At 70.5% G+C, this 53,083-nt stretch carries 62 protein-coding genes, 1 pseudogene and 1 riboswitch (2 of these 64 cut by a window edge); of the genes and pseudogenes, 32 read left to right on the top strand and 31 right to left on the bottom strand.

Annotated features, from left to right (window positions below; genetic code table 11):
- Positions 1-1,029: the 5' portion of a DUF6745 domain-containing protein gene (locus FR742_RS31955; RefSeq protein WP_148035050.1), read on the bottom strand. 54 nt of this gene lie to the left of the window's left edge; the window shows 1,029 of its 1,083 coding nt (coding positions 1-1,029); it begins with the start codon at positions 1,027-1,029; its stop codon lies off the left edge, out of view.
- A 165-nt stretch (positions 1,030-1,194) separates the two neighbouring features.
- Here FR742_RS31955 and FR742_RS31950 point away from each other — a divergent pair, with 165 nt between their 5' ends.
- The 8 genes from FR742_RS31950 to FR742_RS31915 all read left to right on the top strand — a co-directional run bounded on the left by FR742_RS31950 (position 1,195) and on the right by FR742_RS31915 (position 9,035).
- Complete coding sequence (locus FR742_RS31950; protein ID WP_187281468.1) at positions 1,195-1,737, top strand: LGFP repeat-containing protein; 543 nt, start codon at positions 1,195-1,197, stop codon at positions 1,735-1,737.
- An 85-nt stretch (positions 1,738-1,822) separates the two neighbouring features.
- Positions 1,823-2,521, top strand: a complete 699-nt coding sequence (locus tag FR742_RS31945) for a ThuA domain-containing protein (RefSeq protein ID WP_148035048.1) — start codon at positions 1,823-1,825, stop codon at positions 2,519-2,521.
- A 219-nt stretch (positions 2,522-2,740) separates the two neighbouring features.
- A complete protein-coding gene (locus FR742_RS31940; protein WP_148035047.1) occupies positions 2,741-3,709 on the top strand; it encodes an ABC transporter permease in 969 nt (322 codons plus the stop codon).
- A gap of 2 nt (positions 3,710-3,711) precedes the next feature.
- Positions 3,712-4,569, top strand: coding sequence for an ABC transporter permease (locus FR742_RS31935; RefSeq protein ID WP_148035046.1), 858 nt, complete (start codon positions 3,712-3,714; stop codon positions 4,567-4,569).
- A 35-nt stretch (positions 4,570-4,604) separates the two neighbouring features.
- Complete coding sequence (locus FR742_RS31930; protein ID WP_148035045.1) at positions 4,605-6,161, top strand: ABC transporter substrate-binding protein; 1,557 nt, start codon at positions 4,605-4,607, stop codon at positions 6,159-6,161.
- Positions 6,161-7,108 carry an ABC transporter ATP-binding protein gene (locus tag FR742_RS31925; protein WP_148035044.1) on the top strand — a complete coding sequence of 316 codons (948 nt, stop codon included), beginning with the start codon at positions 6,161-6,163 and terminating at the stop codon, positions 7,106-7,108. The genes FR742_RS31930 and FR742_RS31925 overlap by 1 nt, the downstream gene beginning before the upstream one ends.
- Positions 7,105-8,022 carry an oligopeptide/dipeptide ABC transporter ATP-binding protein gene (locus FR742_RS31920; protein WP_148035043.1) on the top strand — a complete coding sequence of 306 codons (918 nt, stop codon included), beginning with the start codon at positions 7,105-7,107 and terminating at the stop codon, positions 8,020-8,022. Before FR742_RS31925 ends, FR742_RS31920 begins: the two co-directional genes overlap by 4 nt.
- Positions 8,019-9,035 carry a nitrilase-related carbon-nitrogen hydrolase gene (locus tag FR742_RS31915; protein WP_148035042.1) on the top strand — a complete coding sequence of 339 codons (1,017 nt, stop codon included), beginning with the start codon at positions 8,019-8,021 and terminating at the stop codon, positions 9,033-9,035. The genes FR742_RS31920 and FR742_RS31915 overlap by 4 nt, the downstream gene beginning before the upstream one ends.
- Here FR742_RS31915 and FR742_RS31910 read toward each other — a convergent pair.
- Positions 9,032-9,469: a DUF1772 domain-containing protein gene (locus FR742_RS31910; RefSeq protein ID WP_148035041.1), complete on the bottom strand. Its 438-nt coding sequence runs from the start codon at positions 9,467-9,469 to the stop codon at positions 9,032-9,034. The two genes, FR742_RS31915 and FR742_RS31910, sit on opposite strands and share 4 nt — an antisense overlap.
- Positions 9,470-9,560: 91 nt before the next feature.
- Here FR742_RS31910 and FR742_RS31905 point away from each other — a divergent pair, with 91 nt between their 5' ends.
- On the top strand, positions 9,561-10,103 hold the full coding sequence (locus FR742_RS31905; protein WP_148035040.1) for a hypothetical protein: 543 nt from the start codon (positions 9,561-9,563) through the stop codon (positions 10,101-10,103).
- Between the two features lie 63 nt (positions 10,104-10,166).
- Complete coding sequence (locus FR742_RS31900) at positions 10,167-10,346, top strand: hypothetical protein (RefSeq protein ID WP_148035039.1); 180 nt, start codon at positions 10,167-10,169, stop codon at positions 10,344-10,346.
- 144 nt (positions 10,347-10,490) lie between these two features.
- Here the strand turns inward: FR742_RS31900 and FR742_RS31895 are convergent, their stop codons facing one another.
- On the bottom strand, positions 10,491-11,183 hold the full coding sequence (locus FR742_RS31895; protein WP_148035038.1) for an NAD(P)-dependent oxidoreductase: 693 nt from the start codon (positions 11,181-11,183) through the stop codon (positions 10,491-10,493).
- Positions 11,184-11,274: 91 nt separating this feature from the next.
- On the opposite strand from FR742_RS31895, the gene FR742_RS31890 reads away from it, so the two are divergent.
- On the top strand, positions 11,275-11,913 hold the full coding sequence (locus FR742_RS31890; RefSeq protein ID WP_148035037.1) for a TetR/AcrR family transcriptional regulator: 639 nt from the start codon (positions 11,275-11,277) through the stop codon (positions 11,911-11,913).
- A 1-nt stretch (position 11,914) separates the two neighbouring features.
- On the opposite strand, the gene FR742_RS31885 is transcribed toward FR742_RS31890, so the two are convergent.
- Entirely contained in the window at positions 11,915-12,619 is a 705-nt protein-coding gene (locus tag FR742_RS31885; RefSeq protein ID WP_148035036.1) for an NADPH-dependent F420 reductase, read from the bottom strand.
- 66 nt (positions 12,620-12,685) lie between these two features.
- Positions 12,686-13,027, bottom strand: a complete 342-nt coding sequence (locus tag FR742_RS31880; protein ID WP_148035035.1) for a MerR family transcriptional regulator — start codon at positions 13,025-13,027, stop codon at positions 12,686-12,688.
- 85 nt (positions 13,028-13,112) lie between these two features.
- Here FR742_RS31880 and FR742_RS31875 point away from each other — a divergent pair, with 85 nt between their 5' ends.
- A complete protein-coding gene (locus FR742_RS31875; RefSeq protein WP_148035034.1) occupies positions 13,113-13,910 on the top strand; it encodes an aminotransferase class IV family protein in 798 nt (265 codons plus the stop codon).
- An 11-nt stretch (positions 13,911-13,921) separates the two neighbouring features.
- Here FR742_RS31875 and FR742_RS31870 read toward each other — a convergent pair whose 3' ends face one another.
- Positions 13,922-14,845: a Yae1 family protein gene (locus tag FR742_RS31870; protein ID WP_261808907.1), complete on the bottom strand. Its 924-nt coding sequence runs from the start codon at positions 14,843-14,845 to the stop codon at positions 13,922-13,924.
- 151 nt (positions 14,846-14,996) lie between these two features.
- On the opposite strand from FR742_RS31870, the gene FR742_RS31865 reads away from it, so the two are divergent.
- Complete coding sequence (locus tag FR742_RS31865) at positions 14,997-15,443, top strand: hypothetical protein (RefSeq protein ID WP_148035033.1); 447 nt, start codon at positions 14,997-14,999, stop codon at positions 15,441-15,443.
- Here FR742_RS31865 and FR742_RS31860 read toward each other — a convergent pair.
- A complete protein-coding gene (locus tag FR742_RS31860) occupies positions 15,440-15,841 on the bottom strand; it encodes a hypothetical protein (protein ID WP_148035032.1) in 402 nt (133 codons plus the stop codon). The genes FR742_RS31865 and FR742_RS31860 overlap by 4 nt on opposite strands.
- Before the next feature lie 146 nt (positions 15,842-15,987).
- On the opposite strand from FR742_RS31860, the gene FR742_RS31855 reads away from it, so the two are divergent.
- On the top strand, positions 15,988-16,875 hold the full coding sequence (locus tag FR742_RS31855; RefSeq protein WP_148035031.1) for a phosphorothioated DNA-binding restriction endonuclease: 888 nt from the start codon (positions 15,988-15,990) through the stop codon (positions 16,873-16,875).
- Between the two features lie 39 nt (positions 16,876-16,914).
- On the top strand, positions 16,915-17,472 hold the full coding sequence (locus tag FR742_RS31850) for a hypothetical protein (protein WP_148035030.1): 558 nt from the start codon (positions 16,915-16,917) through the stop codon (positions 17,470-17,472).
- A gap of 470 nt (positions 17,473-17,942) precedes the next feature.
- On the opposite strand, the gene FR742_RS31845 is transcribed toward FR742_RS31850, so the two are convergent.
- Together FR742_RS31845 and FR742_RS31835 are read right to left on the bottom strand one after the other, a co-directional pair.
- A complete protein-coding gene (locus FR742_RS31845) occupies positions 17,943-19,121 on the bottom strand; it encodes an IS3 family transposase (protein WP_261808906.1) in 1,179 nt (392 codons plus the stop codon).
- 363 nt (positions 19,122-19,484) lie between these two features.
- Positions 19,485-19,808 (bottom strand): hypothetical protein, encoded by a 324-nt coding sequence (locus FR742_RS31835; protein ID WP_148035029.1) that lies wholly within the window; start codon positions 19,806-19,808, stop codon positions 19,485-19,487.
- Positions 19,809-20,070: 262 nt separating this feature from the next.
- On the opposite strand from FR742_RS31835, the gene FR742_RS31830 reads away from it, so the two are divergent.
- The 3 genes from FR742_RS31830 (at position 20,071) to FR742_RS31820 (ending at position 22,777) form a co-directional block, all read left to right on the top strand.
- Entirely contained in the window at positions 20,071-20,973 is a 903-nt protein-coding gene (locus FR742_RS31830; protein WP_148035028.1) for a hypothetical protein, read from the top strand.
- A gap of 656 nt (positions 20,974-21,629) precedes the next feature.
- Complete coding sequence (locus tag FR742_RS31825) at positions 21,630-22,364, top strand: SDR family oxidoreductase (protein WP_148035027.1); 735 nt, start codon at positions 21,630-21,632, stop codon at positions 22,362-22,364.
- Between the two features lie 5 nt (positions 22,365-22,369).
- The gene (locus FR742_RS31820) at positions 22,370-22,777 is read left to right on the top strand and encodes a cupin domain-containing protein (protein WP_148035026.1); all 408 of its coding nucleotides are present in this window, start codon (positions 22,370-22,372) and stop codon (positions 22,775-22,777) included.
- Here FR742_RS31820 and FR742_RS31815 read toward each other — a convergent pair.
- Positions 22,774-23,142, bottom strand: a complete 369-nt coding sequence (locus tag FR742_RS31815) for an SgcJ/EcaC family oxidoreductase (RefSeq protein WP_148035025.1) — start codon at positions 23,140-23,142, stop codon at positions 22,774-22,776. The two genes, FR742_RS31820 and FR742_RS31815, sit on opposite strands and share 4 nt — an antisense overlap.
- Before the next feature lie 69 nt (positions 23,143-23,211).
- On the bottom strand, positions 23,212-23,823 hold the full coding sequence (locus FR742_RS31810; protein WP_148035024.1) for a dihydrofolate reductase family protein: 612 nt from the start codon (positions 23,821-23,823) through the stop codon (positions 23,212-23,214).
- 215 nt (positions 23,824-24,038) lie between these two features.
- Between FR742_RS31810 and FR742_RS31805 the strand changes: the two genes are divergently transcribed.
- The 3 genes from FR742_RS31805 (at position 24,039) to FR742_RS31795 (ending at position 26,010) form a co-directional block, all read left to right on the top strand.
- Complete coding sequence (locus FR742_RS31805) at positions 24,039-24,551, top strand: hypothetical protein (RefSeq protein ID WP_148035023.1); 513 nt, start codon at positions 24,039-24,041, stop codon at positions 24,549-24,551.
- Positions 24,552-24,639: 88 nt separating this feature from the next.
- A complete protein-coding gene (locus FR742_RS31800; protein ID WP_148035022.1) occupies positions 24,640-25,542 on the top strand; it encodes a LysR family transcriptional regulator in 903 nt (300 codons plus the stop codon).
- A gap of 48 nt (positions 25,543-25,590) precedes the next feature.
- Positions 25,591-26,010 (top strand): hypothetical protein, encoded by a 420-nt coding sequence (locus FR742_RS31795; RefSeq protein WP_148035021.1) that lies wholly within the window; start codon positions 25,591-25,593, stop codon positions 26,008-26,010.
- Here the strand turns inward: FR742_RS31795 and FR742_RS31790 are convergent.
- Genes FR742_RS31790 through FR742_RS31780 form a run of 3 tightly spaced genes read right to left on the bottom strand, consistent with a single transcriptional unit; the run spans position 25,960 to position 28,843 of the window.
- Complete coding sequence (locus tag FR742_RS31790) at positions 25,960-26,616, bottom strand: TetR/AcrR family transcriptional regulator (protein WP_148035020.1); 657 nt, start codon at positions 26,614-26,616, stop codon at positions 25,960-25,962. The two genes, FR742_RS31795 and FR742_RS31790, sit on opposite strands and share 51 nt — an antisense overlap.
- Positions 26,613-27,899, bottom strand: coding sequence for a cytochrome P450 (locus tag FR742_RS31785; RefSeq protein ID WP_261808905.1), 1,287 nt, complete (start codon positions 27,897-27,899; stop codon positions 26,613-26,615). The genes FR742_RS31790 and FR742_RS31785 overlap by 4 nt, the downstream gene beginning before the upstream one ends.
- Positions 27,900-27,946: 47 nt before the next feature.
- Complete coding sequence (locus FR742_RS31780; protein ID WP_148035019.1) at positions 27,947-28,843, bottom strand: LLM class flavin-dependent oxidoreductase; 897 nt, start codon at positions 28,841-28,843, stop codon at positions 27,947-27,949.
- A gap of 51 nt (positions 28,844-28,894) precedes the next feature.
- Here FR742_RS31780 and FR742_RS31775 point away from each other — a divergent pair, with 51 nt between their 5' ends.
- The gene (locus FR742_RS31775) at positions 28,895-29,320 is read left to right on the top strand and encodes a hypothetical protein (RefSeq protein WP_148035018.1); all 426 of its coding nucleotides are present in this window, start codon (positions 28,895-28,897) and stop codon (positions 29,318-29,320) included.
- Here FR742_RS31775 and FR742_RS31770 read toward each other — a convergent pair.
- Positions 29,277-29,846 (bottom strand): hypothetical protein, encoded by a 570-nt coding sequence (locus FR742_RS31770; protein WP_148035017.1) that lies wholly within the window; start codon positions 29,844-29,846, stop codon positions 29,277-29,279. The two genes, FR742_RS31775 and FR742_RS31770, sit on opposite strands and share 44 nt — an antisense overlap.
- Before the next feature lie 196 nt (positions 29,847-30,042).
- Between FR742_RS31770 and FR742_RS31765 the strand changes: the two genes are divergently transcribed.
- Both FR742_RS31765 and FR742_RS31760 read left to right on the top strand, forming a co-directional pair.
- Positions 30,043-32,544: a polysaccharide lyase family 8 super-sandwich domain-containing protein gene (locus tag FR742_RS31765; protein ID WP_148035016.1), complete on the top strand. Its 2,502-nt coding sequence runs from the start codon at positions 30,043-30,045 to the stop codon at positions 32,542-32,544.
- 58 nt (positions 32,545-32,602) lie between these two features.
- Positions 32,603-33,232: a restriction endonuclease gene (locus tag FR742_RS31760; protein WP_148035015.1), complete on the top strand. Its 630-nt coding sequence runs from the start codon at positions 32,603-32,605 to the stop codon at positions 33,230-33,232.
- 270 nt (positions 33,233-33,502) lie between these two features.
- Here the strand turns inward: FR742_RS31760 and FR742_RS31755 are convergent, their stop codons facing one another.
- From FR742_RS31755 to FR742_RS46635, 3 genes and pseudogenes are all read right to left on the bottom strand, one after another.
- Positions 33,503-34,099 carry a hypothetical protein gene (locus FR742_RS31755; protein WP_222709215.1) on the bottom strand — a complete coding sequence of 199 codons (597 nt, stop codon included), beginning with the start codon at positions 34,097-34,099 and terminating at the stop codon, positions 33,503-33,505.
- A gap of 34 nt (positions 34,100-34,133) precedes the next feature.
- Entirely contained in the window at positions 34,134-34,292 is a 159-nt protein-coding gene (locus FR742_RS46115) for a multicopper oxidase domain-containing protein (RefSeq protein ID WP_261808904.1), read from the bottom strand.
- 38 nt (positions 34,293-34,330) lie between these two features.
- Positions 34,331-34,498, bottom strand: a pseudogene (locus tag FR742_RS46635) (multicopper oxidase domain-containing protein); the annotation flags it as partial.
- 441 nt (positions 34,499-34,939) lie between these two features.
- Here FR742_RS46635 and FR742_RS31740 point away from each other — a divergent pair.
- From FR742_RS31740 to FR742_RS31730, 3 genes are all read left to right on the top strand, one after another.
- Positions 34,940-35,359: a DoxX family protein gene (locus FR742_RS31740; RefSeq protein WP_148035013.1), complete on the top strand. Its 420-nt coding sequence runs from the start codon at positions 34,940-34,942 to the stop codon at positions 35,357-35,359.
- Positions 35,360-35,511: 152 nt separating this feature from the next.
- On the top strand, positions 35,512-36,564 hold the full coding sequence (locus tag FR742_RS31735; protein ID WP_148035012.1) for a hypothetical protein: 1,053 nt from the start codon (positions 35,512-35,514) through the stop codon (positions 36,562-36,564).
- A 111-nt stretch (positions 36,565-36,675) separates the two neighbouring features.
- The gene (locus FR742_RS31730; RefSeq protein WP_148035011.1) at positions 36,676-37,254 is read left to right on the top strand and encodes a dihydrofolate reductase family protein; all 579 of its coding nucleotides are present in this window, start codon (positions 36,676-36,678) and stop codon (positions 37,252-37,254) included.
- Positions 37,255-37,260: 6 nt separating this feature from the next.
- Here FR742_RS31730 and FR742_RS31725 read toward each other — a convergent pair whose 3' ends face one another.
- The 3 genes from FR742_RS31725 to FR742_RS31715 all read right to left on the bottom strand — a co-directional run bounded on the left by FR742_RS31725 (position 37,261) and on the right by FR742_RS31715 (position 38,408).
- On the bottom strand, positions 37,261-37,704 hold the full coding sequence (locus tag FR742_RS31725; protein ID WP_148035010.1) for a hypothetical protein: 444 nt from the start codon (positions 37,702-37,704) through the stop codon (positions 37,261-37,263).
- Positions 37,673-38,020 (bottom strand): hypothetical protein, encoded by a 348-nt coding sequence (locus FR742_RS31720; protein ID WP_148035009.1) that lies wholly within the window; start codon positions 38,018-38,020, stop codon positions 37,673-37,675. The genes FR742_RS31725 and FR742_RS31720 overlap by 32 nt, the downstream gene beginning before the upstream one ends.
- Before the next feature lie 64 nt (positions 38,021-38,084).
- A complete protein-coding gene (locus tag FR742_RS31715) occupies positions 38,085-38,408 on the bottom strand; it encodes a multidrug efflux SMR transporter (protein ID WP_148035008.1) in 324 nt (107 codons plus the stop codon).
- Positions 38,409-38,427: 19 nt separating this feature from the next.
- Positions 38,428-38,493: riboswitch (guanidine-III (ykkC-III) riboswitch) on the bottom strand.
- A 152-nt stretch (positions 38,494-38,645) separates the two neighbouring features.
- Between FR742_RS31715 and FR742_RS31710 the strand changes: the two genes are divergently transcribed.
- Positions 38,646-39,299, top strand: coding sequence for a YoaK family protein (locus tag FR742_RS31710; RefSeq protein WP_148035007.1), 654 nt, complete (start codon positions 38,646-38,648; stop codon positions 39,297-39,299).
- Here the strand turns inward: FR742_RS31710 and FR742_RS31705 are convergent.
- The 3 genes from FR742_RS31705 to FR742_RS31695 are packed head-to-tail and all read right to left on the bottom strand — an operon-like array spanning position 39,283 to position 42,303.
- On the bottom strand, positions 39,283-40,788 hold the full coding sequence (locus tag FR742_RS31705) for a tripartite tricarboxylate transporter permease (protein WP_148035006.1): 1,506 nt from the start codon (positions 40,786-40,788) through the stop codon (positions 39,283-39,285). The two genes, FR742_RS31710 and FR742_RS31705, sit on opposite strands and share 17 nt — an antisense overlap.
- A gap of 20 nt (positions 40,789-40,808) precedes the next feature.
- On the bottom strand, positions 40,809-41,270 hold the full coding sequence (locus FR742_RS31700; protein ID WP_148035005.1) for a tripartite tricarboxylate transporter TctB family protein: 462 nt from the start codon (positions 41,268-41,270) through the stop codon (positions 40,809-40,811).
- Between the two features lies 1 nt (position 41,271).
- Positions 41,272-42,303 carry a tripartite tricarboxylate transporter substrate-binding protein gene (locus tag FR742_RS31695; protein WP_222709214.1) on the bottom strand — a complete coding sequence of 344 codons (1,032 nt, stop codon included), beginning with the start codon at positions 42,301-42,303 and terminating at the stop codon, positions 41,272-41,274.
- A gap of 169 nt (positions 42,304-42,472) precedes the next feature.
- On the opposite strand from FR742_RS31695, the gene FR742_RS31690 reads away from it, so the two are divergent.
- Entirely contained in the window at positions 42,473-43,156 is a 684-nt protein-coding gene (locus FR742_RS31690) for a response regulator transcription factor (RefSeq protein WP_148035004.1), read from the top strand.
- Between the two features lie 6 nt (positions 43,157-43,162).
- Complete coding sequence (locus tag FR742_RS31685; RefSeq protein ID WP_148035003.1) at positions 43,163-44,587, top strand: HAMP domain-containing sensor histidine kinase; 1,425 nt, start codon at positions 43,163-43,165, stop codon at positions 44,585-44,587.
- Positions 44,588-44,590: 3 nt separating this feature from the next.
- Here the strand turns inward: FR742_RS31685 and FR742_RS31680 are convergent, their stop codons facing one another.
- The 5 genes from FR742_RS31680 to FR742_RS31660 all read right to left on the bottom strand — a co-directional run bounded on the left by FR742_RS31680 (position 44,591) and on the right by FR742_RS31660 (position 48,897).
- The gene (locus FR742_RS31680) at positions 44,591-45,334 is read right to left on the bottom strand and encodes an ABC transporter ATP-binding protein (RefSeq protein WP_148035002.1); all 744 of its coding nucleotides are present in this window, start codon (positions 45,332-45,334) and stop codon (positions 44,591-44,593) included.
- Complete coding sequence (locus FR742_RS31675) at positions 45,331-46,428, bottom strand: iron ABC transporter permease (protein ID WP_148035001.1); 1,098 nt, start codon at positions 46,426-46,428, stop codon at positions 45,331-45,333. The genes FR742_RS31680 and FR742_RS31675 overlap by 4 nt, the downstream gene beginning before the upstream one ends.
- The gene (locus tag FR742_RS31670) at positions 46,425-47,432 is read right to left on the bottom strand and encodes an ABC transporter substrate-binding protein (RefSeq protein ID WP_187281467.1); all 1,008 of its coding nucleotides are present in this window, start codon (positions 47,430-47,432) and stop codon (positions 46,425-46,427) included. Before FR742_RS31670 ends, FR742_RS31675 begins: the two co-directional genes overlap by 4 nt.
- 139 nt (positions 47,433-47,571) lie before the next feature.
- Complete coding sequence (locus FR742_RS31665; protein ID WP_148034999.1) at positions 47,572-48,516, bottom strand: TAXI family TRAP transporter solute-binding subunit; 945 nt, start codon at positions 48,514-48,516, stop codon at positions 47,572-47,574.
- A gap of 24 nt (positions 48,517-48,540) precedes the next feature.
- Entirely contained in the window at positions 48,541-48,897 is a 357-nt protein-coding gene (locus FR742_RS31660) for a DUF6223 family protein (protein WP_148034998.1), read from the bottom strand.
- A 190-nt stretch (positions 48,898-49,087) separates the two neighbouring features.
- On the opposite strand from FR742_RS31660, the gene FR742_RS31655 reads away from it, so the two are divergent.
- Both FR742_RS31655 and FR742_RS31650 read left to right on the top strand, forming a co-directional pair.
- Positions 49,088-50,194 (top strand): sensor histidine kinase, encoded by a 1,107-nt coding sequence (locus tag FR742_RS31655; RefSeq protein ID WP_148034997.1) that lies wholly within the window; start codon positions 49,088-49,090, stop codon positions 50,192-50,194.
- On the top strand, positions 50,191-50,853 hold the full coding sequence (locus FR742_RS31650) for a response regulator transcription factor (protein ID WP_148034996.1): 663 nt from the start codon (positions 50,191-50,193) through the stop codon (positions 50,851-50,853). Before FR742_RS31655 ends, FR742_RS31650 begins: the two co-directional genes overlap by 4 nt.
- A gap of 3 nt (positions 50,854-50,856) precedes the next feature.
- On the opposite strand, the gene FR742_RS31645 is transcribed toward FR742_RS31650, so the two are convergent.
- Positions 50,857-52,440: a dihydrolipoamide acetyltransferase family protein gene (locus tag FR742_RS31645; protein WP_148034995.1), complete on the bottom strand. Its 1,584-nt coding sequence runs from the start codon at positions 52,438-52,440 to the stop codon at positions 50,857-50,859.
- Positions 52,437-53,083: the 3' portion of an alpha-ketoacid dehydrogenase subunit beta gene (locus FR742_RS31640; protein WP_396990262.1), read on the bottom strand. It continues 385 nt past the right edge of the window; 647 of the gene's 1,032 nt are visible here — the last part of the coding sequence; its start codon lies beyond the right edge, outside the window — the gene reads right to left on this strand; the stop codon is at positions 52,437-52,439. Before FR742_RS31640 ends, FR742_RS31645 begins: the two co-directional genes overlap by 4 nt.

Raw genomic sequence — 53,083 nt, 5'->3', positions numbered from 1 at the left:
GCCGGCGGCGGCGATCGGGTCGTCGAAGTACCACGGCACGGTCAGCCCGTAGCGGCGGCGGCGCCCGTCGCGCTCGACGGACCCGTTGACGGCGAGCAGCACTCTGGTGCCCGCGCGCACGTCGTACAGCCGCAGCTCGAAGCCGGGATTGCCGGGGTCGGGGGCGGCGGCGACCAGCCGGAGGCCGGCCTGCTCGATGTAGGCGGCCCAGCCGAGGCGCTCGATCGCGCACCGCCTGACCTCGACGTTGCGCTCCCGCCCGATGCGCTCGGCGGACGGATCGGTGGTCACCCAGGACGGCACCCGGGTGCCGTGCCAGGCGTGCACGTCCCAGCCGTCGGCGAACCGCACGGCCGGGCCGCCGTCGTGGTGCAGGCGCACCTCGCCGTGCTCGCCGCACACCTCTGTGCGCAGCTCGGCCGGGCGTTCCGAGAGCACGCACACGTCCCGGCGCGGCCACCACCAGCCGCACGAGCGGGCCACCACGGCCCACAGGTGGGCCTGCCGTTTCTGTGCCCGGCTGAACACCTCGACGCCGCCCAGCCGGCGCAGCGCGTCGTGCCGCGCCTGCCACGCGACGGCCGTGACGTCCTCGTACCAGCTCGTGCGCCGGAGCGGGCGGTCGTGCGCGGCCTCCAGCACCGGGACGAGCCGGCGCGCCGTCCAGGAGAGCGGGTCGTGCACCTCGCGGCGGACCACCTGGTCGAGCTCCAGGTGGGCGCCCCTGACGGCGGCGTCGACCCGCCCGCGCAGCTCGCCGGCCATGCGGGTCAGGCTCTTCACCACCGGCCAGTCCTGCACCCGCTCCGGGGGTTCGTCGGGGCGCGGCCGGACGCCGGGCGGCACGGTGGCGAGGGCGGTCACGGGCGAGGCGGCCCAGTGGAAACGCGGCGGGGCGAACCCGGCCAGGAGGTAGAGCTCCGAGATGGCGGCTTCGGCCGCCTGACGGTGACAGGGCCGCGTCGACAGCGCCAGGCCCAGCCATTCTTCGCGGATGGTCGCAGCTTCCCGCTGCGCGCGTGCGCTCACCGGCTCAGGGTGGCGCCGTCCTTCCTCACGATCATGTCTGCGATGGTGACATGTCGGAACCTCATCTGTCCACCGCCGACAGGGCCTGCCAGAAGGCGGCGGTCAAGCGTCCGGCAAGCGACAGGTCGTATCACTGAGACAGCCGACCCCCCAAGGAGCGCCGCGATGAACCGTCGCCTGTCCCTCACGCTCGTCGCGGCGCTCGCCGCCGCCGGAACGCTGACCACCGTGCCCGCGCACGCCGCGACCGGCACCGCGTGCAAGATCCAGCCGTACGGGCTCATCGGCGCCCGCTGGCAGCAGCTCGGCGGCGCGAACGGCAAGCTCGGCTGCCCCACCACGGGCGAGCGCGACATCCACCAGAACGGGGTCGGCTGGGCCGGCCGCCGTCAGACGTTCGAACGGGGCCAGCTGGCCTGGTCGCCCAAGCTGGGCGGGAACTTCGTGGTGGCGGCCTGGTCGGCCGGCGGGAACGCGTACGTCGACTGGCACCGGACGGCCAAGGAGTTCGACACCTTCCTCGTCCGCTACACCAGCGCCGCCGACCCGCACGGGGTGCAGAAGGACACCGCGGGCGGCTTCCGCGGCCGCTACATCGTCAGGGCGCGGACGAACGGCGGCTACCGGTGGAACATCAAGGGCTGCGACAGCAACCTCATCGGCCCGTCCAGCTGCCAGAAGCACTGGTCCGTCTCGGTGACCGGCTGATCAGCGCGATCGCCGCCCGTGCAGGGCTATGACCCGGAAAATGCGACGATCGGATACGTCGACCCTCCGAGCGATTGGCGCGAGCATGGCGAACCGTAAGGCACTGGTGGTGCGCGGCGGCTGGGAAGGACATGCCCCGGTGGCCGCCACCGACCTCTTCGTCCCCTTCCTCGAAGCGCACGGCTTCGAGGTACACCTGGCCGGCTCCCCGGAGCCGTACGCGGACGCCGCGTTCATGGCCGGGGTCGACCTGGTCGTGCAGTGCTACACCATGGGGACGATCGAGCCCGGCGAGCTCGCGGGCCTGCGCGCCGCCGTCGAGTCGGGCACCGGGATGGCGGGCTGGCACGGCGGCATCGCCGACTCCTTCCGCAACTCCTCCGACTACCTCCACCTGATCGGCGGGCAGTTCGCCTGCCACCCCGGCAAGGACCCGGCCGAGCCGCACGAGAGCGCCGAGGCGCACAACTTCGTGCCGTACACCGTGAACCTGCTCCCCGAGGCCGCCGCCCACCCCATCACCGAGGGCCTGACGGACTTCGACCTGGTGACCGAGCAGTACTGGGTGCTGACCGACGACTACATCGACGTGCTGGCCACGACCACGCAGCAGGTCCGCCCGTGGGACCCCTGGCACCGTGAGGTCACCTCGCCGGCCATCTGGACCCGGAGCTGGGGCGCCGGCCGCATCTTCGTCACCACCCCCGGTCACAGCCTCGACGTGCTGCGGAACGACACCGTACGCACGATCATCGAACGCGGCATGCTCTGGGCGGCCCGGTAGCCGGAAGACCCCTCGAACAGTCCCGTACCGCTCACCGTGACGGCGTTCCATGACCGCCGCGTCCAGGTGAGCTGAGGTCGAGGGCTGGATTTTCTGCGGAACAATGTTTCAAGTTGGAGCGAAAAACCCTTCCATCTCGGCTTGTGGCGTGGCTAGTATTCCGCTCACCGTAATGACAGTCCGCCACGCGAAACAGCGTCGAGCACGAAGGGGCCCGCGATGCTCCGGTACGTCGGGCGCAGGGTCGCCGGTCTCGCACTGGTCCTGCTGATCGTCCTGACGCTCGTCTTCTTCATGCTCAGGGCGGCTCCCGGCGGTCCCGCCGAGGCCTACCTCGGCATGAACCCAACCCCGGAGAAGGTCGCCGAGGTCGAGCGCAGGCTCGGCCTCGACCAGCCGATCTGGGTCCAGTACGGCACCTTCGTCGGCAACCTGCTGGCCGGCGACTTCGGCCGCTCACTGTTCAGCGACCGCCCGGTCATCGAGATCATCGCCGAGCGGCTCCCCGTCACCCTGGAGCTCAGCCTGATCGCGTTCGTGTTCTGGGTCGCCGCCGGCCTTCTGGCCGGAGCCGTGGCGGCCAGGAAGCGCGACTCGTTCCTGGACGGCTGCGTGCGGGTGATCAGCGTGATCGCGCTGTCGATCCCGAGCTTCTGGCTCGGCCTGGTGCTCGTCGTGGTGTTCGGCCTCTACGTCCAAGGCGTGCTGCCCTCCAGCGGATGGGTGCGCTTCGGCGACGATCCGCTCGAGAACCTGCGCGGCGTGATCCTGCCCGCGTTCGCCCTCGGCCTCGGCTCGGGCGCCATCATCGCCCGTACGCTGCGCGCCTCGATGATCGACACCGCGCAGGCCGACTACGTGTCGTTCGCCCGCGCGATGGGCATGCCCGAGCGGCGCATCCTGCGCCGGATCACCGCGCGTAACGCGATCATCCCGACGGCCACCGTGATCGGGCTCATGCTCGGCGTCTTCATCAGCGGCACCGTGCTGGTGGAGAACGTGTTCAACCTGCCGGGGATCGGCCAGACCATCGTCGCCGCCTTCAAGCAGCACGACTACCCGCTGGCCATCGCCTGCACCCTGATCACCGCCACCGTCTTCCTGGTCACGAACCTGATCGTGGACCTCCTCTACTTCGTGCTCAACCCCCGGATCCGCGCCGGGTTCCTGAACGGGACGGCCCGCTGACCATGAACCGAGTGCTTCCCCGGATGTCCGCGCTGACCTGGGCCGGCCTGGCCCTGCTCGGGCTGTTCCTGCTGCTGGCCGTGGCCGGGCCGCTGCTGGCCGGCTCGCCGGACGCGCGCACCGGCCTGACCCTGGCCGCCCCCGGCGCCGACCACCTGTTCGGCACCGACCACCTGCAGCGCGACCTGTTCGCCCGCACCGCCGAAGGCGCCCGCGTCTCGCTGCTCGTGGCGGCGGCCGGCGTCGCCTTCGGCCTGGTCGTCGCCGTGCCCGCCGGGCTGGTGGCCGGGTACTTCGGCGGACGCTGGCCCGACGACCTGATCATGCGCGTGCTGGAGGCGCTGCAGGCGCTGCCGCTCTTCGTCTTCGCGCTGTTCGTCATCGGCATCACCGGCACCGGCGACTCGCACTGGGGCCCGCTGACGGTGACCGCGACCACCAAGGTCGTGCTGCTGCTCGGCGTCGGCTTCATCCCGTACTTCGCCCGCGTGACCCGCTCGGCCACCCTGGTCGAGGTCCAGGAGGACTACGTCGACGCGCTCCGGGCGATCGGCGTGCCGCGCTGGCGCATCATCGGCGGCGAGGTGCTGGTCAACGTGCTGCCGCCGGTGCTCGTGCAGGCGTTCCTGTGGCTCGGCGTGGCGATCTTCGCCGAGAGCGCGCTCAGCTTCCTCGGCCTCGGCATCCAGCCGCCGCGGCCCAGCCTCGGCAACATCCTCGGCGACGCGACCAGCTACATGCTGCTCGGCGCGTGGTGGTACTCCATCATCCCCGGCCTGGTCATCCTCGTCGCCACCGTCGGATTCAACCTCGCGGGCGACGGCCTCGGCGACGCGCTCGACGCGCAGGGCCGGCGCTGAGCCTCACCACCCCCACCTCTGAAGGAAACATCGTGATGAATGAAGCGATCATCGGCCGCCGCCGCTTCCTGGCGATGGCCGGCCTGCTCACCGCGGGCTCGCTGGCCGTGACGGCATGCGGCACGTCGGGGACGCCGGCCCCGGCCGCCTCCCAGGGCCCGAAGCCCACCAAGCTGGCGTTCGGCGTCACCTCCATCTCCGACTACCTGAACCCGCTCTACACCACCTCCAGCCGGGTCCACTGGATCACCGACCCCGTGGTGGAGTCGCTCTACACCCACGACGCGTCGCTGAAATCCGTGCCGCTGCTCGCCGACGGCGAGCCGGAGATCTCCGACGACGGCCTCACCTGGACCATCAAGCTCAAGGAGGGCGTGACCTTCGCCAACGGCGACCCGTTCACCGCGGCGGACGTCGTGGCCGCGCTGAAGTTCGTCTCCGACCCCAAGTCCACCAGCGACTGGACGGTCTTCTTCGCCGGCTACGTCAAGGACGCCGAGGCGGACGGCGACCACACCGTGAAGATCACCCTGACCGCCCGGTACGGCGTGCTCCGCGCCCACCTCACCAACCTGCCGATCATCCACAAGGACTTCGTCGCCAAGACCGACACCACCATGGGCACCGGCCCCTTCACGATCGAGAAGGTGACCCAGGGCCAGTCGGTCGAGCTGAGCCGCAACGACTCCTACCACGGCGACAAGCCCGCGCTCGCGAGCGTCGTCTTCCAGGCGGTGCCCGACCCCGCCACCCGCCTGGTCAACCTGCGCGAAGGCAAGATCCACATCATGACCGACGTCACGCCGGAGAGCGTGGCCCTGCTCAAGCAGGACGCGCAGGTCAAGGTGCACGAGGTCGACGCGCCCAGCGACATCATCACCTACTTCACGGCCAACAAGGCACCCTTCGACGACGTCAAGGTGCGGCAGGCGCTCGCGTACGCGATGGACCGCAAGGGCGTGCGCGACGTCGCGTACGCGGGCACCGCCACCATCGCGCAGGGCCCCATCGGCCCCGCCGTCGAGGGCCACGACCCGTCCCTGCAGATCTACGGCGAGGCACCCGACCACGAGAAGGCCAAGGCGCTGCTGGCCGAGGCCGGCGCGAGCGACCTGAAGTTCACCCTGACGATCACCAGCGACGCCATGATGAAGAACATCGGCCAGGTGCTCGTCGAAGGCTGGAAGCAGGCCGGCATCACCTGCACGCTGGAGACCCTCGACGTCGGCCCCTGGGTGCAGAAGTGGGCGTCGGGCAAGTTCGACCTGGTGATGAACAGCTTCGAGACCGGCTTCGGCGCCGGGCGCACCGCCTTCTCCCTCCTGAACGTGACCAACTCGGCGTATCCGCTGAACTTCGGTTACAAGAACGAGGAAGTGGACAAGCTGCTCGGCCAGGCCTGGGCCGCCGACGACGAGGCGGAGCGGGCCGAGCTGTGCAAGCGGATCAACGGCCTGCTGGCGGCGGACGCGATCATCATCCCGCCCGTCTACCCGAAGATGCTCGTGGCGCAGCGCACCGACGTCTCGCCGCTCGACGAGCCGGGCATGAGCGTCAGCCGCATCAGCGTCCCCGCCGTGCAGTTCACCTGATGAGCGCGCTGCTGTCGGTCAGGGACCTGGGGGTCGCCTTCCGTACCAGGGAGGGCGACGTGCCCGCCGTGCGCGAGGTCTCCTTCGACCTCGCCCGCGGCGAGATCCTCGGGCTGGTCGGCGAGTCGGGGTCGGGCAAGAGCACGCTGCTCACCGCGCTGACGCGGATGCTGCCGCGCAACGCGCGCCTCGACGCCGGGCGCCTCGGCTTCGACGGCGCCGACCTCGTCAAGCTGCGCGAGGACGGCATGCGCAAGCTGCGGGGCGACCGCATCGGACTGATCCCGCAACGGCCCATGACCTCGCTCTCGCCGGTCACGCCCGTCGGCCGGCAGCTGCGCTGGCACCTCGACGGGCTCGACGACGGGCGGCTCAAGGAGCTGCTCGCCGGCGTCGGGCTCGGCGCGGTGCTCGACCGGCTCGACGGCTACCCGCACGAGTTCTCCGGCGGACAGCTGCAACGCCTGCTCATCGCCGTGGCGGCCATCGGCAAGCGGCCCGACCTGTTGCTCGCCGACGAGCCCACCACCACGCTGGACGCCACCGTGCAGGCCCAGGTGCTGCGGCTGCTGCTGGACCTGCGCGACGAGATCGGCTGCTCGATGATCTTCGTCAGCCACGATCTCGGCGTGATCGCGCAGGTCAGCGACCGCATCGGGGTGATGTACGCGGGCCGCCTGGTGGAGCTGGCCCCCGCCGCCGAACTGTTCGCGACGCCGCGCCACCCGTACACGCGGGCCCTGCTGGACGCGATGCCGAGCCGGCACCGCAGGGGCGAGCCGCTGCGCACCATCCCCGGCACCGTCACCGGCGCCAACCGGCTCGCCGGATGCCCGTTCGCGCCGCGCTGCGCGTCCGTCGCCGAGCGCTGCCACGAGGAGAACCCGGAGGTCCGTACGGTGGGAGAGTCGCTGGTGCGCTGCCACGTGGCGGGGGAGTCCGCATGATCGCGGTCCGCGCCGAAGGTCTCGTCAAGCACTACCGCACCGGCGGAGGCAGGACGCTGCGCGCCGTCGACGGCGTCACCTTCGAGGTGCCGCAGGGCAGGACGCTCGCCGTCATCGGCGAGTCCGGCTGCGGCAAGTCGACCATCGCCCGCATGCTCGTCCGGCTCGCCGAACCCACCGAAGGCCGCATCCAGGTGCAGGGCAGCGAGCAGGCCGACCGCCGCGCCATCCAGCTCGTGTCGCAGAACCCCTGGTCGGCGCTGAACCGGCGCAAGAGCATCGGGCACGCGCTGCGTCAGCCGCTCGCCGTGCACGGCCTGCACCCAGGCCGCGCGGCCCGCGACGCCCGCGTCCGCGAGCTGCTCGACCTGGTCGGCCTCACCGAGGAGTACCTCGGCCGCAGGCCCGGCGGCGTCAGCGGCGGCGAGCTGCAGCGCGTCACCGTCGCCCGCGCGCTCGCCGTCGAGCCGAAGGTCCTCGTGCTCGACGAGCCCACCGCCAGCCTCGACGTCAGCGTCAAGGCGCTGCTCGTGAACCTGCTCCAGGACCTGAGGCAACGCCTCGGGCTCAGCTACGTGCTCATCACCCACGAGATCGACATCGCCCGGCACCTGGCCGACGACGTCGCCGTCATGTATCTCGGCCGCTTCGTCGAGACCGGCACCGCCGACCAGGTCTTCGACGACCCCCGCCACCCCTACACCCGGGCGCTGCTCGCCGCCGTGCCCGACCCCGGCCGCCCACCGGCGGCGCCGCTCACCGGCGAGGTGCCCTCCGCGCTGGCCCCGCCGCCCGGCTGCCGCTTCCACACCCGCTGCCCGCTGGCCACCGCCGCCTGCGAGGCCACCGATCCCGCGCTCGAACCCGCGACCGACGGCCGCCTGATCGCCTGCATCCACGAGGAGACCGCATGACCCAGCACACCGACGGCCTCTATCCCACCGCCGACCTGGCCAAGGACGTCTGGACCCTCGGCGTCGTCCAGTCGACCGTGAACCCGACGCCCGACCCGTCGGGCATGCGGGCCAACCTCGACCACATGCTCCACCTGATCGACAACTGCTTCCACACCCCCTTCGGCTACCGGCCCGACCTGCTGTTCTTCCACGAGTTCCCGATCAGCGGCTGGGACAACTGGACCAAGGCCGAAGCCGAGCGCCGCTGCATCGAGCTGCCCGGCCCCGAGTCGGAGGCCATCTCCGCCAAGGCCCGTCAGCACAACTGTTACATCGCCTTCGGCGCGTACGTCCGCGACCCCGACTGGCCCGGCCACGTGCTCAGCGTCACCACGCTCATCGGCCCGGACGGCGAGATCGTCGCCAAGCACTGGAAGGCCCGCAACGTCAAGGGCGTCTTCGGCGGCGTCGAACTGTTCACCACCACCGTCTACGACGTGCTGGACGAGTACATCGAGAAGTACGGCATCGACCAGGTCGTGCCCGTCGCCCGCACCCCGCTGGGCAACATCTCCATGTCGTCCACCCAGCTGGAGCCCGAGCTCTTCCGCGCCGCCGCCGTCAAGGGCGCCGAGGTCTTCCTCCGCACCGCCAGCGGCAGCTTCAACGAGATCGACGTGCGCGCCTCCGCCCTGCACAACCGCGTCTACACCGCGATCGTCAACAACTCGCTCCTGCCGCGCGACACCCCGTACTTCGAGGACACCGGCGCGGGCGGCTCGGCCGTCTACGGCCCGGACGGCAACGTCATCGCGGCGGCGGACAGCAAGTTCGAGAAGCTCGTCGTCGCCCAGATCCCCATCGCCGCCCACCGCGCCCGCCATCGCCAGCCGGACATCCACTGGGACATGTACAAGCACATCTTCGACGCGTACCGGAGCCGCTTCGCCCCCAACCTCTTCACCCCGTACCAGCCGGAGAGCCTGGAGGACGCCGGCCGCTACCTCGACGGCAAGTCCCGCTGGCGCTAGAGCCAGGCCAGGCCGACGCCCACCAGGGCGAGGCCGGCCAGGGACGCCGCGGCGCGGACCGTGTTCCAGGCGGTCCACCGCGGCGAGTACTCCTTCCACGGCATCGTGCCCGCGTCGACGGCGTTGTTCATCGGCACGTTGATCGCCACGGTGACCACGAAGGAGCCGACGAAGTTCACCCCGGCGGCGGCGAAGAACCAGACCGCGGCCGGCCCGTCGGCGAACAGCCCGGCGACCAGCGCCGCGACCGGCGCCCCGAGGAACGCGACGTAGAGCCAGGGGTTGAGGATCTTCTTGTTGACGCTCCGCATCACCGTCTCGGCCTGGGCGGGCTCGACGGCGTTGAGCGCCGGCATGACGGACATGGAGAAGGCGTAGAAGAGGCCCGCGAGGGCGCCGTGCAGCACGAGGGCGATGAGCGGCAGAACCAGCATGCCCTCATCGTGTCCGTACGGGCCGGGACCGTCCATGCACCGCCCTCTCAACCGCATACGCGAGCGTCTCTCTTGTGGTGGGATATGGCGAATGGAGCGAGCGGGCCAATTAATCGGCGACACGTTGATCTTCATCTTCCTGTTCGCCGTCGTCACCGGAGCCTTCCTGGCATACCACTTCACACCCGGTGACCACACGATCGTCTACGACGGCTCGTACGCGCCGTTGCAGGGTGTCCCCATGAGCGAGGCCTACAGCTCGACCCTGCGGATCAGCTTCGACGTGCCCGGCGGGCTGCTCCTGCGGCAGGTGCACCTCCAGTCCTGGCCCGTCCTCGCCTTCGGCACCTTCGTCTGGCTCCTGGTGGCCCGGCACCGGTACGCGCTCGCGGCGTTCGGCCTGGCCATGGCCGCCACCCTGTCCGGCTACGCGACCGTCGACGACCTGCTCAGCGGGACCTTGCCGGGCGAGGTGTCCACCATCTGGTGGTACGGGGTGCACCTGGTGGTGGCGCTGGCCCTGATCGTCGTGCTGGTGATCTCCTCCCGGCGCGAAGCGGCCCGTCAGCCGAGAACCGTCCCCTTCATCGCCCTGGCCTTCGCCATCGCCCTGCTGGCGGTCTACTGGCTCTGACTTGCATCCCGTTCCCAGCCGGTTCCAAGAGCGTCACAAGAGCGGCCCGATGTAATCCTCACCATGACCGACAACAACAAGAACGGCGCCTTCGGGCGCGCGGTTCGCCGCATCGCCGCCGTGGCGGTGATCTCCGCGGCCGCACTGTCCCTCGCCGCCGGATCGGCCCAGGCCAGGCCGCCGGACATCTGGTACCCCTGCACCATCGACGGCAAGCCGATGTGGTGCATGGACGTCACCTGACGACGTCACATCCCAGCGGCCGGCGCAGTCACCGTCAGAAAACTTCGTTCCATGGGGGGAGCGTCACGGTGACGCCCCAGGCGCCGGGCTGACGAACGGGCACGACCCTTGCCAAGGGGGGTCGTGCCCGTTCTGTTTCCGGGGTCATCCGATGTGCAGCGCTTCCTTCACGAGCATGCGGTAAAGGTTCGGGGTGCCTTCGGTGGTGATGACCTCGACGACGGCGCGTGGGTTGCGGTCTTCGACGGCTTCCCGGATGAGCGCGTCCGCCAGGTCACGGCGGGAGGTGAACCGGCCGACCAACTGCGGGAGGCCGACGGTGTAATCGGTGACGCCGGTGCGGTCGAACAAGCCCGCGGGACGGATGACGGTCCAGTCGAGGTCGCTGCGCGCCACGATCTCCTCCGCGCGCCCCGCGTCCTCGTACAGCGGACGTCCCAGCCTGAGCAGCCACGGCATGATCACCTTTCGGTAGAAGAGCGTCTCGCCGGGCGGGGGTTTCATCGGCACGCCGGTCGAGGTGACCATGACCAGCCGCCGGAGCCCGTGGGCGGTCATGGCCGCGACGATGGCCGCGGCGGCCTCGGAGGCCGTCGTGGTGTCCGCCGAGCCGTACGGGACTCCGAGTGTGGAGATCACCGCGTCGTGCCCGGCCACGACCCGGTCCACTGCGGCGCCGTCCCGCGCGTCCGCCTTCACCACCGCCAGCCCGGGATCGTCCAGAGGGAACTCCTCCGGATGCCGGGTCACCGCGGTGACGGCATGGCCTTCGGCGAGCGCCTGGGCGGTGGCGATCCGGCCGGTCTGGCCGTTGGCCCCGAAGATCACAAGTCTCACGTACGCACCTCCGCTAGCTTGGCCGTCGTGGCATCTCCGATGCAACGCCACTTATATTGATTATAGGCATCGTAAAGCCAAATGGGGGATCATGAGCGAGGAGCAGGAGCGGCGTCGCTACGAGTCGTTGCGCCGCACCACCCAGGCGCTGGAAACCCGGGCGGAGATCGCCCGGGCCGCCCGTACGCTCTTCCTCACCCGGGGGTGGGCCCAGACCACGGTGCGCGACGTGGCACGCGAGGCGGGCGTCTCCGTGCCGACCGTCTACGCGACGTACGGCAACAAGACCGGCCTGGCACGGGCCCTGGCCGACGCCGCCGACCTGAGCGGCGACGTGCCGCACCTGCTGGCCGAGCTCGAAGACCCCGCCGCGGACCCGGCGCGGCAGCTCGGCGCGATGGCCGGCTTCGACCGCCGGCTGTACGAGCGCTCGGGCGACATCATCATGCTCGTACGGGAAGCGGCACGCACGGAGCCGGACCTGGCCACCCTCTACAGCGACGGCCGCCGCCGCGCCGACGAGACCCGCGTCCACGTGTTCTCCTCGTGGCCGGACGGGGCCCTGCGGGCCGGCCTGGACGTGGCGACGGCCGTCGACGTCTACGCCGCCATCTGCAACATCGACGTCTACGCCGTGCTCACCGGCGAGCGCGGCTGGTCACCCGACCGCGTCGAGAACTGGTGGGGCGACGTCCTGGCCCGCGAACTGCTGGTGAAGAGCGGGCCGTGAGTCACTCCATGTCGCGGTAACGGAGCGCCGCGGCCAGCGCGGTGCGCAGCTCGTCGGCCCCGGCGGGGGAGCCCGGGTCGTCCGCGGAGATCCCGGCGCCCTGCGGCGCGTGCGCGTACGGCACCACGTACGCGGCGGTGTCCCGCTGGAACCGCCACCCCTCCGCCAGCGGCCCCGCGTCGACCACGTCGAACCCGAGCGTGTCCAGCAGCTCGGTCGCGGCGGCCTTGGCCCCGGCGTCGTCCCCCGCGATCGGCAGCGCCGTCCGGTCGGGGGCGCCCGCCGGGCGGGGGAGCGAGGCCAGGTGCTTGAAGTAGATGTTGTTGAAGGCCTTGACCACCTTGGCCCCGGGCAACTGCCGCTGGAGCAGCTCGCTGGTCGTGGTCTCCTCCGCGTCGAGCTCCGGGATCCGCCCGTCGCGCTGCGGATAGTAGTTGCCGGTGTCCAGCACGACCTTCCCGGCCAGCGGCTCCGCCGGCACCTGGCCGATGCCGCGCAGCGGGATCGTCACCACCACCCAGTCGCCGGCGGCCGCGGCCTCGGCCGGCGTGGCGGCGCGGGCGCGCGGGCCGAGCTCCTCGACGAGCGAGGCCAGGGTCTCCGGGCCGCGAGAGTTGCTCAGGACGACGTCGAGACCGGCATCGACGGCTAGGCGGGCGAGCGTGCCACCGATGTTGCCACTGCCGATCAATCCAAGAGTTGCCATGCCCGCGACAACCCCGCCCGCGCGGGGCCTATTCCCTACCATGCAGGAGGGTTACTGGTCGTTTACCTATCGCATGAGGAGGCCGGCGAGCGTGCTCCGGTTGCGCTGGAGGTCGTCGATGCGCTCGTCCATGGCCGCCAGCTCCCCGTTGAGTATGTCCCACAGCTCCGCGCACCAGTCGAACTCCGGCCGCTCGCCCCGCGCGCACGGCAGCACCGTACGGATCACCTCGGTGGACAGACCCGCCTTCAACAGCGCGCGCACCTGCCGCACGGTGACGACGGCATCCTCGCCGTAACGGCGGTAGCCGTTGGCGGCGCGGCTGACGTCGAGCAGCCCCTGCTCCTCGTAGTAGCGCAGCATCCTCGGGCGTACCCCGGTCAGCCGGGACAGCTCCCCGATCAGCATGAGTTGACCTTTCCATCGGTGTGAAGCCATAACGTCGCCTCGTCGAACGGGCATTCCGGCCCGCGTCATCACCCTGGAGCAAGCCATGTCTTCTTTCGTCGTCCACCGCGACGGCCACCCGGCGACCGCCGCGGAGCTGGCGCCGCTCGCCTTCGCGGGCTACGCCCACTTCACCGCCATGCAGGTCAGGGGAGGTCGCGTACGAGGTCTCGACCTCCACCTGGAGAGGCTGCGATCCGCCTCCATGGAGCTGTTCGGCCGGGCACTCCCCGACGATCAGGTTCGGGCCCGGCTGCGGTCGGCCCTCCTGGCAGGCCCGGCCGACCTCTCCCTGACGGCCACCGTGTACTCCCCGGCGGGCGAGTTCACCGCGACCGACCTGGAGCCTTCGCTCTTGGTACGCACCGGCCCGCCCGCGTCCGGGCCCCGAGGACCGCTCTCGCTGGCGGCGGTCGAGCACGAACGGGTCCTCCCCGCCGTGAAACACGTCGGCGAGGTGGCCAAGACGTACTTCCTGCGCCAGGCCGTCGCCCGCGGCTTCGACGACGCCGCCTTCCTCGACCGTCGCGGCCGGCTCAGCGAAGGGTCCATCTGGAACCTGGCCTTCTGGGACGGGACCGCGGTGGTGTGGCCGGAGGCCGAGATGCTGGGCGGCACCACGATGGCCATCGTCCGTCGGCAACTGGATCGCCTCGGCGTCCCCCAGCGGGTCCAGGAGATCACGCTTGCTGACCTGGCATCGTTGGCCGGGGCCGTGGTCATGAACTCGTGGACGCCGGGGTTGCCTGTACAGCGGATCGCCTCGACCTCTCTGCCTGAGGCGCCGTCTTTCGTACGAATGCTGCACGAGGCGTACGAGACCGAACCCCTCAGTGCTCCTTAGGCAGCTCGTCCTCAGGCTGGGTCTTCCAACTCGTCGAACAGGTCGTCGAGGGTTTGGGCGGCGACCGCACGGGTGGCCCAGGTCTCGAGCTGGTCGAGGTCGGTGCAGGCGGTGATGCGGGCCCGGATGTCGTCGGGAAGCGCGAAACCGCGCGTCTCCAACAGGAGCAGCACCACTCGAGCGGTTCCTTCGGCTCTGCCTTCTGCTTTACCCTCGGCTCTGCCTTCTGCTTTGCCTTGGGTTTGGCCGTCTTGGAGGCCGCGGCCGTAGTGTTCGCGGGCGAAGGGACTGTAGACCGGCCAGGCGGTGGATTTCATGATCTCCTCCAGGAGGCGCCGGATGTCGGGCGCGGCCATGCTGTAAGCGTATTCATAGTACTTCGGAGCGTGTTCGTCGCGCAGCTCTGCCAGCGCCATGGCGAACGCCTCGATCACCTTGCGGATACGGCCGTGGGCCATCACCGCCAGAGCCGAGAGGGCGGGCTGGGCTGAGGCCTCGTGGGGGTCGGTGATGATCGGGATGTCGTCCGGTCCCAGCACGTGGGGGCGCAGGCGGTAGCCGGTCAGCCCGGAATCGACCGGCGCGGCGTAGTGGGTGGCGACCCCTTGGTCGGGGCAGACGACCAGGACGGTGACGTCGCAGCGCAGCAGCAGCCACAGGGCGGCGGCATAGCGGGCGAGCTGTTTCGGGTCCTTGGACTTGTCGTGCTGGATCTCCACGACGATGGCGTGCGCGGGCTCGTTGGGTGGTCCCAGGACGACGACCACGTCAGCTTCGAGATCTCCCGAGGGGCGGGTGTTGAACGTGCTGTCCTCGACGCGGATCAACGGAGTGGTCGGGATCTCCACTCCCTTGAGGTCGCGCAAGATCTCCACTGCCAGCTCGAGCCGGTCTTTGAACAGCTGAATGAGAGCGTCATGTCGGGGGGACGGCATGACACTCATTGTGACATGTCAACTACCTTAAGTGGTCATCAGGTCACGCCCTTAACCACCCCGGTTGCCCCATTCACGCGGGTGCCGGCTCCGACGCCCGCCCGTGGCTGATCGACCCGAACGAACCCCTGGCCCGACCCGTCATATCCATATGAAGCGATTCGCTGTGGCGAGTGCGTGGCTGGCCGCGTTCCTCCTGGTCATCCCGACGGCGGGTCTGGCCGTGGCGGCCTCGTCGCTGCACGAGCCCGCGGCTTTCCTGGGCTGGTACCTGGTACTGCTGGCACTGGCCTACATCCTGGGCTTGATCCCCCTCGCACTGATCGGGCTCTCGCCCGACTGGCTGCGGGCACTGGTTACGGCGATCGCGATGTACGTGATCGCGCTCGCAACGCCGCTCACCACCGCCATGGCGAGCTTCCCGATCCACGTGATCAGGTGCGGCGGGCTGCCGCTCGTCGCCACGAACTTCGCCGCCGCCTACAGCTACCGGATGCCCGGCAGCGACTTCTACGTAGTGACCCCGCTGGACAGCCGCTTCTTCTGCACCGAGAACGAGGCCCGCGCCGCCCGCTACCACCGGTGGCCAGAGCCTTAGCTGCCCTGGGTGAAGATTGTCTTCGCCTTCGAGCACGACCCGGTGGGCTGCTTGGCGGTGCCCCGGCACACCTGGACCTTGATCTGCAGCACGTACCCGTAGCTCCTGCGGAAGGTGCCGACGCCGGGCTTGCAGTAGTAGAAGCCGTGGGTCTTCCAGCGGCCGTTCTTCGCACTCTGGGCGCGGACGATCACCCAGGAGCATGCCTTGCCGGGGACGTCCCGCACGTTGCCGGAGACGACGAACCCGGACTGGCCCACCGTCACCCTGCCCCAGGCGCTGGCCTTGGCGTCAGCGGAGTACACGGTCCCCCACTTCCAGGACGTGCGGTCGGCGGCGGCCGGGGAGGCCATGGTGAGGGGGAGGGCCAGGGCGGCGAGGAAGGCGAGCATGCGCATGAGGGAACTCCGGGATGTTACGTGACGTGATCACCTCTAGAGATAGGCTGCGCGCCTTGCGATCCGCTTGAAGCCGACTGTGATCAGCGAACCGGACCGACGAGCAAGCCCTCTGATGACCGGAAGATCGCCCTACACTGACGATCGTGGACTGGATCGAGCGGGTCGCCGAGATCCGGCGCTGGACCAGAGGCGGCGAACGCGCGCCGCACAAACCGCTCCTCCTCCTGTACGCCCTGGGCCGGTTCCAGCGCCACGGCAACCGGCCGATCCCGTTCAGCGCCGCGGAGTCCGAGCTCAAGACCCTGCTCAAGGAGTACGGCCCGCCCCGCGACACCAGCCCCGGCTACCCATTCCACCACCTGACCAGCGACGGCCTCTGGCTGGTGGAGACCCTGCACGGCCCGGGCAGCCCCGGCCCCGAACTGGGCAGATTGCGCGACAGCCAGGCCAGCGGCCGCCTCCACCCCGACCTGGCCCGCGCCCTGTCGGAGGAACCCGGCCTGCTGGGACGGATCGCCCGCTACCTCCTCGACGCCAACTTCGCCCCGTCCCTGCACACCGACCTCTGCATGCTGGCTGGCCTGGACCTGGAGACGGCGGAGACCACCGCCGAGGCCAGGAAGCCACCGCCGGTCCGCCGCGGCCCCGGGTTCCGCGATCAGGTGCTGATGGCGTACGAGTACTGCTGCGCGTTCTGCGCGTACGACGGCTGGCTGGACGGCACAGCAGTGGGCCTCGACGCGGCGCACGTCCGCTGGTGGGCCTTCGACGGCCCGGACGACCTGGCCAACGGCCTGTGCCTGTGCGCCATCCACCACAAACTGTTCGACAAGGGCGTCCTCGGACTGACGCAGGACCGGACCATCACCGTCTCGGCCCGGTACGTGGGCCGCTCGCAGGCATCCCGCGACATGGTCCTCTCCCTGGCCGGACGCCCGGCCCGAGAACCCCAGCCGGGCCTGGACACGGTCAAGCCGGACCACATCGGCTGGCACGCCCGCCAGGTCTTCCGCACGCCCGCCCGCGGTTGACCGGGCTACTGATCCTTCGGCGAGACCTTCTTCCGTACGATGCCGCACCGCACCTTGGTGAGCCAGCAGCGTGAACTGCTCGCGCTCGCGGATCTCCTTCGACGCGTACGACATGAGCTGCTTGCTCGGCCCCACCGCGCTGTCGAGGAGACGGTCGGCCGCGTCGGCGCCCGGCTTGTCGGCCAGCCGCTCACCCAGGTAGCGCAGGAACTCGCCCCGCCGCTGCTTCGTGAACAGCCGGCTGCGCTCGTCCCGCACCTGCTCGGCCAGCCCGTCGACGTCCAGATCCATGGCGTTGTGCAGGTACGCGACCCCGTACACCGCGTCCTTGCCCTGCAGGGCTCCGAGGAAGTCGGTCATGTACTCGCAGTACCGGCGCACCTGCTCGACCGGATGCAGCGTCTCGCCGCCCGGCATGCCGTCCACGATCACCAGGTGCTCTCCGGCCTCCGAGGGCTCGGCCCGGCTCCACTGCTTGAGCTCGACCACCACGTACGAGTCCTCGCCCGTACGCGGATGCACCCCGGCGAGCACGACGTCGGCGCGTCGGCTCGTCAGGGGGAGCTTGTACTCCACGAGCATCTCGACCCGCTGTAACCCGGCGTCGGCCAGGTCGCGGGCCAGCGCCGGCAGGCTGCGCTGCCACGACTTGACCTCGGAGGGGGAGGGGCGGTGCCCGGTGGAGTTCCGCACGTGTTCGGAGATCAGCTCGGCCAGGGCGGCCTCGTTGGGCGAGAGCACGTTCTCGACAGACAGCCGCAGCGCCGGCACGGAATGTCCCCCAGGCAGCACGAGAGAACTCGTGCGGGTGGGGGCCTATCCGCTCCGGCGTGAGCCGTGCGAGCGCGGAAGCCCGTCGGGCCGCATCACATGGTCATCGAGAAGCGTAGCGGCGACGCTTGGGCTAGGGAACACCGCTGAGGGCGTTGGCTTCGAGCGCGGTGGGATGGACGCCGGCCAGCTTGGGATTAGCCCTCGTCGCCAGGCTTAACGATTGTCCGGTCGGCGGGGGGCAGTCGAGTTTGAGGGGCCACGGTGATTCCGGACAGCCGTCTTATGGGCGTAGCCTATGCGGCCGTTAGGGCTGAGAGGGACTCGTTGAGGACCTCCAGGGGTGGCCGGTAGCCAAGCGCCGAATGCAGGCGCCGGTGGTTGTAGAACCCTTCGATGTAGCGGATGACCTGCCGCCTTGCCTTGGCGCGGGTGGTGAAGACGAAGCGGTGCAGCCACTCGTTCTTGAGCGCGGAGAAGAACGATTCGGCCATCGCGTTGTCCCAGCAGACGCCGGTGCGGCCGACCGAGCGGCGGATCTGCAGACCGGTCAGGAAGCGGCCGAACTCCTCCGAGGTGTAGTTCGAGCCGCGGTCGGCGTGGAACACGGCGGCGGGCTGGAGCGGGCCGGTGCCGGTGGCCATCCGGATCGCGTCCTTGATCAGCTCGGTGCGGTAGTGATCGGCCATCGCCCAGCCCAGCACCGCCTTGCTGTGACAATCGATCACCGTAGCCAGGTAGAGGAAGCCCTCCCAGGTGCGGATGTAGGTGATATCGCCGACCAGCTTGACGCCCGGACGGGCGGCGGTGAAGTCACGGCCGACCAGGTCGGGGATGCCACGGAAGTCACCCTGCACCGTGGTGGCCGGCCGGAACGCCCGGACCTGGGCCGGGACGAGGCCCTGTTCGCGCATCAGGGCCCGCACCAGTTCGGCCGAGCAGTGCTCGCCGCGGCGGGCCAGGGCGGCGTGCACCCGCCGGTAGCCGTAGGTCTCATGCGAGCCGGCGAAGATCTCGGTGACAGCGTGGCCAGCAGGGTCCGGCGTTGTGCGGTGGCCGAGGCCGGCCGCTCGCGCCATTCGTAGTAGCCTGAGCGGGACACCTCGAGCCAGGCGCACATCTTCACGATCGAGTGGCGGGCCTTCTCCGCGTCGATGAGCTCGTACTTGGCGAGCGTCATCGAGTCTCGGACGCGAAGAAGGCGGCCGCTTTTTCAGGAAGATCAACTTCTCGCGCAGCTCGGCGTTCTCCTGCTCCTGCTCCAGCTCCCGGATCCGGGCCCGTTCCGGACCGGGGACCGGCTGCCGTTCCTCCTGGGCGCTCACGATCCGATGCCGGTTCACCCAGCTGCCCAGGGTGCTGGCGTTGATGTCGAACTCGCGTGCCACCGACGCGACCGTCCGATCGCCCTCCAGCACTATGCAGACGGCTTCTTCCTTGAACTCCGGCGAGAACTGCCTGCGACGCCTCGTCACGTACCTACCTCTTCCAGACTGCTGTCAGCTTATGTAGCTGGCTGTCCGGAATCTTCTAGGCACCTCATGCCGCCTACCTGCGTCGGCGCGGTATCAAGGCCGTCATCCCGGAGAAGGCCGATCAGGCGGCCCACCGCAAGAAGCGGGGCTCTGGCGGTGGGCGTCCGGTCAGCCATGATCGAGATCTGTACAAGCAGCGCAACACGGCGGAGCGGTGCATCAATCGGATCAAGGAGTGGCGCGGGATGGCCTTCCGGTTCGGCAAAACACCCGAAAGTTACCTTGCCGGCCTTTATCTACGCGGGGCCATCTTGTGGATCCGGAGCCTGTGCCCCGCGTGAAGATCCGAACTCCAAACAGTCCCTAGCCGAAGAGGATTGGGCTTACTCCGCCAAGCGCAGCGGTTCCAACGGTGAGTCCCACGAGCAGGGCCGCCGGTGTGTTCTTGCCTGAACGCCGCGCGATGACAACCGCGGCTGCCCCCGTCACAACAGCTACGGCGATGGCGATGATCGTTTTAATGATCACCATGGTCGACATATCTACCTCTCCAAGATCCAAAGGGCCACCCGAAATGGCCCGTAGGTGTGCTTCCTGCGGATTTACTACCAGCGTCGCCGCATGGAGGCCCCAGAGATGATCTTTTTGGGGCAAGGTGGATCTCGACGGATCGACCTGGAACAACATGAAACGGTGCTGAGCGAAATGAGTGAGACGCTGTCAGCTCCTGATGCAGGTGGGGCATGGAATGTGCTCGAACACTCGCGATGTACGAGACAATTGGTGCTTCGTCGATGGCGACGGACTACGGGTGGTGAATCGCCAGGTGGATGCTCCTTCTCCCAGCGCTGCTCTCAGCCGGCTGAGCGCAGAACTCCGCAAAATCCACCAGAAGGCTGGTAAGCCGTCATACAGGGACATGGTCCACGACTGGCCGCCTCCTGGAGAGATGAGCGTCGCTTCCCTCACGCGACTGTTGAATGGTCAAGGTGTCAAGTTTCCTCGTTGGAAGACGGTCGCTGGCCTCATCCATGTATGCAGGCACGCCCTGGCGGGGACTGGTGTGAACCCTGACGTTGAGATCGGCAGCATTGAGTCATGGCACACCCGATGGAAGCACCTAAACGATCTTCATTTGGGCAACACCGACGAGTATCCGACTGTCCTCGACAAGGAGGGCCCGCGGTCGGTCGATGGCTTCGTTAGCTCAAGCACTCATGGCCAACCCATCGGTCACGTGCCGAGGCATGCCTCTGATGGAAGGCTCTGCTCCACGCTCGATGAGATCCGCTTCAGGCGCTGGTTCGGGTGTCGAGGAACGGAACTGCTTGATTGGGTGGAGCGGGGGCAACCTCTCGCAAATTTCGAGTTGGGTATTCTGCTGACTCTTCGGGGGCTGCTGGCAGATGGAGCGGTATTTCTAAAGAAGGCCGCGTCTTTGGATCCGCGGCTGGCGTTGCAGCTCATGTTGAATCCCGCAGATAAGCTATATGGACGCATTCCCTCGGACATCTGCCACCGTGTGGGCACTGGTTATGCCCTTGAAGGGCGGACGGAAGTCGCGCAGCAATGGCACAGCTATGCGAGGTCGCTCAACGGTATACCGATGATCGGGATCCTGTCACCGCCAGGTCGGCACGCGGTCCTTACAGATGTTCTCGAACCTGTACGGCACGCTCCGCTGGACCCGAACGAGGTCCTTCAGATCGACATTGCCTATCACGAGGTTTATGACTGGACACCGGAGCCTCAGGGAGATTGCGAAATCCTTCCGATGCCCCTTTCCGCTGCGGAGGAATCGAAGGTGGTCGAGACGTCCGTAACACTCCGAAGCGCGTCGCAGGCGAAGTGATCATCGGTTGTGGTGGGACGAGCCAGCGCGGGTCCTTTCGGGGGCCTACGCCGTGGCCGCTTCACCGTGGGAGTCGACGTGCGGGAGGCGCCCCGCCGACGCCTTCGTCGTGACAGCCAAGCAAGGTAACCCATAGCCCACCTTTGAGGAGGGGGCGTCCAGCGGGATGCCCCCTGCTTCCGAGAGGCGGCCCTGCAGTCACCGACCTCCCTGCACGACCTTCTGGCTTCGACCCTTTTTCACGGACGGACTCGACGGCGACCTGGATCTGTGGGCGCGAGTCCGCGGCCACACCTGTGCCTGCACCTACCCAGCGTTCGAACTCTGCACAGCCGCCGGCCTGTGGTTCGTCCGGCGCCTCCCCGCCAAGGGCCTCGGGGACATCATGGAAAGCGCCTGGACGTCCGCCCGCGTGGCCGAGGAGCTGTGGCTTCGGATCGTGACCGGCCGCGCTCGGTGACGCAAACAGGCCGACGAACCCCCACAACCAGGGATGCAGGCGACGGTTGCTGAAAGTTTGCCGCCCTGTACGTGGCAGCAGAGACAGCACGAGGGACGCTCAAAGACGAGGTCCACAAGCGACTCAGGCCAGGAAGCCGTCCTGTCCTACACCGGCAGCCACGAGGCCAAGGGCACCTCGCAGGGAAAGGTCAGGAATGAAGATCGTCGTAGTAGGCGGGACCGGTCTGATCGGGTCGAAGCTCGTGGCCAAGCTAGACGAGCGCGGCCACGACGCCGTGGCAGCATCGCCGAGCACCGGCGTGAACGCCCTCACCGGCGAAGGCCTGGCCGAGGTACTGGAGGGCGCGTCCGTGGTGGTCGACGTGTCGAAGGCCTCCTCCTTCGAGGAGGCCGCCGTGCGGGAGTACTTCGAGACCTCCACCCGCAACCTGCTCGCCGCCGAGGCGGAGGCCGGCGTCGGCCACCACGTCGTCCTGTCGATAGTGGGCGCGGACCGCCCCCCGGCGCGCCCGTACTTCCGGGCGAAGGTCGCTCAGGAGAAGCTGGTCGAGGAGTCGTCGATCCCGTTCTCGCTCGTACGCGCCACCCAGTTCTTCGAGTTCGTCCCGAGCATCGCCGACGAGGCCACGGACGGCGGCAAGGTGCGGATGGCACCGGTGCTCTTCCAGCCCATCGCGGGTGACGACGTCGCGCGGGCGGTCGGCCGGGTCTCGGTGGGGGAGCCGACGAACGGCAGGGTCGATGTGGCGGGACCCGAGCAGGTCCGGATGGACGAGTTCTTCCGGGAGGCGCTCGCCTCCTGGGGTGATCCGCGTGAGGTGGTAACCGACCCGCACGCGCACTACTTCGGCGCCGAGCTGCGCGAGAGGTCGCTGGTGCCGGATGACGGCGCCACCCTCGGCGAGATCCGCTACAGAGACTGGAGATAGGTCCCATGTCCGAGGCCAAGCCCGCCTGGCAGACGGCGCTCACCTTGTTGCAGGAGGTCGAGCCGCCCTTCATCCCGGAGGGGGCGCACGTGATGACCGTGGTCATCGAGTTCCCGCCCGGTGACCCCGGCACGCCGCCGCACCGGCACTCCGGCCCGGCGTTCGGCTACGTGCTGGAAGGCGAGATGCTGTTCGAGCTGGAAGGGGAGCCGGAGCGGGTCCTGCGAGCCGGTGAGGTGTTCTGGGAGCCGGGCGGCGACGTCATCCACTACCAGGACGGCAACCACCGTGACGACGTCCGGCTCCGCTTCACCGTCACCATGCTGTGTGAGCCCGGCAAGCCGATGCTCACGCTGGTGGACGACGAAGAGCTCGCCCAGCGCCAGGACCGCCGCGCCCCTCGCCCGTCCTAAGAGCGGCCCGGCGGCACGAATTCGGGCTGGTCGAGCACCCGCAGCCAGCTCCCGTCAGCCTGACGCCGGACCACCTGCGCGCGAGCGCCGGAGCCGTCCTTGGGCGGAGTCGAGGTCAGGGCGATGTCGCCGCTGATCAACGTGGGCAGCGGCTCCTCCGGCGAGAACCGGGGACGCCCGGCCAGCACTTTCGACCACAGCTCGCGGATCGCCTCCCGCCCCACGGTCTGGCTCCCCGGCGGGTAGGCCAGCACCGCGTCCTCCTCGTACAGATCAGCGACCCCGGCCGCGTCGCCGGCGTTGGACCGCTCGACGAACAGGCGGGTGATGTCTTCGGGCCGCATGGCCTTCTCGTATGCGCTCATGCCTCCAGCATCCCCATCTCTCCCGTCAGAAGTCCAACAGCTGGTTCTGCTTGAAACCAGAACCAGCACTTATGAAACGCGGCTCATGTCCCCTGTCTCGGGTGTGCCCTCGGAGAGCCCGTAGCGCAGGTACACGGTCCCCTTCGGGCCGGCTGCCGGTGGTTCGAGGAGTGTGACGTTCGTGGGCACCGCGCCGCCGTCGAAGACCTTCTTGCCGACGCCGAGCACGATGGGGTGCACCCAGAGGTCGAGACGGTCGAAAAGCTTCTCGCGCAGGAGGGTCTGCACCAGGTTCAGGCTCCCGACGACCTTCACGTGCTCGTGCCGGTCGCGGATCTCGCGCACCGCGCCGGCCAGGTCCGGGCCGAGCCGCGTGGAACCGGCCCACGAGAGGTCGGGCGTGCCGCGGGAGGCCACGTACTTCGGGACGCTGTTGAACAGCGTGGCGATCTCGCCCTCCTGGTGCGGCCAGTAGGCGGCGAAGATGTCGTAGGTCCGCCGGCCGAGCAGGAGCGCGTCCGTGCCCTCGTACGCCGCGGAGACCTGCGCCCCTGAGGCCTCGTCCAGCAGGGGCGCCTGCCAGCCGCCGAACGGGAACCCCACCGGGTCCTCGTCGGGGCTGCCCGGCGACTGCCCGACGAGGTCGAGGGTGGCGAACAGTTCGATGTGGATGAGGCCCATGCCCTTACTCCCGATGCGGTGGTTGTCTGGGTCGAGAGGTAGACCTCTGGGCGCCGGCGGACTCATCGCTGCGCATGGCGTCCGATGTCCTCCTCGACGGGGGCGGTGAGCAGGAAGTCGGGCGCCCAGCGTTGAGGGTCACGACGGCCTTGACCGTTTCGCACGGCCCAGTGGTTTCCAAGTGAGTCGCAAACCCATCACTCCACAGTGACACCATGCCCTCTCGTTCCGAAGCCTCCGGCGAGTCGATGTTCACCATGGTCGTCCTGGTCGTCGCCACGATGGTCGCGGCGGTGGGATGGACCCTGACGGCCACTGTCCCCGCACTGGTCGACATCGGATTGGCGACCGGTCTGACCGGCGCTCCGGGAACCTTGACCGTTCAGGAGTGCCATGACGTGGAGTCCAGCAGGTATGGCAGGCAGGTGTGCACGGGCGACTTCGTGTACGCGGCCACCGGCGACAAGGTGGCGGCGGTCGGCGCCTTCTCCTGGGGCGAGCCCGGCCGCGTCTATCCGGCTCAGATCACCAGCGGGGGTGACCGGGCCGGATTCCGGGGAGTGCAGGGCACTCTGGCAGCGCTTCCCCACGTCTCCATCGACTTGATCTTCATCACCGCGGCGGGGATGGCCCTGAGGCTTCGGGCCTTCCGCTTGCGCAACGCGGCAGCGGTCGCCGCGGTGGGACTCGTGGGGATCATCGTCGGCGTCGTCGCGAGATGGTTCTGAGGGCCAGGGTGCCGTCTTCGGGGCGCTGTTGAACAGGCCATGTTAGAAGCCCATCAGATAGTCCTCGTCGAAACTAGAATCAATGCTTATGGAACTCCGGCAGCTCGAGTACTTCATAGCCGTCGCCGAAGAGCGCAACTTCACCAGAGCCGCCGAACGCGTCCACATCAGCCAGTCCGGCGTCAGCGCCCAGATCCGCCAGCTCGAACGCGAACTCGGCGCCGAGCTCTTCGAAAGGCACACCCGCACCGTCACCCTCACCGTCGCCGGCAAGGCCGCGCTCGAACACGCCCGCGCCGCCCTCGCCGCCTCCAACGCCGTCAAGCAGGCAGTGGGGGAGGTGACCGACCTGATCCGGGGCAGGCTCACCGTCGGCATGGTCATCGGCTGTACGGTCACGCCGCTGTTCGACGCCCTCGCCGCCTTCCACCGGGCGCACCCGGGAGTGGAGATCTCGCTGCTGGAGGGCAACTCCGACCGGCTCGCCGAGAGCGTACGAACCGGGACGATCGACCTGGCCCTCATCGGGACGGAGACAGCCGAGCACGACGGGCTCCACACGATGACGATCACCAGTGAACGCCTCGTCGCGGCGGTGCCGCCCGGCCATCCCCTCGCGGACCGGGAACGGGTCACCCTGGACGAGCTGACCGCGTACCCGATCGTCTGCATGCCGGAGGGCACCGGGCTGCGGGCCGTGTTCGACCGGGCCTGCGCCGCGAGAGACCGCCGGCCGTTGATCGCGTTCCAGGCCAGTGCCGGGGACGCCGTCGCCGACCTGGCCGCGCGGGGGCTCGGCGTCGGCATCCTCAGCGAGTCGATGGCCGCGCATTACCGCGACCGGCTCGCCGCCCGCGTCATCGACGACGTCGAGGCTCCCGCCCGGCTCGCCCTCGTCTGGAAGAACACCCACAGCCCGGCCGTACGGGAGGCGCTGGCGCACGGCCGGAAGGCCTTCGCCGTTAAGCCGGACGATAACGCCGGTCATTAGCGTGCTGGTGAAACCGGGGGAACGGCCCCGGCGCACCCGAGGAGCACCATGCGCAGAAGAGCCGGCCTGATCCTGCTGTCGACCCTCACCGCCCTCACGGTGGCGACCCCCGCCCAGGCGCACGCAGCCGCGGGCTGGCAGTGCTGGGCGAACTCCTACCAGAACGACGGCGACGCCGGCGGGAGGTCGGCTTACACCCAGTTCCTCTACAACAACAGCACGACCAACCAGGTGAAAGGCAACTTCTACGCCCTGGACGAGCGCATGACGCTCAAGAACGGGACCTCGTACCCCGTGATCCTCCGCCTCTTCAACGCCCGGACGGGAGCCCAGATCGGATACCTGAGCGCCGCGGCGAACTCGCCGAACAAGATCAAGGACCTCGACCTGGCCGAAGACATCCCCGTCAAGCTCGAACTAACCATGAACCGCTTCCACGTCTGCACCGCCACCGGCGCCATCACCTGAGCAGGGACGGTCCAGCCCCGCGGCGAGCTCGGCGATCACCAGGTCGACCTGCCGCCCCAGCACCTCGGCGGACGGTTCCCGCCCCGCCTCCAGCCACTGGTTGACCACGATCCGCAGCGCCGCGTGCACCGCCGCCGCGCACACCGTCGGATAGACGGAGTCCTCAGGGACATCGACACGTTCGGCGATCGCTGAAGCCAGCGCCTTCTCCTGGGCGGCGAGCATGGCGAGCTGCTGCGGTACGAGCGACGGCGTCCAATGGATCAGCCTGACCACCGCCAGGTAGTCGCGGTTGGCCGCGTCACTCTCGTTCAGGATCACCAGCACCGCCTCACGGAAGGCCCGCAGAACGGATTCCGTACGGGGCCGCGCCCGGAACTCGGCGATGAGCGCCTCGGCGGCCGAGGACACGGTGGCCACCACCGCTTCTTCCTTGCTGGAGAAGTAGTTGAAGAAGGTGCGCAGCGCGATGTCGGCCTCGTCGGCGATCCGCTCGACGGTGACGTTCTCGACCCCGTCGCGGATCGCCAGCCGCAGCGCGGCCTCCTTCAGGGCGGCGCGGGTGGCCTGTTTCTTCCGCTCACGCCGCCCCGGAAGCGTCGTCATGACCAGGTCACGGGTAGCGAGTGGACGCCGAAGATCAGCATCTCGTTCCGTACCGGGATCTTCTCGGCCGGTACGGCCAGGCGCAGGCCCGGCAGGCGGGTGATCAGCTCGCGCAGGCCGATCTGCATCTCGACGCGGGCGAGCTGCTGGCCGAGGCACTGGTGGACGCCGTGACCGAAGGCGAGGTGCGGGGTGCGGGGGCGCCGCACGTCGAGCCGGTCGGGGTCGGGCCAGTGCTGGGCGTCGCGGTTGACCTCGGGGGTGGCGATCACGACCGTGGCGCCGGCCGGGATGTCGACGCCGCCCAGCGTGACGGGCTCGGTCGTGACCCGGTTGACGCCGAGCTGGATGATCGACAGGTGGCGGAGCAGCTCCTCGACCGCGTTGTCGATCAGGGAGGGGTCGGCGCGCAGCGCGGCGAGCTGGTCGGGGTTCTCCAGCAGCGCGAACGTGCTCAGGCTCAGCTGGTTGGCGGTCGTCTCGTGGCCCGCGCCGAGCAGGACGAGCGCGACGTCGACGAGCTGGGCGTCGGTGAGCGGTGGGTCGGCGTCGTGGACGAGCCCGGACAGCAGGTCGTCGGCCGGGTGGGCGCGCTTGTGGGCGACCAGGCGCTGCATGAACCCGTACAGCTCGGCCCCGGACAGCGCCCGCCGCTTGGGGTCGGCGCTGCTGTCGAGCGCCACGGAGGTGTGCTCCTGGAACTCGGCCCGGTCGGCGTAGTCGACGCCGAGCAGCTCGCAGATGACCAGCGACGGCAGCGGCAGCGCGAACGCCGGCACCAGGTCGGCCTCGTCGCCGGCCGCCTTCATCGCCTCGATGTGCTCGACGGCGATCTCGGTGACCCGCGACTCCAGCGCCTTCATCCGCCGCACGGTGAACTGGCCGGTCAGCAGCCGCCGCAGGAGGGTGTGCTCGGGCGGGTCCATGAAGACGAAGAACCCGTCCTCGCGGGTCGCGAGCGGCTCGGGGGTGGTGGGCGCGTCCACTTCGTGCGGCTGCATCGACGTGGCGTCTCGGTGGCGCATCTTGTCGGCGCTGAACCGCGGATCGGACAGTACGGTGCGCGCCTCCTCGAAGCCGGTCACCAGCCACGCCTGCGCGCCGTTGCGCAGCGGCAGCGGCTGCACCGCCCCCTGGCCGCGCCGCTCCCGCAGACCGGGCGGCGGGTCGAACGGGCACTGCCCGCGCTCCAGCATGTCCGGGGGGATGATCTGGCGCATCGCCGTGGGGCTGGAGCTCGGCGACTCTTCGGGCGTCGCGGTCTGCGCGGTGTCGGCGCTCATGTACGCATCCTGTCTAGAGGGGACAGGTCAAACATACACAACGCGCATCAATGCGTGTCGTGCAAGATCTTGCGAACCTCCGCCAGTAGCTCGACCTGCGTCCGCCAGTCCCCGCCCGCTATCCCGATCACCGCGTGCCGAGCCCCCGCCTCGCGGTAGGCGGCCAGCTTCTCGGCGGCCTCCTCCGGACGGCCGGTCAGCGGGATGTCGATCACCTCCTCCACGGGACGCCCGTAGGCGCCGCCGATGCCTGACGCGATCTCCGCACGGGAAGGGACCCCCGTGCCCAGGGCGCAGGTCCCCCCGATCGCGACGACCGGCGCGGGTCTGCCGTGCTCCGCGGCCAGCTCGGCGAGCCGCGCCGCGCCCTCGGCCAGCTGAGCGGGGGAGATCAGGGACGGGAACCAGCCGTCCCCCAGCCGCGCGGCCCGCCGGATCGCCGTCAGGGACGCGTTCCCGACCCAGACCGGGGGCATCGGCACGGACGGCGCCAGCTCGACGGCCGCGCCCTCGACCTCGGTCCGCTCGCCCGCCAGCAGGCGCGGGAGGAGCCGCAGCGCGCTGTCGGTACGGGGCCCGCGCTCGGCATAGGGCACCCCGGCCGCGGCCCACTGCCCGGGACCGCCACCCGAACCGACCCCGAGCACCAGCCGGCCGCCCGACACGTACTGGAGCGTCGCGACCTGCTTGGCTGCCCAGGCGAGGGGGCGGATCGCCGGGATGAGGACGCTCGTGCCGATCCTGACCCGGGCCGTGGCCGCGGCGGCGGTGGCCAGGGCGATCGGGGCGTCCAGGGTGGGGCCGCCGACGGCGAGATGGTCGCCGTGCCACACGCCGTCCAGCCCGGCGTCCTCGGCGTGCCGGGCCGCCTCCCGCAGGTCGATGCCGTCCCCGCGCTGCACGCCGACCCCGGGCAGGATGACGCCGATCTCGAAGCTGTTCATCCTCGTACGGTGCAACCTGAAGTTCGGTTGACGTCAAGTATCGTCGCCCTTGTGGCGCGTTTCCTCTGCTTCGCCTGCCGTCGCCCGATCACCCTGCCGGTCCGCAGGATCCCCTTGCCCCCGGCGCACTACACCGCCATCGCCGGCGCGACCGTGCCCACGGACCGCATCCAGCCCCCGCGGATGCCGCGCGGCACGTACGCGGCCAACCACCGGCCCGAGGAGTTCTCCGGCGAACCGCCCGGCCTGGTGATCCACCCGGACGACGCCGTCGGCATGCTCCTGCATCCGGACCGGTCCCGGGTCGGCAGCTGCTGCGGGATCAGCGAGATCGACGGCCCCAACCTCGTCTGCGCGGGCTGCGGCACGGACCTCGCCACCCACCAGGCCGACTGCTACGGGCAGAACCAGATCACCCTGGTGGCGGACGCCGTCATCCTGTCGCACGTGGACGACCGGAATCCCGCGGGCCCGTGAGCCGCACCCGTCCCGCGTGATCCCCCGCCTCCTCCAGGGCCTGCGACGAGCTCGGCCCCGGTTGGCCTTCCCAGTCACAGGCACAGACCGGAACGTACCCCTCGCCGCTGCGCTCCTCCGCCCAGCCGAGGTGCTCCACCCCCGCCTCGCGCAGCAGCCGGACGGCCCTCGCCACCAGCACGACGCCCCCGCCCGCCACCAGCCCTCCGACCATCCCGAGGGAGAGGGCATCCTCGGCGTGCAGCACCTCGGGCGACCCGCGCGTCAGATGCACCAGGGCCGTGGCGAGCGCCGCCACACCGCCGAAGGCCACGAACGCCAGACCCCACACCATGCGGACGGTCGGCGGAACGAGCTCCAGGACCGTGGGGACGATGACGATGACGGCCGTGATCACCACGCTCGCGAGGACGCGGGGCGTGAACACCTGATGCCACAGCGGCCGGGTGACGAGCACGACCGCGATGCCGGTCACGAGCAGGCCGCCCAGGGCGAGGGCGAGCAGGGGACGCCTGTCCAGGATCATCGCTCCTCCTCCCCCCGATCTTCACCGGTCCCCGCCACCGTGTCCACTTTCAACCCTGGGCGGGCGATCTGTAGAGGTCCTCGGCCCCCACCAGGACGTGAAAGATTTCTTCATCGATAAACCACGAGATGGCTATGGATTCCAACGCGATGAGTGTGGATCATGTGAGGAGCCCCCGACAGCCCGGAGTCAAGCCGTGCCGCACCTGTCTCGCCGCCAGGCCCTCTCACTCCTCCCCGCCGCCGGCCTCCTCGCCGTAGCCTCTCCCGTGCGCGCCGCCGCCTCCGGCGCCGACCACGCCCGGCTGCTCGCCAACACCGTGGCCATGCTCGCCGGCACCCCCGACAGCAACACCCGACCCGAGGTCGCCGCCAAGCTCGCCGCCATCCTCAGGACCGCCAGGCAGCGCCTCACCGCCATGGACCAGGCAGGCGACGGCGAGCTGTTCGCCGGCCTCACGCTCGGCGCCGACGACGCCGCACTCCGCCAGGCCTTCCAGTTCCTGTACGAGATCGCGCTCGCCACCCGCACCCCGGGCGGCGAGCTCGACGGCGACGCCACCGTCCAGCGGCGCGTCGTCGAAGGACTCCAATGGCTGCACGAGCGCCACTTCGGCGACCAGACGGCGGGCTACTACGGCAACTGGCACAACTGGGAGATCGGCATCCCCACCCACGCCAGCCGGACCCTGGTCCTGCTCGCCGACCTCTTACGTGACGAACGCCCCGCCCTGACGCCCACGTACCTCGCCACGATGGACGCCTACCTCCGCAACGGCAAGGGCGGCGACGTCGACCTCGACTCCCGCTTCCACACCGGCGCCAACCTCGCCGACATCACCGCCAACCGCATCCTCCAGGGCGCCCTCACCGCCGACGACGCCCGCGTCGCCAAGGCCATCGCCGACCAGGCCACCGTCTTCGCCACCATCGACCCGTACGATCTGCGGCACGGCGTCACCGACGGCTACTACGAGGACGGCTCCTTCATCCAGCACCACTCGGTCGCCTACACCGGCTCGTACGGGCGCATCCTGCTGACCCGCGTCGTCCAGACCCTCAAGACGCTCGAAGGCGCGACCACCGGGTCAGGGCTGGGGGAGGTGGTCCACAGGTGGATCACCGACGGCTTCGCCCCGCTCATCTTCGAGGGCTGGATGATGGAGATCGTCAAGGGGCGCGCGGTCTCCCGTACCAACACCGGGTACGCGGACGTCGGGATCATCGTGGAGGCCATCGCCGACCTGGCAGACCACGTCGGCGGGGACAGCGCGCTGGCGTTGAAGAAGTACGTCAAGCACCTGCCTCCCGCCGACACGGGGTCGTTCGTCTCTCCGGTCAGCATCGCCCGTTACTCGGCCATCCGCGCCGACGACGCCATCCCGGCGGCCGACCTTAACCCGCCTTCGCGGTCCGTGGCCTTCAACGCCATGGACCGGGCCGTGCACCGGCGGCCCGGGTACGCGTTCGCGCTGGCGCGGAGTTCGGAGCGGATCAGCAAGTACGAGTACATGAACGGGGAGAACCTCATGCCCTGGTTCCAGGGGGATGGGGCTTACTACCTCTATCTGGCGGGCGAGGACCAGCGGGAGGTGTTCGGGGTCGACTATTTCACGGCCGTCTCCCCGTACCGGCTGGCCGGGGTCACCGCGCCGGTGGAGGAGCGGCGGACGGTGCCGGAGCTGTACGGGCGGTTCTGGTACGAGAACCCGGGGCATCCGCTGAACTTCACCTCGTCGTCGGAGTCGCAGAACACGTACGTGTACTTCCCGCGTGGCGAGAACGCGTTCTCCGGCGGGGTGACGTCGGGGGCGTACGGGGCGGCCGGTTTCGTGCAGTCCGATGACGTGGCCTATACGGCCAAGCAGGAGGGGGTTCTGCCCGAGGATTTCGTGGCTTATCGGAATGCCCGGGCCACCAAGTCGTGGTTCATGCTCGACGACGAGATCGTGGTGCTGGTGGCGGGGGTCGCCGGGCAGGGCGGGCGTGCCGCGGCGACGACCGTGGACAGCCGCATCGCCGCTCCCGGTGACGCGGTCGCCGTCACCGGCGAACGCTGGCAGGGAGGAGCCTGGCGGGCGGGTGACACCACGCCGCCCCGCTGGCTGCGCTACGCCAACGGCACCCGCGGCACCGCCGTCGGCTACGCCTTCCTCACCAGGCAGCCCGTCACCGCCGGGCTGGAGACGGTGACCCGCAGCCGCAGAGTCGTCCGTACGAGCAACCCCGACACCAGCGTCACCAAGAACGTCTTCACCGCGTCGGTCACCCATCCCGCGGGCGGTCAGGTTCCCGAGCTTGCCTACGCTCTGGTGCCCGGCGCGGCCGAGGCGGGGCTGCGCGGGTACGCGCGTGGAACGGTGCGCGTGCTGGCCAACGACCGGCACGTCCAGGCGATCGAGCACAAGGGGCTCGGGATCGTGGCGGCCAACGTCTTCTCGGACGGGCCGCGTCTCGCCGGGCGGATGCTGGTCGACGGGCCCGCTTCGGTGATCGTGCGGTCGGGCGAGCGTACGGTGGTCGCGCTGTCGGACCCGACGATGCGGCGGGACCGGGTCAGCGTCGTGCTCCACGGTCCGCGTCTTCGGGTCGACTCGGCGGACGAGGGGGTGAAGGTGCGGCGGGTGCCGGGCGGGATGCTGATCCAGGCGACGACCCGCCACGCCCACGGCCGCGGTTTCACGGCGACGTTGCGCTGACGATCTGTCGGTCCTCTCGCTCACACTTGCCTTCGGGACCACTCATAGAGGAGGAACCATGGCGAGGGGCTCCAGGGCACGGAAGAGGCAGCGGGTAGCGGCGGCGGTTTGCGTCGCGGGCGTCGCGGTCGTGTGGTTCGCCGCCGAACACCCCGGCTGGGCCCTGGGGATCACCTGCCTGCTCGTCGTGTTACTCGCCGGCGGACTCGTTCTCCGGCAGCGCATGATCCGGGCAGAGAGACAGCGTTTCCTGGCCGCCAACGTCGAGTTGGAGAAGGTCGACCGGATGTCGGGGCCCGAGTTCGAGCACCTTGTCGCCGAACGGATGATCGCCGACGGGTTCCGCCAGGTCCGTCAGCGCGGCGGTGCCGGTGACCGCGGGGTGGACATCACAGCCCTCGCTCCGGGCCACGGCCGCTACGCCATCCAGTGCAAGCGCTACGGCAAGCCGGTCGGCGCCCGCGACGTACGCGACTTCCTCGGCGCGCTGGCCAACACCTTCGCGGGCCACACCGGCGTCCTGGTCACCTCCGCCGGTCTCACCAAGCAGGCCAGGCTCGAAGCCCTGGGCGCGCGGGAGCCGCTCATCCTGGTCGAACGCGACCGGCTCGCGGACTGGCTGCTGGGCACGGTCTCGCTCTTGCCGGCGAGATCCGCCGGGATGCTGACGGAGGAGGAAGCCACATGAGCACGCCCGCAGATCCTCCGGGCCACCCTGGTAGGCACGTTGTCGCCGGGCCGAGGCGGAGCGCGGACATGTTGCTAACACGGATGTTACTAACATTGATGTTAGTAACTTGATAGTCCGGTGCACTCCGGGGAGGCTGCCAATCTCGATGAGATGTGAAGATCCTCGGAAACTGATGGAGCCGTCCAGCTCGGTCGTTCAAGACGGCGGTGTCGAGATTCCTGGAGCACTACGGTGCGCCGCGCCGGCGGTGGGCTTGGAGTCGTGCCGCTACCCGCAGGTGTCGCATACGCCCGTCGCGGGAAGCTGCATGAAGCAGCGGGAGCAGACCCGCGGAGGCTTCTCGGAGTGTGCTCGCCGACGCTCGACGGCCGCTTGATGTCGAGGGGCGAGCGCGGGAACGCCACCATCAGGGGGCAAGACAGCGCCGAAGCGCCGATAGCACTCCAACCTCGAGCGAGCGGCGTGCAGCTCGCGATCTAAGGCGTTGCCCACCGGCGGTTCGCCGGCGACCTCGAGCACTTCTTTGTAGCCCTCGCCCACCATGCCGTCATCGGTGTGTACCACCAGCGCCGTGAGCGGCGGGTCGCCGCGGCGGTGAGCTTCCCGCAGCACCTCGCTCAGGACGCGGCCGATCCAGTTATGGAGTAACGCCCTGGTACGGATCCCCGAGGTCTCCTGAATCCTGTCGGCGAGTTCCTTGTAGGTGATGACCGCGCGATACGTGCGCGCCACGTCCACGAGCAGGGGATACGCCTCACGGGCCCAGATCTCCCGGGCCTCCGCCGCCGTCACGGGAGTGCCGTCGGCCACGTGCCAATAGCCAGGTTGCGACATGCCTTGTCCCTTGAGTCGTCGTGCGTTCATCCAGGGCCTACCGAACCGGCATGGGTCTCAACCCTCACGGGTGATGATGGGCCGTGATCGTGCGGGACACCTGGTGCTCCGTGCCCGGTTCCAGGATCACGAACTGGCCCATCATCCCCGAGTCCTCGTGCCGCAGGATGTGGCAGTGGTACATGTACGGCGTCGCCGGGTCCGTGAACGTCCCGAACCGCACCGCCAGCCGCGCCGTGCTCTTCGGCGGCTGGCGGGCAGGCGCATGCCGTGCCAGTGCACGGTGCTGGTCTCGGCCAGGCGGTTGGTGACCGTCATGCGGACCTCGTCGCCGCGCGCCGCCCGGATCGTCGGGCCGAGGTGAGGGCCGTTGAAGCCCCAGGTCTCGGCCGGTCTGCCCGGCAGGAGCTCGGTACGGCCGCGCCGCATCGTCAGTGCGAAGGTCCGCGTCCCGTCCTCGCCGATCCCGCGTTCGAGCAGGGGTGGTACGCGGAAGGCGGCCGGATCGCTCGCGGGGGCGGAAGCGCGACCAGAGCGCCGCGGACCATGTGCATGTCCTCCGCGAGCAGAACCCGGATCATCGATCGCCCCCACTCCGCTTTCGCCCGACTTCTACCATCTCGTGAGGTCGTCACTGTGGATCATGAAACTTTCATGGTCGGTGAGGGGGAGTCGTGTAGTTGAAATTTTCATCTTCTACGAGGTCGCGGTTGTGGTGTTCCGCCTTGTGGGGCGCGTGGCAGCCGACGGCGGGATCTCCCGCGGGAGGCGCGGCGTTGACGGGCGGGTTCCGTACAGAGACCCTTTGGGAGCGCTCCCAAAGCGTCCCGGAGAACGGCACCAGCAACCCTTCGTCGAAAGGACACCTCTGTGGAATCGCTGGTCAAGGACCAAGGGCTGTTTTTGGCCCTGTACCGGATCGTGATAGGCCTGCTGTTCGCCTGTCACGGCGTGGCGACGCTCTTCGACGTGCTGGGCGGGCCCCACGGCCAGGTGCCCGGCGTCGGGCAGTGGCCGGACTGGTGGGCGGCCGTCATCCAGCTGATCGGCGGCGTCCTCGTCCTCCTCGGGCTGGCCACCCGCGCCGCCGCCGTCGTCTGCTCGGGCACCATGGCCTACGCCTACTTCGTCGTCCACCAGCCGCAGGCGCTGTTCCCGATCGAGAACGGCGGCGAGAAGGCCGCGCTCTTCTGCTGGGGCTTCCTGCTCGTCGCCGCACTCGGGCCCGGCCGCTGGGCGCTGTCCTCGGCGCTCATGCCTTCTCGTGCGCTCGCGGGAAACCGGAGCTGACGGCGAACGGTCAGGACGTGCCGAAGTGGAGCGAGCCGCGTATCTCGCCGGCTTGGATGACGAATTCGGGTTCGGCGACCGGAACGCGGCGGGTCATGAAAGCATCGCGCTGACCGGCGACGAAGCCGTCCCCTCCACATGAAGGAGCCGCCATGCTGGTTCGCGGGCTGACCTGCTTGTTCGTGCTCGCCGGTTCGCTCCTGCCGGCGCCCGCGCACGCCGCCGCCGGGTGGGAACCAGGGGCGGCCCAGCAGGTCTACGATCCGAAGGGCAAGCTCTACGCGTACGCTCCCGCCGCGATCGAACAGGGCGCCACCGAGCACTATTGGACCTGTCACAACACCACCGACGGCAAGATCAAGGACGACATCTGGCACACTCGCCGGTCCGGCGGGAAGATCGTCGGCGACCGGCGGGTCATCGCCTCCGGTGGCACTGGCTGGGACAAGTACCACAACTGCGACCCCGCCGTCGTCGCGGTCACCGCTCGACATCAGGGCGTCACGTACGGCTACGCGATGTTCTACCTGGGCAACGACGTGAACGCCAGCGCCCACAACCAGATCGGCGTGGCCTTCGCCAAGACCCTCGACGGGCCGTGGGTGAAGTATCCGAAGCCCGTCGTGGCGTTCCCCTTCGACGACCCCGCCGCGTGGGGCGCCGGCCAGCCCGCGGTCACCGCCGTCGATCCCGCCGCCGGCCGGCTGCTGCTGTTCTACACCGCGGGCGGTCCCGGCGGGACTCGGGCGTACCGGCGCGACATCACCCTGGCCGACATGTCCGCCCCCGTGGTCGGCCCCGCCGTCGAGGTCACCAGGGCCGGGCTGACCGGGAGCGACGGGAAGCCCGACGTGCTCAACAACTTCGACGTCGCCTATGACCCCTCCCGTGACCGCTTCTACGCCGTACGTGAGCAGCACCCGTACCCGACCGTCGCCCCGAAGCAGATCGGCGCCTCGCTCCAGGTGGCCAGCATCGACGGCGCGTCCATCTGGAACGGCGGCGGCTCCTGGCGCGTCGAGGGCGTCATCGACCCCGCGCTCACCGGTCTGCCCCGCAACCACAACGCCGGCATCGTGCGTACCGTATACGGCACGCTGCCCGACAGCGGATCGCTCACGGTCATCTTCACCGAGAGTTGCGCGGGGACGTGCGCCTCGCTGTGGAGCTACGACCTGTGGCGCGTCACCGGCACACTGACTTGACGTCCGGGGCGAGCCGGCTGACGAGATTTTCCCGGTGCGGTGTCTGTTCCGGCGGTGTGCGTTCGACGCATGGGTGAAAGGACGAAATAGTCACACACCCTGGGAGATCTCATGAGCACCGTGGTCATGCACAACGTCGTGTCGGTGGACGGTTTCATCGCCGACGCCGCCGATGAGGTAGGCCCGCTGTTCGAGTGGTACGGCAACGGCGACGTCCCGCTCGTCGAAGGCGGCGCGATGAAGGTCTCGCGGGCCTCGGCCGCGTACGTCAGGCCGATCTGGGCCGGCATCGGGGCGATGGTGATCGGCCGTCACCTGTTCGACATCACGAACGGCTGGGAGGGCCGCCCGCCGGCCGGCGAGCACGTCGTCGTGGTGTCGCACCGGCCCAGGCCCGAGGGCTGGCACCCGGAGGCGTCGTACCACTTCGTCGACGACGTGGCGCGGGCGGTCGCCAAGGCGAGGGAACTCGCGGGGGAGCGCACGGTCGCCGTGGCGGCGGGCGACGTCGGCGGGCAGGCGCTGGCCCTCGGGCTGGTGGACGAGGTGGCGATGGACGTCGTGCCGGTGGTCTTCGGCTCGGGCAAGCGCTACTTCGGCTCGGTCGACGCTCAGCACCTGCTGGAAGACCCGCACGTGGTGATCCAGGGCGACCGGGTGCTCCACCTGGCCTACCGGGTCCGCCGGTGACGGCGGTCAGGAGTCGCGGCCGCGATAGGTGATCGTCGCCCGGCCGGCCAGGCGGAGTGTCATCCCCGGATGCAGGTCCACGACGGCTCCGGGCGGGAGTCCGTGGAACTCGTCGCCCTCGGCGTAGGAGATCTCCGTCCCGCTCGTCGTGTCCAGATTGTGGACGCAGACCGTCCAGCCGTCCAGCCGGATGGACAGATGGTTGTCACCGGCGTCGGCGAGGCTCACCGTACGGGTGCCCAGGTGTGATGGCGGGGCGGCGCCGATGAGATAGGAACCGTCGAGAGGGAGCTCGCGGCCGTCGTCGAACACGAGGTCGCCCAGCTTGGGGCGGGCCGCCTGGTAGCGCGTCAGATGAGGGCCCAGCTGCGCGCCGCAGACCATGCAGGACAGCCGGTTGCCGTCGGTGAAGTGGCCTTTAGGGCAGGAGACGCCCTCGATCAGGAACACCGTGCCCCCCCAGCGGCGGTCTGGCGCCCTGGTGGTTCCGCGTGACCTCCTGCCCGGGCACCGCGGCCCGCAGCTCGTCCGGGTGCTGGAAGCGCTCGTCCGGTGCGCGCCGGGTGGCGCGCACGACCACGTCGAGCAGGGGTGGCTCGCTGCCGTCGAAGTCCAGGTGCCCCTGCATGATGCGGTAGAGCACCTTCGGCACGCTCTCGCTGCCCGCGGGGGATCGGCCGGTGGCGGCGAAGCCCAGCACCAGGCCGAGCGAGTAGATGTCCGATCTGATGTCCTGCTTCGCCCCGCTCGCCCCTTCGGGTGACATGTACGACGGGGTGCCCACCAGGATGTCGGGCGAGGTCGTCTCGACGTCCTCGGATCCGGGCCCGTCAGTGGCCCCCGCTCGCCAGGTTGAGGCCGACGACGCCGGCGATGATGAGGGTGATCGAGGCGAGCTTCAGGAGGGACACGCTCTCTCCCAGCAGGATCATGCCCAGCGCGGCGGTCCCGACCGCGCCGATGCCTGTCCAGACGGCATAGGCCGTACCGACGTCGAGGGTCTTGAGCGCGAGCGCGAGCAGACCGAAGCTGAGCACGGCGAAGACGATGAAACCGATGCTCGGCAGCACCTGCGAGAACCCGTTGCTCTGCTTGAGCGCGTAGGCCATGGCGATCTCGAAGAGACCCGCGGCGACCAGCATGATCCAAGCCATGACGGCTCCTTCCATGAAAGGAGCGTCGTCTTTGCAGGCCGGGTACGGCGCGTCTCGTCCGGGCGGACCCATGGTCGGGCTCGCACTTCCGACAACGGCGGCGACCGCGCCCGCATTCCATCGGCCGCGCGTGTCAGGCATGTGGTGGCGATTCGTGGTGGAATGGGTACGGAGCGTTGACATCGGGTGTGGGGAGGGTGCGATGCGGGACGGTCGTGGGCTCGTGACGCGCCGCTGATGGGGCGCGAGCGGCTGGACCTTCCGCTCACCGCCATGGCCGTGGTCCTCACCGTCGGCACCGGAGCGGTCGACGCGGCCAGTTTCATCCGGCTCGGCGGGGTGTTCAGCAGTGTCATGACCGGCAACCTGGTGGTGTCCGGCTACGCGATCGGCACCGGCGACCTCGGGCACCTGCTCACCACCGTCACCGCGGTCATCGGGTACGTGCTGGGGGTCGCCGCCGGCACCGGTGTCGCGGGCCGCGGCGGGATGATCGCGGTGCTCGGTGCGGAGCTGCTCGCGCTGGTGGCGTTCGCGGTGGGCTGGGAGGTGACCGGTGGCCGCCCGTCCGCCGTGGCGCTGCACGTCCTGCTGGTTCTGACCGCGATGGCGATGGGGTTGCAGAGCGCGGCGATGCGCGCCCTGGGCGGCCGCCGGGTGGTGTCGACGACGTACCTGACGGGGACGCTGACCGGCGTCATCGCCGCCCTGCTCACCTCCGGCGGCCTGGCGGGGGCCATGGTGCGCGACATCGCCATCCTGACGGCGGTCGTGGTCGGCGCGGCGGCGGGGACCCTGGTGGTCACGCTGGTCCCCGCCGCGCTGCCGGCCATCCCGCTCGTCACCGTGCTCGCCGCCCTCACGATGGCCGGGCTCACTCGTCCTCGGTGAACACCTGCTCGCGGCGCTTGCGGATCGCCGGGAGGACGGAGAGGGCGAGCGCCGCCACCGACAGGGCCAGGAGCGCCGCGGAGATCGGCCGGGTCAGGAAGACCGACGCGTCGCCGCGGGAGATGATCAGCGCCCGCCGCAGGTTCTCCTCCAGCAGGGGGCCGAGGACGAAGCCGAGCAGCAGCGGGGCCGGCTCGCAGCCGCACTTGATCAGGATGTAGCCCAGGAGCCCGAAGAGCACGATCGCGTAGACGTCGTAGGCGTTGAACCCCAGGGAGTACGTGCCGATCGAGGCGAACAGGATGATCATCGGGAACAGCACCTGGTACGGGATGCGCAGCATGCGCACCCACATGCCGATCAGCGGCAGGTTCAGCAGCACGAGCAGCACGTTGCCGATCCACATCGACGCGATCAGGCCCCAGAACAGCGCGGGCTCGTCGGTGATGACGTTCGGGCCGGGGGTGATGCCGTGCACGATGAACGCGCCGATCATCAGCGCCATCACCGGGTGGGCCGGCAGGCCCAGGGTGAGCAGCGGGATGAACGACGTCTGCGCCGCGGCGTTGTTCGCCGACTCGGGGCCGGCGACGCCCTCGATCGCGCCGTGCCCGAACTCCTGCGGCCGCTTCGAGATCCGCTTCTCGACGGCGTACGAGGTGAACGAGGCCAGCACGTGGCCGCCGCCGGGCAGGACCCCGAGCGCCGCGCCGAGACCGGTGCCGCGCAGGATGGGGGCGACGATGCGGCGCCGGTCCTCCCGGGTCGGCCAGAGGTTCCGCACCTTGTCGACGATCGCCGTGCGCGTCTGCTCGTTCTCCAGGTTGCGCAGGATCTCGGCCACGCCGAACATGCCGACGGCGACCGACACGAAGTCGATCCCGCCGTACAGCTCGCGCTGGTCGAAGGTGAAGCGGGGGGTGCCGGTGTAGATGTCCTGGCCGACCGTGCCGAGCAGGACGCCCAGGAAGATCATCGCGAGGGCCTTGAGCGCGGTGCCGCGCGCCAGCGCGATCGACACGATCAGGCCGAACAGCACCAGCGCGAAGTACTCGGCGGGGCCGAACTGCAACGCGACGCGGGCCAGCGGCGGCGCCGCGACGGCGAGCACGACCGTGGCGACCGTGCCCGCGATGAAGGACCCGATCGCCGCGGTGGCCAGGGCGGCGCCGGCCCTGCCCTGGCGGGCCATCTCGTGCCCGTCCAGCGCGGTGACGGCCGCGGACGACTCACCGGGCAGGTTGATCAGGATGGCGGTCGTCGAGCCGCCGTACTGCGCGCCGTAGTAGATGCCGGCCAGCATGATCAGCGCCGTCACCGGCTCGAAGCTGAAGGTGATCGGCAGCAGCATCGCCACCGTCGCCGTCGGCCCGATGCCGGGCAGCACGCCGACCATCGTCCCGAGCAGCACTCCCACGAAGCACCAGAGGACGTTCTGGAGCAGGAGAGCGGTCGAGAGGCCGAGCGCGAGGTTTTCGAGTAGGTCCATGCCTCAATCCGGATGCCGCGTCAGAATCCGAGCCACGGGCCCCAGAGCGGGATCCGCAGCTGGAGGCCGACGACGAAGATGAGCGTGCTGGCCACGGTGAGCCCGGCCGCGACGACCACGGCGGTGAGCGGCCGTACGTGCTTACTGGCCAGCGTGGTGAGCAGGGCGGTGACGGCCGACGTCGGCACGAACCCGAGGCCCCGTACGGTGAATCCGAAGAACATCAGCGCGAGCGTGATGACGGCGACCGCGCGCCAGGGGATCGTGCCGAAGGCGATCATCTCGCCGGCGACCAGCCCCTTGACCACGATCGCCAGGCCCAGGGCGGCCACGAGCGCGCCGACGAGCAGCGGGAAGGCGCCGGGGCCCATCCGCAGCGGGGTGCCCAGCTCGTAGCCGAGCGACCCCACCACGAACGCGCCACCGATCAGGACGAAGATCCCCCCGGCGAGGACGTCGGGGAATGACCGGCGGTGCTCCACGTCAGGAAGCCTTGATCCCGGCGTCGGCGATGACCTTCGCCCAGGTGCCGAGCTGCTCCTGGAGCTTGGTCCGGTGCGCCTCGGGGGTGGCGCTCTCGGCCGGGACCGGCGCGGTGCCGAGCTTGGCCATCTGGTCGACGACCTTCTGGTCTGCCAATGCCGTCTTCAGTGCCTCGGACAGCTTCTGGACGACGTCCTGCGGGGTGCCCTTCGGCACGTAGAGGCCGTGCCACACGCTGACCTCCAGGCCGGGCAGCCCCGCCTCGGCCGTGGTCGGCAGGTCGGGCAGGCTCTTGACCCGCTCCGGCGTGGTGACCGCGTACGCCTTGACCTCGCCCGCGGAGATCTGGCCGCTGGTGTTGGTCGTCTGGTCGCACATGAAGTCGACCTGGCCGCCGACGAGGTCGGTCAGCGCGGGGCCGGTGCCCTCGTACGGGACCTCCTGCAGCTTGACGCCCGCGGCGGTCTGGAACAGCAGCCCGCACAGGTGGGACGCGGCGCCGATGCCGGCGTTGGCCAGCGTGACCTTGTCGGCGTTCGCCTTCACGTGGGTCACGAGGTCCTGGAGCGTCGCGGGCGCGAAGTCCTTGCGGGCGACGACCGTCATCGGCACCTCGGTGACGAGCCCGACCGTCTCGAAGCTCTCCAGCGGCTGGTAGCCGAGGTTCTGGTAGAGGGCGGGCGCCGTCGACATGCCGATGTGGTGCATGAGCACGGTGTAGCCGTCGGGTTCGGCCCGCGCGACCTCGCCGGCCCCGACGGTGCCGCCCGCGCCCTCGACGTTCTGTACGACGATCTTGGCGCCGAGCTTGGCCGCCATCGGCTCGGCGATCATGCGGGTGACCGTGTCGGTCGGGCCGCCCGCGCTGAACGGCACGACGAAGGTGATGTTCTGCTCCGGGTAGCCTGCGGTGTCGCCGCCGCCGGTGGTGCCCCCGTCGCCCCCGTTGCCCGCACAGGCGGCGGCCAGCGAGACGACGCCGATGACGGCGATCATCCGCGCGGCGGCCCGGTACCTGCTGGTCGTTCTCATGTCGCGGCCTCCTCTTCGGCGCATTCGCGTTCTTGGGTGAGTGCGCGGCCTCAGTCTGGGCTGGTACGGGCGCGGATAGTGTCAGAGGAATCCCAAGGAATGCGCCAGATGTCAGGAAAATCCCAAGAACTGGTTAACAACGAAGTCGGACCGGGCCGTACAATCCGGTATGCGGATCACCATCATCGAGGATGACGACCGCGTGGCCCGGGGTCTGGTGACCGTCCTGGCCCAGGCGGGCTTCGAGGTCCACCGCCTCGCCACCGCCGCGGAGGCCGTGCGCGCGGCCCCGTCCGACGTCGTCCTGGTCGACCTGGGCCTGCCCGACGGCGACGGGCTCGACGTGATCCGCAAGCTGCGCGACCGCCCCGAGACCGCCGTCATCGCCGTCACGGCGCGCTCCGAGGAGCACGAGCGGGTCCGCGGCCTGCGCGCCGGCGCCGACGACTACATCGTCAAGCCGTTCGGCATCCCCGAGCTGCTGGCCCGGATCGACGCCGTGCTGCGGCGCACCCGGGTGGCCCGCGCCCTGAGCGCCCCCGACGAGCCGCTCCTCCTCGGCCCGATGCGCATCGGCGTCGGCACCCGCGAGGTCACCGTCGACGACACGCCCGTGACGCTCACCCGCAAGGAGTTCGAGCTGCTCCTGCTGCTGGCCCGGCGGGCGCCCAACGTGGTCAGCCGCGACGTCATCCTCGACCAGATCTGGGGCGCGACCTGGGAGTCGTCGAGCCGCACCCTCGACACCCACATCGCCGCGCTGCGGCAGAAGATCGGCCCGGCCGTGGTCATCCGCACCGTCCACGGGGTCGGCTACAGGCTCCTGGCCGACCGGCCGGAGCCGACCGGCTGACGCGCCGTGCACCGCCGGCTGCTCGTCGTCCTGGTGCCCCTCGCGGTGATGCTCGTCGCCGCGCTCGGGGTGCCCCTCAGCGTCACGGTGGCCGAGCGGGAGGTGCAGGAGACGTACGTCGACCGGCTGAACGACGTCGGCCGGTTCGCGTCGCTGGCCGAGACCGCGCTGTCGACCGGGCGGACCGAGGCGCTCCAGCTGGAGCTGGCCCGCTACCACGAGCTCTACGGCATCCCGGTCGCGGTGATCGACACGTCCGGCACCGTGCTGCTCGGGCCCAGGGACGCCTACCGGGAGGCGGCGCGAAGCGAGCCGGGCATGGGCCCGATCGTCACCGCCGCGCTGGCCGGGGCGCGGCCGGAACCGTCCGGTGACTGGGCGCCGTGGGCCGGGTCGGCGCTCGTGGTCGCTGAGCCGGTGGGCCGCGACAGCGAGGTGGTCGGCGCCATCGTGACGATCTCCGACCTGTCGAAGACGCGCGGGCGCATCATGCTGCGCTGGGCCCAGCTCGCCGGGATCGGGCTGCTGCCGTTGGTCGCGCTGATGGCGGTCGCCTGGCCGGTGTCGGCGTGGGTGCTGCGGCCGGTGCGGGAGCTGGACGCGGCGAGCTCGCGGATCTCGCAGGGCGACCTCACCATCCGGGCCGACGCCGAGGCCGGGCCCGCCGAGCTGCGGCGGCTGGCGGAGTCGTTCAACACCATGATGGACGCGGTCGAGAACGCCGTGCAGCGGCAGCGGGCGTTCGTCTCCGACGCCTCCCACCAGCTGCGCAACCCGCTGACCAGCCTCCGGCTCGCGGTGGAGAGCCTCGAACCGCACCTGCGCGCCGCCGGTGACGGGCGGCAGGTGTACGACGTCGCCGTGGACGAGCTGAAGGCCATGCAGCGGCTGCTGAACTCGCTGCAGGCCAGCGCGCGGATGGAGAGCATCCGGACGGCGTCCCCGGTGGACCTCGACGCGGTGCTGGCGACCCGGGTGGAGCGGTGGCGGGCGCTGACGGCGACGGCCGGGCAGACGCTCGCGGTCGACGTGCCGCCGGGGCTGCGGCTGCTGGAGCCGACGGGCGGGCTGGGCAGCATCCTGGACGAGCTCATCAGCAACGCGTTGCGGCTGTCGGACGCCCGGGTGGTGGAGGTCACCGCCCGGGCCGTCCCCGCGGGCGGGGGCGTGGTCACGATCGCGGTGCGCGACGACGGGCAGGGGATCGAGGCGTCCGAGCGGGCCCAGGCGCTGCGGCGGTTCTGGCGGTCGCCGCGTCACCAGAACGTGTCCGGGACCGGCCTGGGCCTGGCGATCTGCGCCGACCTGGTCGGCGCGGCCGGTGGCGAGCTGCGGCTGGAGGACGGCCTGCCGCGCCCGGACGGGTCCGGGCACGGGTTCGCCGCGGTGGTCGCGCTGCCGGTGGCGGACTCGTCCGGAGCCCCGGCCTGAGGCTCACCTCTCGTCCTTGAGCCGTTCGAAGACGAGCTGGGTCCGCCGCACGGCGCGCACCCCGTACACCTCGGAGATCAGCTCGGGGGTGAGGACCTGCTCGGGCGGGCCGCCGGCGACGATGCGACCGGCGTTCATCACGTACAGGCGGTCGCAGAAGGCGGCGGCCTGGTTGAGGTCGTGCAGCACGGCCAGGGTGGCGACGCCGAGCTCGCGCACCAGGTGCAGCAGTTCGAGCTGGTGGCGGATGTCGAGGTGGGAGGTGGGCTCGTCCAGCAGGAGCAGGCGGGTCTGCTGGGCCAGGGCTCGGGCGAGCAGGACGCGCTGTTTCTCGCCGCCGGACAGGGTGGCGAAGATCCGGCCGGCGGCGCCGGTCAGGCCGACGCGGTCCAGCGCCCGCGCGCACAGCTCCTCGTCGGCGCGGGGGTCGGACTTGTACGGGGTGCGGCCCATGGCGACGATCTCGGCCACGGTGAAGTCCAGGTCGGGCGGGGTCTCCTGGGCGACGACGGCGGTGCGCCGGGCGGCCTCGCGGGCGGGCAGCCGGTGCACGTCGTCGCCGTCGACGGCGATGAGCCCGGCCGAGGGGCGCAGCGCCCGGTAGATCGAGCGGAGCAGGGTGGACTTGCCGCAGCCGTTCGGCCCGACCAGGCCGACGAACTCGCCGTCGTCCACCAGCAGGTCGGCCTCACGCACGATCGGGGTGCCGTCGAGCGCGACGGACACGCCGCACAGGTCGAGCCTCACTGGACGCTCACCGCCCGGTCCACCGAGCGGCGGCGCAGCAGCCACAGGAAGAACGGCACGCCGAACAGCGCGGTGACGATGCTGAGCGCCAGTTCCTGCGGGGCGTTGACGGTGCGCGCGGCGATGTCCACGAGCTGCAGGAACACCGCTCCGAGCAGGGCGGTCACGGGCAGCACCCGGCGGTGGTCGGCGCCGACGAGCAGCCGGGCGGCGTGCGGCACGATCAGGCCGACGAACGCGATCGCGCCGCTGGTGGCCACCATCACGCCGACCAGCAGCGAGGTCAGCACGAACAGGCTCAGCCGGAACCGGTTCACGTTCACGCCGAGCGAGACGGCCGTCTCCTCCCCGGCGGCCAGCGCGTTCAGCGGCCGGTGCTGCAGCAGCAGGTACGCCACCCCGGCGGCCAGGACGACCGCCGGCAGCGGCAGCACGTGCCAGCGGGCGCCGCCGAGGCTGCCCATCAGCCAGAACAGCACCTGCTGGGCGGCCCGCCCGCTCTGCGCCAGTTGCAGGACGAAGCTGTAGGCGGCCTGGAACAGGTACGCCAGCGCCACCCCGGACAGCACCAGCCGCGACGGGGTGAGCCGTCCGGACCGCTGAGCCATCAGGTACACCAGCACGAGCGCGAGCAGCGAGCCGGCGAAGGCGGCGGCCGACAGCGACAGCCCGCCCAGCGCGGAGGCGCCCAGGATCAGCACGAGCACCGCCCCGAACGAGGCGCCGGAGGAGACCCCGAGCAGGAACGGGTCGGCCAGCGGGTTGCGCACCAGCGCCTGCAGCACCGCCCCGACCACCGACAGCCCGGCCCCGACGAGCAGGGCCAGCAGCGCGCGCGGCAGCCGGAACTCCCACACGATCTGCTCCTGCACCGGGGTCCAGGTCTGCGGGACCACGCCCGGGATGACACGGTCGGCGACGATGCCCCAGGCCTGGGGCAGGGCGACGGGCACCGCGCCGATGCTGACCGCCAGCCAGGTCGAGGCGACCACGGCGGCGATCAGCGCGGCGACCAGCAGGAGGAACCGGCTCACTCGGCGGCTTCGCGGGACGGGCACGGTCTGCGCCGGGCTCTGCCGGGTGGTGCTGGTCACTGGGTGAAGGCGTCCGGGTGCAGGAACCTGGCGATGTCGGTGACGGCCAGGAGGTTGCGGTAGCCGGGATGCTGGGCCGTGACGGGCACGGCGAGGTAGCGCTGCTCCTTGGCGGCCGGGCTGTTCTTGACGATGGCGAAGGTCTCGGCGGCCTTGGCGGGCGAGCTGGGCATGTCCTCGCCGCGCAGCGTGGAGTAGTCGCTGATCAGGACGGCCTCGGGCTGGGAGGCGCTGACCTGTTCGGCGCTGACCTCGGTGTAGTCGCCCTTGACGTCCGCCAGGACGTTCTCGCCGCCGGCCAGAGTGATCATCTGGTGGGTGATGCCGGAGCCGCCGTAGGCGTTGACCGGGCCCTTGCCGCCGTCGGTGGCCAGGACCTTGACCGGGGTGCGGCCTTCGACGCGCTTCTTGACGTCGTCCAGCTGGGCCTGCAGCTCGCTGATCAGCTTATCGGCGCGGTCGGAGACGCCGAAGATCTTGCCGAGGTTGCGCAGGTCGTCGAAGGTGTCGTCGAGGGTGAACTGCAGCACCTCCTCGGGGCTGCACCAGCCGCCCAGGATGTAGACGGGGCTGCCGGCCGCGTCCAGCTCCTCCACGGTGGCGTAGCCGCCGGCGGCGTCGAAGCTGGCCATCTGGTTGTCCACGATGAAGTCGGCGCCCTGGGAGAGCATGATCTCCTTCTGCGGCATCATGATCGTGTCGGAGATCTCCGGGATCTTGTCGTACTGCTCCTTGTGGCCGGGCAGGAACGGGCTCTCGGAGAAGTTGGTCCGCCCGGTGATCCGGTCGCCCAGGCCGAGGGCGAACAGGGTCTCCAGGGACGGGTGGTAGCCGGTCACCACCTTGGCCGGCGGCCGGTCGAAGGTGAGGGTGCGCCCGCAGTTCTCGACCGTGACGGGGAACCCGGCCTGCGGCGCCGCCCGCTGGGTGGGCTCCTGGGCGGCGGGAGCCTGTGAGCAGGCGGTCAGCGTCAGGGCCGCCGCCAGGACGAGCAGCTTCTTCATGATCCGGCCACCGCCTTCGGCGACGTGGGGGTCATGGCGGTGGAACGGGGGCGGCTCATGCGGTGAAGCTCCGGTGGTGAGACGATGGTGACGCTGAACCCCATTCTGCATATAAGTTGCAATTGCGGGCAACTCGCACCTAGTGCTTGCGGTCGCGGAACCAGGCGGCGGCGCCCGGGTGGAGCGGGATTGACGCGGTCGAGATGCCGGTGCGGACGTTGATGTGCCAGGCCTCGGGAATGGCCTCGGTGTCGCCGCGGCCGGCGGAGGAGATCGTGCCGGTGTGGGTGAAGATCGTGTCGGTGATGGCGTACACCAGGTCGGCCGGCAGATCGTTCCGTACGAGAAGCACGTTGGGCACGGCGAAGGTGCGGGTGGCAGGGACGCCGGCGTAGGCGGTCGCGGGGATCATGGCCGGCGCGTAGGGGCCGGGGAACGCCGTGAAGAGCGCACCCGCCTGCGCGTCCAGCGGGATCAGGCGGATCGGGTGGCGCTGCGCCAGCTCCGTGATGGCCGGGGTCGGGACGCCGGTCAGGGAGAACATCGCGTCGATCACGCCTTCGCGCAGCGCCGCCGCCGACTCGGCCTGGCTGAGATACCGGCTGTCGGTGTCGACCGGCCCCAGCTCCAGCACCCGCAGCGAGGTGAACTCGGTGCCCGAGTCGCGGGCGCCGAGCGAGATGCGCTTGCCCTCCAGGTCGCCGAACTCCTCGATCGCCGAACCGGCCATGACCACGAGATGCAGGTGGCTGTCGTAGAGCCGGCAGATCGCCGAGAGCTCCTCGGGCGCGCTGCCGTCGGTCAGGATCAGCGCGTCCAGGCTCGTCAGCCCGAGGTGCACCGCGCCGGCCCGGAGCATCCGGATGTTGTCGGTGGACGCACCGCTCGGCACGGTGCGCACCGTGACGCCCGGCACCTGCTCGGAGATGTGCGCGGCCATCGAGCCGCCGATGCGCCGGTAGACCGCCCCCGCCGGCCCGGTGGCCAGCCGGAGGTCGATCTCGCCGACCTCGCGCTGCCGCGAGCAACCGGCGATCAGCCCACCGGCGGCCAGGAGCACCGCCCGCCTGCTGGGGTTCAGCATGCCGCGATGATACGGGCCCGGCGATCAGCGGCGGACGCGGCGGGTCAGCGCCAGCCCGCCGAGCACGACGGAGCACAGGCCCACCACCACGGCGACATAGCCGCCGACGATGCCGTAACCGGTGCCGGGACCCCCCTCGGCGGCGGCCACCACCAGCCCGCCGACGGCCGCGCCCGCCAGCCCCGCCACCAGGGCCACGACGGCTCCCCTCCTGCCGGTGCCGGCGCCGATGCGACCGGTGGCGCGGGCCACGGCCAGCCCGCCGACCACCGTGCCCGCCAGGCCCAGCAGCGCGCCCACCGCGGACCAGAGCCGCCCGGAGGTCATGGCGTAGGCGTCGACGGGGTCCACGACTCCGAGCAGGGTGAAGGTGACGGACATGAGACTCTCCTCCTGGGACTGGACGTGTCCCGATGGTGTCCTCCGGACCCGCCGCCGGTCGTCCGGCCAGGGGAGGCGATGCGCGCTGCCGCCGGGGACGCAGGATCCGTGGAAGTACCGCGGACGCGGTAGCCCGGCGATCGTCCGTACGCAGGATCCGCCCGCGCCGGCATCGGGCTATGGTGCGCGCATGAGCACAGGACGGTCCCGTGCCCTCGACTGGGCGATCGCCGGCTGCGTGGCGGCGGCGCTGCTGGTCACCGGGCTGTCCGGGGAGGGCTCCGCGAACCCCGCCGGCTACGCGGCGCTGGTCGCCGGCGGCCTGGCGCTGGCCGCGCGCCGCCGGGCGCCGGTCCCCGTCCTGGTCGTCACCGGGTTGTGCGCGGTGGGCTACCAGGCGGCCGGTTTCGACGTGCCCGCCGTCGCGTTCCTGTTCGCGGTGTTCGCCGCCGTACGGGCCGGGCACCGCGTCGTCACGGTGGTGGCGAGCGTGACCATGCTGGCCGCGCTGCCGCTCGCCGCCGTGGCCTCGGGATCGTACGACCTGGGCGAGGCGTTCGCGCAGGCCCGGGGCGCTCTTGAGCTGGCCTGGCTGGTCGCGGCCGGGGCGGCGGGCGAGGCGCTGCGGCAGGCCGAGCGGCGGGCGGAGGAGGCCGAGCGCACCCGCGAGGAGACCGCGCGGCGCCGCGCCGACGAGGAGCGGCTGCGCATCGCGCGGGAGCTGCACGATTCGCTCACCCACCAGATCTCGATCGTCAAGCTGCAGGCCGAGGTCGCCGTGCACGTGGCCCGCAGGCGCGGCGAACAGGTGCCGGAGGCGCTGCTGGCGATCCAGGAGGCCGGGCGCGAGGCGGCCCGCGAGCTGCGCGCGACCCTGCAGGCGCTGCGCGACGACGACACGACCCCGCCGCGCGGGCTCGACGACGTCCCGGAGCTGGTGGAACGGGCCCGCGCCATCGGCCTGGACGCCACCCTGACGATCGAGGGGCGGCGGCAGGACGTGCCCGCCGCGGTGAGCAGGACCGTCTACCGGATCGTCCAGGAGTCGCTCACCAACGTCGCCAGGCACGCCGCCGCCGCGACCGCGTCGGTCCGGATCGACTGCCGCCCGGACACGCTCGAAGTACGCGTCGACGACGACGGCAGGGCCACCCACGACACCGTCCCGGTGCCCGGCGTGGGGCTGCTCGGGATGCGCGAACGCGTCACCGCACTCGGCGGACGCCTGCGGGCGGAGCCGCGCGGCGAGGGCGGCTTCACCGTCCGGGCCGAACTCCCCGTGGACCGGTTGCCGTGATCCGCGTCCTGCTGGTCGACGACCAGCCGCTGATCCGCAGCGGGTTCCGCGCGCTCCTCGACCTGGAGGACGACATCGAGGTGGTGGCGGAGGCCGGCGACGGCGTCGAGGGCCTGGCCCTGGCCAGGGAGCATCTGCCCGACATCGCGCTCGTCGACGTCCAGATGCCGGTCGCCGACGGCATCGAGACGACCCGGCGCATCGCCGCGGACCCCGCGCTGGCCGGGGTGCACGTCGTCATCTTGACCAACTACGGCCTGGACGAGTACGTCTTCGACGCGCTGCGCGCCGGCGCGGCCGGGTTCCTGGTCAAGGACATCGGGCCCGAGGACCTCCTGCACGCCGTGCGCGTCGCCGCCCGCGGCGACGCGCTGCTCGCGCCGTCGATCACCAGGAAACTCATCGACAGGTACGTCACCCGGCCGATCACCCTCGGCACCGGCAGAGGGCTCGAAGAGCTGACCAACCGGGAACGCGAGAGCGTCGCCCTGGTCGCGCAGGGCCTGTCCAACGACCAGATCGCCGACTGCCTGGCGATCAGCCCGCTGACCGCCAAGACCCACGTCAACCGGGCGATGGCCAAGCTCCACGCCCGCGACAGGGCCCAGCTCGTCGTCATCGCCTACGAGTCCGGACTGGTGGTGCCGGGCGGTTCCTGACGCTCAGACGTGGGCGAGCAGGATCGCCGGGTTCTCCACGAGGTCGGCCACGTGGCGCAGGAACCCGCCGGCCGCGCCGCCGTCGCAGACCCGGTGGTCGAAGGTGAGGGAGAGCTGGGTGATCTTGCGGGGGACGACCGCGCCGCCGTGCACCCAGGGGCGGTCCATGACGCGGCCGACGCCCAGGAGAGCGGCCTCCGGGTGGTTGATGATGGGGGTGGAGCCGTCCACGCCGAAGACGCCGTAGTTGTTGAGCGTGAACGTGCCGCCGGTCAGCGCCTCGGGCGGGAGCTTGCCCGTGCGGGCCAGGCCGGTGAGCCGGGTCAGCTCCGCGGCGAGCTGGGCGGTGGTCATCCGGTGCGCCCCGCGGACCACGGGGACGACGAGCCCGCGGTCGGTCTGGGCGGCGAATCCGAGGTTGACGTGTTCGTACCGGACGATCTCGGAACGGGCGACGTCCACCGTGGAGTTCAGCTCGGGGAAGCGGCGCAGGCCGTCCACGCAGATGCGGGCCAGCAGGGCCAGCAGGCCGATGCCGAGGTCGGGGCGGTCGCGCCGGAGCGCGTCCCTGGCCGCGAGCAGCTCGGTCGCGTCCACGTCCACCCAGGTCGTGGCGTCGGGGATCTCGGCGCGGCTGCGGCTCAGCTTCTCCGCCACGGCCCGCCGCACCCCCCGCAGCGGGACGCGCTCCTGACCCGCCATGTCCTGGGAACGGTCGGTCCCTCTCCCCGCCGTGGTCTGGGAACGGTCGGCCACCGGCGCCCTCCCCGCCGTGGCGCGGGCGCGGTCGGTGATGGCTCGGTCCACGTCGCGGCGCAGGATCACCGCACGCGGCCCCGTGGGCGTGACCTCGTCGAGATCGATCCCATGTTCCCGCGCGATCCTCCGCACCAACGGCGAGATCACCCGCGGCGCCATCCCCCCGGCCGCCTCCCGCCTCCGCACCTCCGCGACAGGCCGCGATTCCGCAGCGGGACGGAGGTCTGCCGGGCGGGGATCTGTGGCGGGCCGCCGCTCTGCGGCGGGACGGAGGTTCGTGGCGGGGCTCGGCTCTGCGGCGGGATGCGATTCCGCAGCCGGACGGAGATCTGCGGTGGGACGGGGGCCGCCGGCTGGGCGGGGGTCTGTGGTGGGGCGGGGGTCTGTGGCGGGCCGCCGGTCTGTGGCGGGACGGAGATTTGTGTCGGGGCTGAGGTTTGTGGTGGGGGTGAGCTCTGCGGTGGCGTTCGCGTTTGTGGTGGGACGGCGGCGGCGGCGGGGTGGGGTGGGGGTGGTGCCGTAGCCGATGAGGACGTTGCCGGAGCCGGCGCGTTCCTCTTCGCGGTAGCGGGCCGCCGCCGGGTGCTCGGCGGCGACCTCGATGAGGGGCGCGCCCACGGACAGGACGGCGCCGGGCTCGGCGTGCAGGGCCAGGACGGTGCCCGCGTAGGGGACCGGGACCTCGACGGCAGCCTTGGCGGTCTCGACCTCCACCACGATCTGGTCGATCTCGACGGTGTCGCCGACGGACACCTTCCAGTCGAGGATCTCCGCCTCGGTCAGCCCCTCGCCCAGGTCGGGCAGCCGGAACACCTGCCCCGCGGTCATGACGCCTCCCTGCTCAGGTGCACCACGTCGGGCCGGTCGTCGAACTGCAGCCGGTCGACCGCGTCCAGGACCCGGTCGGCGTCCGGCAGATGGGCGTGCTCCAGTTTCGGCGGCGGATAGGGGATGTCGAAGCCCGTGACCCGCAGCACGGGCGCGGCCAGCGAGTGGAAGCAGCGCTCCTGGACCCGGGCCGCGATCTCGGCGCCCACCCCGGCGAACCCCTGCGCCTCCTGGATCACGACACACCGCCCGGTCTTCCGTACGGAGGACGTGACGGTCTCGTCGTCGAACGGGACGATCGTCCGCAGGTCGACCACCTCCAGGGAGACCCCGTCGGCGGCCGCCGCCTCGGCGGCCTGGAGCGCGACCGGCACGCCGGGCCCGTAGGCCACGAGCGTCGCGTCGCGGCCCTCGCGCCGGACCACCGCCTGCCCGAACCCGGGCGCGCGCCGCCGCCCGCTGGGGGAGAACGCCTCCTTGGACCAGTACAGCCGCTTCGGCTCCATGAAGATCACCGGGTCGGGGTCGGCGATGGCGTCACGCAGCAGCCAGTACGCGTCCTCGACCGTCGCGGGCGTGACGACCTTCAGCCCCGGCGTGTGGGCGTAGTACGCCTCGCTGGAGTCGCAGTGGTGCTCGACGC

The sequence above is a fragment of the Nonomuraea sp. C10 genome (assembly GCF_008017515.1).
In the GTDB taxonomy this organism is placed as follows: Bacteria; Actinomycetota; Actinomycetes; order Streptosporangiales; family Streptosporangiaceae; genus Nonomuraea; species Nonomuraea ferruginea.
The sequence above is the reverse complement of the archived record's forward strand: the minus strand, read 5'-3'. Positions and strand labels throughout refer to the sequence as shown.

What these genes read in the sequence shown, in the direction of transcription:
- FR742_RS31865 (WP_148035033.1), top strand. Translation starts at nt 14,997, where the DNA reads ATGAAGCGATTCGCTGTGGCGAGTGCGTGGCTGGCCGCGTTCCTCCTG.
- FR742_RS31710 (WP_148035007.1), top strand. Translation starts at nt 38,646, where the DNA reads ATGGGGCGCGAGCGGCTGGACCTTCCGCTCACCGCCATGGCCGTGGTC.
- FR742_RS31780 (WP_148035019.1), bottom strand. Translation starts at nt 28,843, where the DNA reads ATGAACAGCTTCGAGATCGGCGTCATCCTGCCCGGGGTCGGCGTGCAG.
- FR742_RS31715 (WP_148035008.1), bottom strand. Translation starts at nt 38,408, where the DNA reads ATGGCTTGGATCATGCTGGTCGCCGCGGGTCTCTTCGAGATCGCCATG.
- FR742_RS31825 (WP_148035027.1), top strand. Translation starts at nt 21,630, where the DNA reads ATGAAGATCGTCGTAGTAGGCGGGACCGGTCTGATCGGGTCGAAGCTC.
- FR742_RS31790 (WP_148035020.1), bottom strand. Translation starts at nt 26,616, where the DNA reads ATGACGACGCTTCCGGGGCGGCGTGAGCGGAAGAAACAGGCCACCCGC.
- FR742_RS31900 (WP_148035039.1), top strand. Translation starts at nt 10,167, where the DNA reads ATGACCGACAACAACAAGAACGGCGCCTTCGGGCGCGCGGTTCGCCGC.
- FR742_RS31835 (WP_148035029.1), bottom strand. Translation starts at nt 19,808, where the DNA reads ATGTTGTTCCAGGTCGATCCGTCGAGATCCACCTTGCCCCAAAAAGAT.
- FR742_RS31875 (WP_148035034.1), top strand. Translation starts at nt 13,113, where the DNA reads ATGTCTTCTTTCGTCGTCCACCGCGACGGCCACCCGGCGACCGCCGCG.
- FR742_RS31870 (WP_261808907.1), bottom strand. Translation starts at nt 14,845, where the DNA reads ATGCCGTCCCCCCGACATGACGCTCTCATTCAGCTGTTCAAAGACCGG.
- FR742_RS31905 (WP_148035040.1), top strand. Translation starts at nt 9,561, where the DNA reads ATGGAGCGAGCGGGCCAATTAATCGGCGACACGTTGATCTTCATCTTC.
- FR742_RS31770 (WP_148035017.1), bottom strand. Translation starts at nt 29,846, where the DNA reads ATGATCCTGGACAGGCGTCCCCTGCTCGCCCTCGCCCTGGGCGGCCTG.
- FR742_RS31665 (WP_148034999.1), bottom strand. Translation starts at nt 48,516, where the DNA reads ATGCTGAACCCCAGCAGGCGGGCGGTGCTCCTGGCCGCCGGTGGGCTG.
- FR742_RS31950 (WP_187281468.1), top strand. Translation starts at nt 1,195, where the DNA reads ATGAACCGTCGCCTGTCCCTCACGCTCGTCGCGGCGCTCGCCGCCGCC.
- FR742_RS31655 (WP_148034997.1), top strand. Translation starts at nt 49,088, where the DNA reads ATGAGCACAGGACGGTCCCGTGCCCTCGACTGGGCGATCGCCGGCTGC.
- FR742_RS31720 (WP_148035009.1), bottom strand. Translation starts at nt 38,020, where the DNA reads ATGTCACCCGAAGGGGCGAGCGGGGCGAAGCAGGACATCAGATCGGAC.
- FR742_RS31910 (WP_148035041.1), bottom strand. Translation starts at nt 9,469, where the DNA reads ATGCTGGTTCTGCCGCTCATCGCCCTCGTGCTGCACGGCGCCCTCGCG.
- FR742_RS31815 (WP_148035025.1), bottom strand. Translation starts at nt 23,142, where the DNA reads ATGAGCGCATACGAGAAGGCCATGCGGCCCGAAGACATCACCCGCCTG.
- FR742_RS31820 (WP_148035026.1), top strand. Translation starts at nt 22,370, where the DNA reads ATGTCCGAGGCCAAGCCCGCCTGGCAGACGGCGCTCACCTTGTTGCAG.
- FR742_RS31660 (WP_148034998.1), bottom strand. Translation starts at nt 48,897, where the DNA reads ATGTCCGTCACCTTCACCCTGCTCGGAGTCGTGGACCCCGTCGACGCC.
- FR742_RS31810 (WP_148035024.1), bottom strand. Translation starts at nt 23,823, where the DNA reads ATGGGCCTCATCCACATCGAACTGTTCGCCACCCTCGACCTCGTCGGG.
- FR742_RS31885 (WP_148035036.1), bottom strand. Translation starts at nt 12,619, where the DNA reads ATGGCAACTCTTGGATTGATCGGCAGTGGCAACATCGGTGGCACGCTC.
- FR742_RS31935 (WP_148035046.1), top strand. Translation starts at nt 3,712, where the DNA reads ATGAACCGAGTGCTTCCCCGGATGTCCGCGCTGACCTGGGCCGGCCTG.
- FR742_RS31805 (WP_148035023.1), top strand. Translation starts at nt 24,039, where the DNA reads ATGCCCTCTCGTTCCGAAGCCTCCGGCGAGTCGATGTTCACCATGGTC.
- FR742_RS31830 (WP_148035028.1), top strand. Translation starts at nt 20,071, where the DNA reads ATGAGCGTCGCTTCCCTCACGCGACTGTTGAATGGTCAAGGTGTCAAG.
- FR742_RS31695 (WP_222709214.1), bottom strand. Translation starts at nt 42,303, where the DNA reads ATGAGAACGACCAGCAGGTACCGGGCCGCCGCGCGGATGATCGCCGTC.
- FR742_RS31850 (WP_148035030.1), top strand. Translation starts at nt 16,915, where the DNA reads ATGCCGCACCGCACCTTGGTGAGCCAGCAGCGTGAACTGCTCGCGCTC.
- FR742_RS31730 (WP_148035011.1), top strand. Translation starts at nt 36,676, where the DNA reads ATGAGCACCGTGGTCATGCACAACGTCGTGTCGGTGGACGGTTTCATC.
- FR742_RS31915 (WP_148035042.1), top strand. Translation starts at nt 8,019, where the DNA reads ATGACCCAGCACACCGACGGCCTCTATCCCACCGCCGACCTGGCCAAG.
- FR742_RS31670 (WP_187281467.1), bottom strand. Translation starts at nt 47,432, where the DNA reads ATGAAGAAGCTGCTCGTCCTGGCGGCGGCCCTGACGCTGACCGCCTGC.
- FR742_RS31880 (WP_148035035.1), bottom strand. Translation starts at nt 13,027, where the DNA reads ATGCTGATCGGGGAGCTGTCCCGGCTGACCGGGGTACGCCCGAGGATG.
- FR742_RS31760 (WP_148035015.1), top strand. Translation starts at nt 32,603, where the DNA reads ATGGCGAGGGGCTCCAGGGCACGGAAGAGGCAGCGGGTAGCGGCGGCG.
- FR742_RS31940 (WP_148035047.1), top strand. Translation starts at nt 2,741, where the DNA reads ATGCTCCGGTACGTCGGGCGCAGGGTCGCCGGTCTCGCACTGGTCCTG.
- FR742_RS31930 (WP_148035045.1), top strand. Translation starts at nt 4,605, where the DNA reads ATGAATGAAGCGATCATCGGCCGCCGCCGCTTCCTGGCGATGGCCGGC.
- FR742_RS31735 (WP_148035012.1), top strand. Translation starts at nt 35,512, where the DNA reads ATGCTGGTTCGCGGGCTGACCTGCTTGTTCGTGCTCGCCGGTTCGCTC.
- FR742_RS31755 (WP_222709215.1), bottom strand. Translation starts at nt 34,099, where the DNA reads ATGAACGCACGACGACTCAAGGGACAAGGCATGTCGCAACCTGGCTAT.
- FR742_RS31690 (WP_148035004.1), top strand. Translation starts at nt 42,473, where the DNA reads ATGCGGATCACCATCATCGAGGATGACGACCGCGTGGCCCGGGGTCTG.
- FR742_RS31945 (WP_148035048.1), top strand. Translation starts at nt 1,823, where the DNA reads ATGGCGAACCGTAAGGCACTGGTGGTGCGCGGCGGCTGGGAAGGACAT.
- FR742_RS31920 (WP_148035043.1), top strand. Translation starts at nt 7,105, where the DNA reads ATGATCGCGGTCCGCGCCGAAGGTCTCGTCAAGCACTACCGCACCGGC.
- FR742_RS31705 (WP_148035006.1), bottom strand. Translation starts at nt 40,788, where the DNA reads ATGGACCTACTCGAAAACCTCGCGCTCGGCCTCTCGACCGCTCTCCTG.
- FR742_RS31925 (WP_148035044.1), top strand. Translation starts at nt 6,161, where the DNA reads ATGAGCGCGCTGCTGTCGGTCAGGGACCTGGGGGTCGCCTTCCGTACC.
- FR742_RS31795 (WP_148035021.1), top strand. Translation starts at nt 25,591, where the DNA reads ATGCGCAGAAGAGCCGGCCTGATCCTGCTGTCGACCCTCACCGCCCTC.
- FR742_RS31785 (WP_261808905.1), bottom strand. Translation starts at nt 27,899, where the DNA reads ATGAGCGCCGACACCGCGCAGACCGCGACGCCCGAAGAGTCGCCGAGC.
- FR742_RS31860 (WP_148035032.1), bottom strand. Translation starts at nt 15,841, where the DNA reads ATGCGCATGCTCGCCTTCCTCGCCGCCCTGGCCCTCCCCCTCACCATG.
- FR742_RS31645 (WP_148034995.1), bottom strand. Translation starts at nt 52,440, where the DNA reads ATGACCGCGGGGCAGGTGTTCCGGCTGCCCGACCTGGGCGAGGGGCTG.
- FR742_RS31890 (WP_148035037.1), top strand. Translation starts at nt 11,275, where the DNA reads ATGAGCGAGGAGCAGGAGCGGCGTCGCTACGAGTCGTTGCGCCGCACC.
- FR742_RS31800 (WP_148035022.1), top strand. Translation starts at nt 24,640, where the DNA reads ATGGAACTCCGGCAGCTCGAGTACTTCATAGCCGTCGCCGAAGAGCGC.